This window comes from Nocardia sp. NPDC051832, assembly GCF_040681285.1.
Classification (GTDB): Bacteria; Actinomycetota; Actinomycetes; order Mycobacteriales; family Mycobacteriaceae; genus Nocardia.
Window position 1 is genome coordinate 1593656 of record NZ_JBFAYL010000003.1, and the last position, 56164, is coordinate 1649819.

54 protein-coding genes and 1 tRNA gene (2 of these 55 cut by a window edge) are annotated in these 56164 nt (G+C 67.2%); 28 read left to right on the forward strand and 27 right to left on the reverse strand.

From position 1 onward, the window contains the following. Window positions 1–100, reverse strand: the 5' end (the start) of a protein-coding gene (locus AB0M14_RS25085) for an ADP-ribosylglycohydrolase family protein (RefSeq protein WP_364998757.1). Its footprint begins 836 nt before the window's first position; 100 of the gene's 936 nt are visible here — the first part of the coding sequence; it begins with the start codon at window positions 98–100; its stop codon lies off the left edge, out of view. Window positions 101–288: 188 nt separating this feature from the next. On the opposite strand from AB0M14_RS25085, the gene AB0M14_RS25090 reads away from it, so the two are divergent. Continuing rightward, a complete protein-coding gene (locus AB0M14_RS25090; RefSeq protein ID WP_364998759.1) occupies window positions 289–1068 on the forward strand; it encodes a Rossmann-like fold-containing protein in 780 nt (259 codons plus the stop codon). Between the two features lie 6 nt (window positions 1069–1074). Here the strand turns inward: AB0M14_RS25090 and AB0M14_RS25095 are convergent, their stop codons facing one another. Together AB0M14_RS25095 and hutC are read right to left on the reverse strand one after the other, a co-directional pair. Next, complete coding sequence (locus tag AB0M14_RS25095; RefSeq protein WP_364998761.1) at window positions 1075–1563, reverse strand: GNAT family N-acetyltransferase; 489 nt, start codon at window positions 1561–1563, stop codon at window positions 1075–1077. A gap of 32 nt (window positions 1564–1595) precedes the next feature. Further along, complete coding sequence (gene hutC, locus AB0M14_RS25100; RefSeq protein WP_364998763.1) at window positions 1596–2348, reverse strand: histidine utilization repressor; 753 nt, start codon at window positions 2346–2348, stop codon at window positions 1596–1598. 163 nt (window positions 2349–2511) lie between these two features. Between hutC and AB0M14_RS25105 the strand changes: the two genes are divergently transcribed. The 4 genes from AB0M14_RS25105 to hutG are packed head-to-tail and all read left to right on the forward strand — an operon-like array spanning window position 2512 to window position 7832. Beyond that, on the forward strand, window positions 2512–3948 hold the full coding sequence (locus AB0M14_RS25105; protein ID WP_364998765.1) for a cytosine permease: 1437 nt from the start codon (window positions 2512–2514) through the stop codon (window positions 3946–3948). A 42-nt stretch (window positions 3949–3990) separates the two neighbouring features. Further along, complete coding sequence (gene hutU / locus AB0M14_RS25110) at window positions 3991–5673, forward strand: urocanate hydratase (protein WP_364998767.1); 1683 nt, start codon at window positions 3991–3993, stop codon at window positions 5671–5673. A 3-nt stretch (window positions 5674–5676) separates the two neighbouring features. Further along, window positions 5677–6903: an imidazolonepropionase gene (gene hutI / locus AB0M14_RS25115; protein ID WP_364998769.1), complete on the forward strand. Its 1227-nt coding sequence runs from the start codon at window positions 5677–5679 to the stop codon at window positions 6901–6903. Then, the gene (hutG, locus tag AB0M14_RS25120; RefSeq protein ID WP_364998771.1) at window positions 6900–7832 is read left to right on the forward strand and encodes a formimidoylglutamase; all 933 of its coding nucleotides are present in this window, start codon (window positions 6900–6902) and stop codon (window positions 7830–7832) included. Before hutI ends, hutG begins: the two co-directional genes overlap by 4 nt. 7 nt (window positions 7833–7839) lie before the next feature. Here hutG and AB0M14_RS25125 read toward each other — a convergent pair whose 3' ends face one another. The 3 genes from AB0M14_RS25125 to AB0M14_RS25135 all read right to left on the reverse strand — a co-directional run bounded on the left by AB0M14_RS25125 (window position 7840) and on the right by AB0M14_RS25135 (window position 11746). After that, entirely contained in the window at window positions 7840–9369 is a 1530-nt protein-coding gene (locus tag AB0M14_RS25125; RefSeq protein WP_364998773.1) for an FAD-dependent oxidoreductase, read from the reverse strand. A 101-nt stretch (window positions 9370–9470) separates the two neighbouring features. Continuing rightward, on the reverse strand, window positions 9471–10127 hold the full coding sequence (locus AB0M14_RS25130) for a Rid family hydrolase (protein WP_364998775.1): 657 nt from the start codon (window positions 10125–10127) through the stop codon (window positions 9471–9473). 20 nt (window positions 10128–10147) lie between these two features. Beyond that, complete coding sequence (locus AB0M14_RS25135) at window positions 10148–11746, reverse strand: FAD-dependent oxidoreductase (protein ID WP_364998777.1); 1599 nt, start codon at window positions 11744–11746, stop codon at window positions 10148–10150. A 217-nt stretch (window positions 11747–11963) separates the two neighbouring features. Between AB0M14_RS25135 and AB0M14_RS25140 the strand changes: the two genes are divergently transcribed. Both AB0M14_RS25140 and AB0M14_RS25145 read left to right on the forward strand, forming a co-directional pair. After that, entirely contained in the window at window positions 11964–13466 is a 1503-nt protein-coding gene (locus tag AB0M14_RS25140; RefSeq protein WP_364998779.1) for an APC family permease, read from the forward strand. Further along, a complete protein-coding gene (locus AB0M14_RS25145) occupies window positions 13463–14188 on the forward strand; it encodes a helix-turn-helix domain-containing protein (RefSeq protein ID WP_364998781.1) in 726 nt (241 codons plus the stop codon). Before AB0M14_RS25140 ends, AB0M14_RS25145 begins: the two co-directional genes overlap by 4 nt. Before the next feature lie 100 nt (window positions 14189–14288). Here the strand turns inward: AB0M14_RS25145 and aztA are convergent, their stop codons facing one another. Beyond that, window positions 14289–14990, reverse strand: a complete 702-nt coding sequence (gene aztA / locus AB0M14_RS25150; protein WP_364998783.1) for a zinc ABC transporter ATP-binding protein AztA — start codon at window positions 14988–14990, stop codon at window positions 14289–14291. Between the two features lie 48 nt (window positions 14991–15038). On the opposite strand from aztA, the gene aztB reads away from it, so the two are divergent. From aztB to AB0M14_RS25170, 4 genes are all read left to right on the forward strand, one after another. After that, a complete protein-coding gene (gene aztB, locus AB0M14_RS25155; protein WP_364998784.1) occupies window positions 15039–17021 on the forward strand; it encodes a zinc ABC transporter permease AztB in 1983 nt (660 codons plus the stop codon). After that, window positions 17018–17935, forward strand: a complete 918-nt coding sequence (gene aztC / locus AB0M14_RS25160; RefSeq protein ID WP_364998786.1) for a zinc ABC transporter substrate-binding protein AztC — start codon at window positions 17018–17020, stop codon at window positions 17933–17935. The genes aztB and aztC overlap by 4 nt, the downstream gene beginning before the upstream one ends. Before the next feature lie 15 nt (window positions 17936–17950). Continuing rightward, on the forward strand, window positions 17951–19117 hold the full coding sequence (aztD, locus tag AB0M14_RS25165; RefSeq protein WP_364998788.1) for a zinc metallochaperone AztD: 1167 nt from the start codon (window positions 17951–17953) through the stop codon (window positions 19115–19117). Between the two features lie 72 nt (window positions 19118–19189). Next, complete coding sequence (locus AB0M14_RS25170) at window positions 19190–20482, forward strand: glycosyltransferase 87 family protein (protein WP_364998790.1); 1293 nt, start codon at window positions 19190–19192, stop codon at window positions 20480–20482. A gap of 29 nt (window positions 20483–20511) precedes the next feature. On the opposite strand, the gene AB0M14_RS25175 is transcribed toward AB0M14_RS25170, so the two are convergent. The 4 genes from AB0M14_RS25175 to AB0M14_RS25190 form a co-directional block, all read right to left on the reverse strand. After that, on the reverse strand, window positions 20512–20952 hold the full coding sequence (locus tag AB0M14_RS25175) for a hypothetical protein (protein WP_364998792.1): 441 nt from the start codon (window positions 20950–20952) through the stop codon (window positions 20512–20514). Next, complete coding sequence (locus AB0M14_RS25180; RefSeq protein ID WP_364998794.1) at window positions 20949–21596, reverse strand: hypothetical protein; 648 nt, start codon at window positions 21594–21596, stop codon at window positions 20949–20951. Before AB0M14_RS25180 ends, AB0M14_RS25175 begins: the two co-directional genes overlap by 4 nt. Next, entirely contained in the window at window positions 21583–22689 is a 1107-nt protein-coding gene (locus tag AB0M14_RS25185; RefSeq protein ID WP_364998796.1) for a hypothetical protein, read from the reverse strand. The genes AB0M14_RS25180 and AB0M14_RS25185 overlap by 14 nt, the downstream gene beginning before the upstream one ends. Before the next feature lie 195 nt (window positions 22690–22884). Further along, on the reverse strand, window positions 22885–23130 hold the full coding sequence (locus AB0M14_RS25190) for a glutaredoxin domain-containing protein (protein WP_364998798.1): 246 nt from the start codon (window positions 23128–23130) through the stop codon (window positions 22885–22887). Between the two features lie 265 nt (window positions 23131–23395). Between AB0M14_RS25190 and AB0M14_RS25195 the strand changes: the two genes are divergently transcribed. After that, a complete protein-coding gene (locus AB0M14_RS25195) occupies window positions 23396–24532 on the forward strand; it encodes a serine hydrolase domain-containing protein (protein ID WP_364998800.1) in 1137 nt (378 codons plus the stop codon). 119 nt (window positions 24533–24651) lie between these two features. Continuing rightward, window positions 24652–24951 (forward strand): hypothetical protein, encoded by a 300-nt coding sequence (locus tag AB0M14_RS25200; protein WP_364998802.1) that lies wholly within the window; start codon window positions 24652–24654, stop codon window positions 24949–24951. A 4-nt stretch (window positions 24952–24955) separates the two neighbouring features. On the opposite strand, the gene AB0M14_RS25205 is transcribed toward AB0M14_RS25200, so the two are convergent. After that, window positions 24956–25903, reverse strand: coding sequence for a threonine/serine dehydratase (locus AB0M14_RS25205; RefSeq protein WP_364998804.1), 948 nt, complete (start codon window positions 25901–25903; stop codon window positions 24956–24958). A gap of 87 nt (window positions 25904–25990) precedes the next feature. Continuing rightward, entirely contained in the window at window positions 25991–26764 is a 774-nt protein-coding gene (locus tag AB0M14_RS25210) for a dienelactone hydrolase family protein (protein WP_364998806.1), read from the reverse strand. A gap of 245 nt (window positions 26765–27009) precedes the next feature. On the opposite strand from AB0M14_RS25210, the gene AB0M14_RS25215 reads away from it, so the two are divergent. Both AB0M14_RS25215 and AB0M14_RS25220 read left to right on the forward strand, forming a co-directional pair. Next, window positions 27010–27483: a hypothetical protein gene (locus AB0M14_RS25215; protein WP_364998808.1), complete on the forward strand. Its 474-nt coding sequence runs from the start codon at window positions 27010–27012 to the stop codon at window positions 27481–27483. Window positions 27484–27512: 29 nt separating this feature from the next. Beyond that, window positions 27513–28229, forward strand: a complete 717-nt coding sequence (locus AB0M14_RS25220) for a DUF6597 domain-containing transcriptional factor (RefSeq protein ID WP_364998809.1) — start codon at window positions 27513–27515, stop codon at window positions 28227–28229. Between the two features lie 3 nt (window positions 28230–28232). Here AB0M14_RS25220 and AB0M14_RS25225 read toward each other — a convergent pair whose 3' ends face one another. From AB0M14_RS25225 to AB0M14_RS25250, 6 genes are all read right to left on the reverse strand, one after another. Next, window positions 28233–28622, reverse strand: a complete 390-nt coding sequence (locus AB0M14_RS25225) for a VOC family protein (RefSeq protein WP_364998811.1) — start codon at window positions 28620–28622, stop codon at window positions 28233–28235. A 50-nt stretch (window positions 28623–28672) separates the two neighbouring features. Then, window positions 28673–29083: an arsenate reductase ArsC gene (locus AB0M14_RS25230; RefSeq protein ID WP_364998812.1), complete on the reverse strand. Its 411-nt coding sequence runs from the start codon at window positions 29081–29083 to the stop codon at window positions 28673–28675. 236 nt (window positions 29084–29319) lie between these two features. Beyond that, window positions 29320–30222 carry an oxygenase MpaB family protein gene (locus tag AB0M14_RS25235; protein WP_364998814.1) on the reverse strand — a complete coding sequence of 301 codons (903 nt, stop codon included), beginning with the start codon at window positions 30220–30222 and terminating at the stop codon, window positions 29320–29322. 107 nt (window positions 30223–30329) lie between these two features. Then, window positions 30330–31628: a D-arabinono-1,4-lactone oxidase gene (locus AB0M14_RS25240; RefSeq protein ID WP_364998815.1), complete on the reverse strand. Its 1299-nt coding sequence runs from the start codon at window positions 31626–31628 to the stop codon at window positions 30330–30332. Between the two features lie 55 nt (window positions 31629–31683). Continuing rightward, on the reverse strand, window positions 31684–32352 hold the full coding sequence (locus AB0M14_RS25245) for a TetR/AcrR family transcriptional regulator (protein WP_364998817.1): 669 nt from the start codon (window positions 32350–32352) through the stop codon (window positions 31684–31686). A gap of 111 nt (window positions 32353–32463) precedes the next feature. Then, on the reverse strand, window positions 32464–33771 hold the full coding sequence (locus AB0M14_RS25250) for a lipase family protein (protein WP_364998819.1): 1308 nt from the start codon (window positions 33769–33771) through the stop codon (window positions 32464–32466). 168 nt (window positions 33772–33939) lie between these two features. Between AB0M14_RS25250 and crcB (AB0M14_RS25255) the strand changes: the two genes are divergently transcribed. The 5 genes from crcB (AB0M14_RS25255) (at window position 33940) to AB0M14_RS25275 (ending at window position 39066) form a co-directional block, all read left to right on the forward strand. Beyond that, window positions 33940–34440 carry a fluoride efflux transporter CrcB gene (crcB, locus tag AB0M14_RS25255; RefSeq protein WP_364998821.1) on the forward strand — a complete coding sequence of 167 codons (501 nt, stop codon included), beginning with the start codon at window positions 33940–33942 and terminating at the stop codon, window positions 34438–34440. After that, window positions 34437–34799, forward strand: coding sequence for a fluoride efflux transporter CrcB (gene crcB, locus AB0M14_RS25260; RefSeq protein ID WP_364998823.1), 363 nt, complete (start codon window positions 34437–34439; stop codon window positions 34797–34799). Before crcB (AB0M14_RS25255) ends, crcB (AB0M14_RS25260) begins: the two co-directional genes overlap by 4 nt. A gap of 47 nt (window positions 34800–34846) precedes the next feature. Then, window positions 34847–36490, forward strand: a complete 1644-nt coding sequence (pgm, locus tag AB0M14_RS25265; RefSeq protein WP_364998825.1) for a phosphoglucomutase (alpha-D-glucose-1,6-bisphosphate-dependent) — start codon at window positions 34847–34849, stop codon at window positions 36488–36490. Window positions 36491–37034: 544 nt separating this feature from the next. After that, window positions 37035–38249, forward strand: coding sequence for an MFS transporter (locus tag AB0M14_RS25270; RefSeq protein ID WP_364998827.1), 1215 nt, complete (start codon window positions 37035–37037; stop codon window positions 38247–38249). 109 nt (window positions 38250–38358) lie between these two features. Beyond that, complete coding sequence (locus tag AB0M14_RS25275) at window positions 38359–39066, forward strand: thioredoxin domain-containing protein (protein WP_364999069.1); 708 nt, start codon at window positions 38359–38361, stop codon at window positions 39064–39066. 284 nt (window positions 39067–39350) lie between these two features. Here AB0M14_RS25275 and AB0M14_RS25280 read toward each other — a convergent pair whose 3' ends face one another. Next, window positions 39351–40757 (reverse strand): DUF222 domain-containing protein, encoded by a 1407-nt coding sequence (locus tag AB0M14_RS25280; RefSeq protein ID WP_364998829.1) that lies wholly within the window; start codon window positions 40755–40757, stop codon window positions 39351–39353. A gap of 123 nt (window positions 40758–40880) precedes the next feature. On the opposite strand from AB0M14_RS25280, the gene AB0M14_RS25285 reads away from it, so the two are divergent. Next, a tRNA-Ala gene (locus AB0M14_RS25285) sits at window positions 40881–40953 on the forward strand. A 57-nt stretch (window positions 40954–41010) separates the two neighbouring features. Here the strand turns inward: AB0M14_RS25285 and AB0M14_RS25290 are convergent. Together AB0M14_RS25290 and AB0M14_RS25295 are read right to left on the reverse strand one after the other, a co-directional pair. Next, on the reverse strand, window positions 41011–41250 hold the full coding sequence (locus AB0M14_RS25290; RefSeq protein ID WP_364998831.1) for a hypothetical protein: 240 nt from the start codon (window positions 41248–41250) through the stop codon (window positions 41011–41013). A 27-nt stretch (window positions 41251–41277) separates the two neighbouring features. Further along, entirely contained in the window at window positions 41278–41514 is a 237-nt protein-coding gene (locus AB0M14_RS25295; protein ID WP_364998833.1) for a hypothetical protein, read from the reverse strand. Between the two features lie 309 nt (window positions 41515–41823). On the opposite strand from AB0M14_RS25295, the gene AB0M14_RS25300 reads away from it, so the two are divergent. Continuing rightward, entirely contained in the window at window positions 41824–42519 is a 696-nt protein-coding gene (locus AB0M14_RS25300) for a hypothetical protein (protein ID WP_364998835.1), read from the forward strand. Window positions 42520–42554: 35 nt separating this feature from the next. Here AB0M14_RS25300 and AB0M14_RS25305 read toward each other — a convergent pair whose 3' ends face one another. Further along, window positions 42555–43082: a hypothetical protein gene (locus AB0M14_RS25305; protein ID WP_364998837.1), complete on the reverse strand. Its 528-nt coding sequence runs from the start codon at window positions 43080–43082 to the stop codon at window positions 42555–42557. A gap of 372 nt (window positions 43083–43454) precedes the next feature. Beyond that, window positions 43455–46592 (reverse strand): BTAD domain-containing putative transcriptional regulator, encoded by a 3138-nt coding sequence (locus AB0M14_RS25310; RefSeq protein WP_364998839.1) that lies wholly within the window; start codon window positions 46590–46592, stop codon window positions 43455–43457. 122 nt (window positions 46593–46714) lie between these two features. Between AB0M14_RS25310 and AB0M14_RS25315 the strand changes: the two genes are divergently transcribed. Further along, entirely contained in the window at window positions 46715–47287 is a 573-nt protein-coding gene (locus AB0M14_RS25315) for an NAD(P)H-dependent oxidoreductase (protein ID WP_364998841.1), read from the forward strand. A 10-nt stretch (window positions 47288–47297) separates the two neighbouring features. After that, on the forward strand, window positions 47298–48719 hold the full coding sequence (locus AB0M14_RS25320) for an MFS transporter (RefSeq protein ID WP_364998843.1): 1422 nt from the start codon (window positions 47298–47300) through the stop codon (window positions 48717–48719). A gap of 126 nt (window positions 48720–48845) precedes the next feature. Here AB0M14_RS25320 and AB0M14_RS25325 read toward each other — a convergent pair whose 3' ends face one another. Then, window positions 48846–49328 carry a hypothetical protein gene (locus AB0M14_RS25325; protein WP_364998845.1) on the reverse strand — a complete coding sequence of 161 codons (483 nt, stop codon included), beginning with the start codon at window positions 49326–49328 and terminating at the stop codon, window positions 48846–48848. A 231-nt stretch (window positions 49329–49559) separates the two neighbouring features. Between AB0M14_RS25325 and AB0M14_RS25330 the strand changes: the two genes are divergently transcribed. Continuing rightward, window positions 49560–49832: a hypothetical protein gene (locus AB0M14_RS25330; RefSeq protein ID WP_364998846.1), complete on the forward strand. Its 273-nt coding sequence runs from the start codon at window positions 49560–49562 to the stop codon at window positions 49830–49832. A 111-nt stretch (window positions 49833–49943) separates the two neighbouring features. After that, on the forward strand, window positions 49944–50396 hold the full coding sequence (locus tag AB0M14_RS25335; RefSeq protein WP_364998848.1) for a hypothetical protein: 453 nt from the start codon (window positions 49944–49946) through the stop codon (window positions 50394–50396). A gap of 675 nt (window positions 50397–51071) precedes the next feature. On the opposite strand, the gene AB0M14_RS25340 is transcribed toward AB0M14_RS25335, so the two are convergent. Both AB0M14_RS25340 and AB0M14_RS25345 read right to left on the reverse strand, forming a co-directional pair. Beyond that, a complete protein-coding gene (locus AB0M14_RS25340; RefSeq protein WP_364998850.1) occupies window positions 51072–53519 on the reverse strand; it encodes a hypothetical protein in 2448 nt (815 codons plus the stop codon). Further along, window positions 53519–53827: a hypothetical protein gene (locus AB0M14_RS25345; protein WP_364998852.1), complete on the reverse strand. Its 309-nt coding sequence runs from the start codon at window positions 53825–53827 to the stop codon at window positions 53519–53521. Before AB0M14_RS25345 ends, AB0M14_RS25340 begins: the two co-directional genes overlap by 1 nt. A 243-nt stretch (window positions 53828–54070) precedes the next feature. Here AB0M14_RS25345 and AB0M14_RS25350 point away from each other — a divergent pair, with 243 nt between their 5' ends. Together AB0M14_RS25350 and AB0M14_RS25355 are read left to right on the forward strand one after the other, a co-directional pair. Beyond that, window positions 54071–55792, forward strand: coding sequence for a hypothetical protein (locus AB0M14_RS25350; RefSeq protein WP_364998853.1), 1722 nt, complete (start codon window positions 54071–54073; stop codon window positions 55790–55792). Then, window positions 55789–56164: the beginning of an ESX secretion-associated protein EspG gene (locus tag AB0M14_RS25355; RefSeq protein WP_364998855.1), read on the forward strand. 383 nt of this gene lie beyond the right edge of the window; the window shows 376 of its 759 coding nt (coding positions 1–376); the start codon lies at window positions 55789–55791; its stop codon lies beyond the right edge, outside the window. Before AB0M14_RS25350 ends, AB0M14_RS25355 begins: the two co-directional genes overlap by 4 nt.

Below are 56164 nucleotides of genomic sequence, written 5' to 3' on the forward strand. Positions count from 1 at the left end.
CCCGGAAGTTGCCGGGAACGAAAAAGGAAGAGCCGAATCCGTCGCCGACGGCCAGGCCGTGCAGCGACGCGACGGCACGAGTACGGCGGTCAGCGATCATGCGACCGATCTTGCCGAATCACCGGCATGGCCGGCAAATGTGTTGTGCGTTCGAACCGACCGGAGTGTCCGTTAAATTGCACCTGAATTGCCTGCGGCGCAACATGTTCCGCTCATACACTGGGAACGTGAGATTCCGGAATCTAGGCCGGAATGCGACAATTTTCTTGCAGAATCGCAGGTATTCCCATGCGTGTAATCCTCTACGGCTGTGGCGATTTCTCCTATGTGATCGAGTATTTGCAGGAAGCGCTCAAAGCGCTGCAACTGCCGGCCTACGCGGCGTTCGACCCGCACAACTCGCAGGCACACGTGCCGGTGGATGTGATGGCCACCGAGCTGCGCACCATCGACCAGCTGAAGCGTCAATACGGCCAGCGCGTGGTCGACAACATCGCGGCCCTGAAAGCCAAGGGCGTCAACGTCGAACTGGGGGTCAACGCCGTCGGCCATCCCTCCTACGGCCCGTTCGACCTGGTGATCTTCCGCAACCCGCACACCGGAAACTATGGCAACAGCCAGGATCCGTCGATGACGTCGTATCTGGAGGCGATCGGGTCCAACAACGGCCTGTTCCAGGGCGTGCTGAAGCAGACCAATCACACTCGGGTGCCCTATGGTCTGGTCTTGATCACGGTGGTGGGCTGGCCGTATCTGGGCAAGAACCCGAAGTCTCAGCTCGGATTCCAGGGTCTGCAACTCGAAAACCCCACCTATGCCCGCGATTACGGTAACGAGGCGGGCTTGGAATTCTTGAAATACATCAACTTCGGTCCGCAATGGGTCGCCCGCAATACCGGCGGCAGCTTCCAGGCCGACGAAATCGGCCTGCTGTACCGCGATGCCACGCATTGGCTCGATATCCGGGAACTGGAGCACACCATGCGGGCCTACGAACCGGACCGCGTGCCGGCCTGGTGCAAGCTGCACCCCGACTACGAGAAGATGCGCCAGCACATCGGCAAATGAGCCCCGTCAGGCCAGGTGTTTGAGGTAGCGATGCGCGGGCACCGGGACCGGCCCGTCGGGTCCCGGTGCGGCGTGGGTGAACTCGCCGTCGTCGATCCAGCCGTTGCGCTCGTAGAACCGGCGCGCCCGGGCATTGCCCGCGACCACGGCCAGCCAGGCCCGGCGGTGGCCATGGTCCCGGACCACCTGTTCGGCGGCGGCGAGCAGGAGCGCGGCGACACCGCTGCCGCGGTACTTGTCGCCGACGTAGACCTGCTCCACCTCGTCGTCCTCGACCATCACGAATCCGGCCACCGCGCCGTCGACCGTCGCGACGGTGGTGTCCGGAACTCTTTGTGCGGCACGGGTATCGAACGACTCCCGGGGCCGCACCGCGACCAGGGCGTCGGGCACGTTGCCGACGTGCCCGTCCTGCCAGCCGTCGAACCAGATCCGCGCGACCTCGGGGGCGTCCGCCGCCCGCCCGGGCCGCAGCTCGACCGTCGCGTCAGTCATTCCGGAACTGTAGCAACGGAATCGGCGCCGGATCAGCGGTTGCCGAAGACGCCTTCCAGCCGATTGCGGGAACCCGGATGGATCAGCCGGGCGGCGCTCACCAGTCCGGTCGAGGACCAGGTGCGGCGGCGAATGAGCAAGCAGGGTTCGCCGCTCTCGATCCCGAGGAGCCGGCATTCCTCGGCCGAGCCCAGCACCGCCTCGACGATGTGCTCGCCGCGTTCCAGCGGGGCGACTTTGCTCAGATAGGTGTTCGGGGTGAGGGCGGTGAAGTCCTGGTCCAAGTAGTCCGGCGCCTCGGCCGGATTGACCAGCCGGTCCTCGACCTGGATCGGCACATCGTCCTCGTAGTGCACGAGGATCGAGTGAAAGACTCTGCGCGGCAGGAGTTCCCGCATGATCGAGCGCCGGTCGAGTTCCTCCTCGCAGACCGACACCACCTGGGTGCGGTGCCGGTGCCCGCGCTGCTGGATCTCGTCGGCGATGTTCTTGACCTCGAACAGTGACGAAGGGGCCTTGGTGCCCGCGACGAAGGTGCCCACCCCGGCATGCCGCACGATCATGCCCTCGGCGGTGAGCTCGCGCAGCGCGCGGTTGATCGTCATGCGGGACAGGCCGAGTGCGGCGACGAGCTGGTTCTCCGAGGGCAGCTGATCGCCCTCGGACCATCTGCCGGACTTGATCTGTGTGGTCACCAGGTTCTTGATGCGTTCGTAGGCGGGCGCGGACTGGCCCGAATCCCGGAACAACGCAGCAAGTTCCGCGTCGACCGCCGCGATCGCCATCTCCCACACCCATTCCTGAAGTCACACCGATATCTACCGGCGGCTGAAGTGTATCGAGCTTCGGGGCGCTCCATCCGGGCACTTGACAGCCGGTTGTCTATACAGGACTATACACCTCAGTCGCCGCGAGCGTGACGCGGCACACAGTGAATGAGGCAAGCCAGTGACCCATGACGATCAATCCGGAGCGGGGCTTACTCCGGAACGCCGGACCATCGACGTCGTACCCGACCACGAACGGCACGGTTCGCCGCGCAGCCAGTTCACCCTGTGGTTCGGCGCGAACATGCAGATCACCGCGATCGTCGACGGTGCGCTGGCCGTGGTCTTCGGCGCCGACGCCTGGTGGGCCATGCTCGGCCTGCTCATCGGCAACGTGGTCGGCGGCGCGGTGATGGCGCTGCACTCCGCCCAGGGCCCGCGCATGGGGTTGCCGCAGATGATCTCCAGCCGCGCGCAGTTCGGCGTGCAGGGCGCGGTGGTGCCGCTGGTCCTGGTCGTGCTGATGTATCTGGGCTTCGCGGCCACCGGCACGGTGCTCGCGGGCCAGGCCATCAACAAGATCCTGCACATCGACACCCCGGTGGCCGGGATTCTGATCTTCGGCGCGCTCACCGCGTTCGTGGCGGTGACCGGTTACAAGCTGATCCATGTGGTCGGGCGGATCGCCACCGTCGTCGGCATCCTCGGCTTCACCTACCTGTGCGTGCGGCTGTTCAGCACCTACGACGTCTCGAACTTCCTGGGTACCAAGCCGTTCCATGTCTCGACCTTCCTGCTCGCGATCTCCCTGGGCGCCGGTTGGCAGCTGACCTTCGGCCCGTACGTCGCCGACTACTCCCGCTATCTGCCGCGCTCCACCAGTGAGCGCACCACCTTCTGGTCAACCTTCGCGGGCACCGTGATCGGCTCGCAGTGGGCGATGATGCTCGGCGTGCTGATCGCCGCGTGCGCCGGCAAGTCCTTCCTCTCCGATCAGGTCGGATTCGTCGGCCAGCTGGCCGGGCCCGCGCTCGTCGCCATGCTGATCTACCTGGTGATCGTGGTGGGCAAGCTGACGGTGAACTGCCTGAACGCCTACGGCGGCTTCATGTCCATCCTGACCACGGTGACCGCGTTCAACGGGCAGTCCCGCATCTCGACCGCCGCGCGTACCGCCTACATCGTCGGCTTCACCGGCGTCTCGGTGCTCATCGCGATCGCGGCGAGCGCGGACTTCCTGAACAACTTCAAGAACTTCGTGCTCGTGCTGCTCATGGTGTTCACGCCGTGGAGCGCGATCAACCTGATCGACTACTACCTGATTTCCAAAGAGCGCGTGGACATTCCGGCGCTGTACGACGTGAACGGCCGCTACGGACGCTGGAACGTGGCCGCGCTGAGCTGCTACGTCATCGGCGTCGTCGCCCAGGTCCCGTTCCTGGCGCAGAAGATGTACACCGGCCCGATCACGAAAATGCTCGACGGCGCGGACATCTCGTGGATCGTCGGCATCGTGCTGACCGCCGCGATCTACTACCCGATCGCGCGCCGTACCAGTAATCCGCCGGACCGGATGATCTACCCGGCGCATACCGAAATGGCCGACACCCGAGCCTGATTCGCCCTACCCCCAGACCCATTCGATTTAAGGAGCACCTTAATGTCCGATCGCACTGACGGCGCCCGCCCCGTATCCGCGCCGCGCGGCAGCGAACTGACCACCCTCGGCTGGCAGCAGGAGGGGGCCCTGCGCATGCTGATGAACAACCTCGACCCCGAGGTGGCCGAGCACCCCGACAGCCTCGTCGTCTACGGCGGCACCGGGCGCGCCGCCCGCAGCTGGGCCGCGTTCGACGCCATGGTGCGCACGCTGAAGACGCTGAAGTCGGACGAGACCATGCTGGTGCAGTCCGGCAAGCCGGTCGGGGTGTTCCGCACCAGCGAGTGGGCGCCGCGGGTGCTCATCGCCAACTCCAATCTCGTTGGCGACTGGGCCAATTGGGAGGAGTTCCGGCGACTCGAGGAGCTCGGGCTCACCATGTACGGGCAGATGACCGCCGGGTCCTGGATCTACATCGGCACCCAGGGCATCCTCCAGGGCACCTACGAGACCTTCGGCGCGGTGGCCCGCAAGCTCGCGGCGGCGGGCCGGGGGAGCGGCACGCTCGCGGGCACCATCACGCTGACCGCCGGGCTCGGCGGCATGGGCGGCGCGCAGCCGCTGGCCGTCACCATGAACGAGGGCGTCGCGCTCTGCGTCGACTGCGATGTGACCCGGATCGATCGCCGGATCGCGCACAAGTACCTCGACACCAAGGCCGACGACCTGGAGCACGCGCTGCGGCTGGCCGTCGAGGCGCGAGACGCGAAGCGGCCCTTGTCGATCGGCGTGGAAGGCAACGCGGCGGAGATCTTCCCGCGGCTGCTCGCCATGGGCGCGCCCATCGACATCGTCACCGATCAGACCTCCGCGCACGACCCGCTGGCCTACCTGCCCGCCGGAATGCCGTTCGCGGACATGAAGTCCGCCGCCGAGCGGGACCCGGATCAGTTCACCAAGCAGGCCCGGGAATCGATGGCCCGCCACGTCGAGGCCATGGTCGGCTTCCAGGACGCGGGCGCCGAGGTGTTCGACTACGGCAACTCCATTCGCGACGAAGCCCGGAAAGGTGGTTACCCCCGGGCATTCGAGTTCCCTGGCTTCGTGCCCGCCTACATCCGGCCGCTGTTCGAAGAGGGGCTCGGGCCGTTCCGGTGGGCGGCGCTCTCGGGTGACCCGAAGGACATCGCGGCTACCGACAAGGCGATCCTGGAGCTGTTCCCGGAGAACGCACACCTGCGCCGCTGGATCGAAATGGCCGGGGAGAAGGTCGCTTTCGAAGGGCTGCCTGCCCGGATCTGCTGGCTCGGCTATGGCGAACGCCACCTGGCGGGCCTGAAGTTCAACGAGATGGTGGCCTCGGGCGAACTGTCCGCCCCCGTCGCCATCGGCCGCGACCACCTGGACTCCGGTTCCGTCGCCTCGCCGTACCGCGAAACCGAGTCGATGCTCGACGGCTCCGACGCGATCGCCGACTGGCCGCTGCTCAACGCCCTGGTCAACACCGCGTCCGGCGCGTCGTGGGTGTCGATCCACCACGGCGGCGGGGTCGGCATGGGACGCTCCATCCACGCCGGGCAGGTGTGCATCGCCGATGGCACCGCACTGGCCGCCGAGAAGATCGCCCGAGTGCTGACCAACGACCCCGGGATGGGCGTCATCCGGCATGTCGACGCGGGTTACGAGCACGCCGCCGACGTGGCCCGGGAGCGTGGCGTGCGCGTCCCCATGACGGAAGGCTGAGCCGTGTCGGTGCTGCTGACCAATATCGGCACGCTGGTTACCAACGACTCCGCGCTCGGCGCGGGCCCGCTGGGCGTGATCCACGATGCCGCGGTCGTTTTCGACGGGGAGGTGGTCGCCTGGGTAGGTCCGGCGGGACAGGCTCCGGACGCGGACGAGCGGCACGATCTGGGTGGCGCGGCGGTGCTGCCGGGGTTCGTCGAGAGCCACTCGCATCTGGTCTTCGCGGGTGATCGTGCCGAGGAATTCGGCGCGCGCATGGCGGGAAAGCCCTACGCCGCAGGCGGTATCCGCACCACCATCGCCGCGACCCGCGCCGCCACCGACGACCAGCTGCGCGCGAACGTGCGGCGGCTATTGGACGAATCCCTGCGGTCGGGCAGCACCACCGTCGAAATCAAGAGCGGTTACGGGCAATCGGTGGCGAGTGAGCTGCGCAGCGTGCGCATCGCCGCCGAGTTCACCGACGAGGTGACCCTGCTGGCGGCCCATGTGCCGCCACCGGAGTACGCGGGCCGGGCCGACGACTACGTCGAGATGGTCTGCTCGGAGATGATCGAAGCCTGTGCACCCCATGCGAAGTGGATCGATGTGTTCTGCGAGCAGGGTGCTTTCGATCGGGATCAGGCCGATGCCGTGCTCACCGCGGGCGCGGCGGCGGGGCTGATTCCGCGAGTGCACGGAAACCAGCTGCACCAGGGGCCCGGCGTGCAGGTCGCGGTGGCCCACAACGCCGCCTCGGTCGATCACGTGGCGCACGTCAGCAAGGCTGATATCGAGGCGCTCGCCAGTAGTTCGACCGTAGCAACGGTGCTGCCCGCCGCTGACTTCTGTACGCGCAATAGCTATCCCGACGCGCGTGCGTTGATCGATGCGGGCGTCACGGTAGCGCTCGGGGCGGACTGCAACCCCGGCACCTCGTACACGACAAGCATCCCGTTCTGCATCGCCCTCGCGGTTCGGGACCTGCGCATGACCCCCGAAGAAGCGGTCTGGGCTGCGACGGTGGGTGGTGCGAAAGCCTTGCGCCGCAATGATGTCGGCGTTCTGTCGCCGGGTATGCGGGCCGACGCGGTGGTCTTGGACGCACCTTCCTACCTGCACCTGGCCTACCGCCCCGGCGTGCCGCTGGTGCGGCAGATCTGGAAGGGCGGCGGCACGCCGCCCGCCTGGCCGGCGCACCGGGGCTCCGGGCATGGAGTACGAGATGGAAGTGGGGCAACAAGGTGAGTGATTCGCAGTGGGCCGGCCGGGTCGACGGGACGAGCCAGGAGCACTTGCGCTGGCATCAAGCTGTCGAATCCTATTCGCCCGCAGCGGATTCTGGTGCCTGCGTCTTCATCGGATTCGCCTGTGACGAGGGCGTCCGTCGCAACAAGGGCCGTCCGGGTGCCGCCGCAGGTCCCGCCGCTTTGCGGCGAGCGCTGTCCGCCATGGCATTACCCGCTCCCTTGCGCGCCTTCGACGCAGGCGACGTCGAGGTCACCGACGAGAACCTGGAGAAGGGTCAAGACGCGCTGGCCACGGTGGTTTCCGAGGTGCTCGACTCCGGCCATTTCCCGATCGTCCTCGGGGGCGGCCACGAGGTGGCGCTGGGCACCTACCTGGGTCTGGCGCGTTCGGGGCGGCGCACTGCCGCCACCCGCGTCGGAATCCTCAACCTGGACGCGCATTTCGACTTGCGTTCCGATCCGGTGCCGAGCTCGGGGACACCCTTCCGGCAGATCGCCGAGTGGGAGCAGGCGCAGGGTACGGACTGGCAGTACTCGGTGATCGGGATCAGTCAGCCCAGCAACACGGCGATGCTGTTCGACACCGCGGATCGCCTCGGGGTCCGGTATCTGCTCGACGATGACTGCGGCACCGGCAGTCTCGCGTCGGTGCTGGACTTCGTGGATGGCTTCCTGGCCTCGGTCGACCTGGTCTACCTCACCATCGACCTGGACGTGCTGCCCGCCGCCGTCGCCCCGGGTGTGAGCGCGCCGGCTGCCTACGGCGTCCCGCTGGAAACCATCCAAGCGGTCGCCGACCGTGTCGCCGCCAGCGGCAAACTCGCGGTGTGCGATGTCGCCGAACTGAATCCGGCTCTCGACATCGACAACCGCACCGCCCGTACGGCGGCGCGGTTGCTGCACCGCATCGCCCTCGGCCGGGCCTGAACGGAGCTCATCTGGCGGCGATGCGCGCGTGCAGCGCCGTCACCACTTCGCGCGCGGAGGTGAAGGCGCCGTGCTGCCAGGCGACCGCGTTCGAGAGATAGTCGCCCGCGAAGTAGATGCGGTCCACCGGCTCGTGCAGCTTGCGGTAGCCCGGCCATTCCACCCACGCGCCTTCGGAATGCCGGGTGCGCCGCCAGCTTCCGGAGAACGACGACACGATGTCGCGGCCGTACTTGTCGCCGTGGATGGCTGTCCCCGCCTCGATCGCTTTCGCCAGACGTTCACGGTGCGAGCGGGATTCGAAACTCTGCTGCCGCCTGCCGGTGTTGTAGTAGCCGACGATCACCCCGCGGGCCTCGTTGAAATGGTCGGAGGGATACATGATCTGGGTGATATCGAGGTCGGTGTAGGTGATGCCGCCGAAGATCCGATCGTCGAGCTCCCACCACCGGCGCGAGTACTCGATGCCGAGCTTGCCGGCGGGCACCGGGCGCGCCGCCCGGAGCGCGGCCAGGATGTCGGGGGGCAGGTTGTTCGCCAGCCGGACGACCAGATTCGGCGGCAGGGTGCAGACGCAGTAGTCGGCGGTGACGAATTGCTGCCTGCCCTCCTGGCCGAATTCGACCCGCACGCCGTCCGCGGTGTTCGTCATCGAGGTGATCTCGGCACCGAAACGTATTCGGCCGGTGCCGATCTCGCGCTGGAACGCGCAGTAGATCCGGTCCATGCCGCCGACCGGCGCCAGCATCGTCATGGCTTGGTCGTAGCCGAATTCGAAGCTGAAGTCGCGACCGAGCCCGCCGCGGATCACCTCCGACATGGCGAAGGGTGACGGTTCGTGCCCGCGGCGCGCCGACCCGACATAGCGGCCATCGCTGGACAGGTCGCCGAAGTCGCGCAGGAACGAGGACAGCGCTTCCTTGTCCGCGGCGGAGAGCACGTCATCCAGTGCGCCGCGTGCCGCGGCTTTCTGGAGCAGTTCGGAAAGATAGCCGTAGACATCGGCTTTGGCCGCTCGATACTGGATCGACCGCCGGGACAACGCGCTGTCGCTCGCGTAGTTGACGAGTGCGTTCGCGTTCTGGTTGCCGAATGCCTGTAGCGGCACGCCGAGTTCACGGCAGTAATCGATCGTGATGTGGCCCTGCGGAATCCGGCTGGCACCCAGGTCGAAGTACTGTCCCGGACCGAAGGCACACGTCTGAGTCTCCCCGTCCAAATCGGTTTCGACGGTCCCGTCGCGCACCGACCACACTCGTCCGCCCGGCCGCTGCCGCGCCTCCAGCACGGTGACCTCGTATCCGGCCTTGCCCAACTCGTAGGCGGAGCAGAGCCCGGCCGGTCCAGCGCCGAGAACCAGCACCGACGCCTTCCCCGCGGCCTTGCCGAGCAGATCGCTCATCGCGGGCGGCCGGTACCGGGCTGACCCGTCGGTGATCTCCGGTGCGAGTCCGAGCGTCGCCATCGCGCCGTAGGCCAATCCGGCGCCACCGGTGATCCCGAGACCCTGTACGAAAGTTCGCCTCGTGACCTTCATCGGAGCCCCATCCGTCGTGCCGGGAACCCACACCGGCTACCGAATGAGCTTGCCACCGCCGCATCCCCTAATCCAGGAGTACGACCTGCTTTCCGAGGCGACTAGGGCGCCTTTCCCGCCGGATAGACGGCGTCGACTTCGACCTCGACCAGCCAGCCCGCGACCGGCAGACTCGCCACCTCCAGCGTGAACCGGCTGGGCCGGGCCGGATTCCGGACCAGTGGTGCGGCCGGTGCCGCCGTGCCGAGCGGAACGAGTTCGGTGTCACCGGTGTTCAGGTTCGTGTTGGCGAAGAACTGGCGGTAGGCCCGATTCCAGCCCGCGTAGTCGGCGCGGTCGCTGCCGGGGGCGTTGTCGAGGAACACCCGCATGGTGGTGACGTCGTCCAGCGCCAAGCCCTGGGCCTCCAGGTTCTCCTTGATCTTGGTCAGCACGGCGATGCCCTGTGCCTCGGTGATGGTCACCCCGGGCGGCAGCACCGCCTTGGCGAATTGCTGGGTGTCGATGAAGGATTCGGGACTGCCCTCCGGTGCGGCCTTGTTGACGGCGGCCGGCCCGAGGCCGCTGGTCTTGTAGACGGTGGCGCCGGCGGCGATGAGCACGCCCTGGGCGATCATCGGATTCGCCTGCCCCGCTTCCAGAATCGGCTTGCTCGCCGGGCCCGCCGCGGCCGGTGATTCGGCCGAACCGGCGGAGCAGGCGGTGAGTGCGACCGCGGCCGCGAGGGTCGCGGTGGCGACGGTGATCGGTCGGTGCATGGTTCTCCTTCGAAAGTGGGTCAACTGGCGGCGACACGCGTGTGCAACGCGGTCACCACGTCGCGGGCCGAGGTGAAAGCTCCGTGCTGCCAGGCGATGGCGTTGGAGAGGTGGTCGCCGGCGAAGTAGATGCGCTCGACCGGGGCGAGCAGTTCGGAGTACTCCGGGGTGGCCTCGCCGCCGTGCGAGTCACTTCCGCTCCAGCCGACCCACGCTCCCTCGGAATACTTTGTGCGCCGCCAGCTTCCGGAGAAGGACGACAGAATGTCGCGACCGTACTTCTCGCCGTGGATGGCCGCGCCTTCGCCGACGGCTTTCGCCAGGCGCTGCCGGTGGGTCAGGGATTCGAAGGCCTGATGCCGCTTGCCGGTGTTGTAGTAGCCCACGACCACACCCCCGTCGCCGCTGAAATGGTCGTAGGGGAACATGATCTGGGCGATGTCCTTGTCGGTGTTGGTGGCGCCGCCGAAGATTCGGTCGTCGAGCTCCCACCAGCGGCGCGAATACTCGATGCCGAGCTTGCCGGAAGACACCGGGATCGCGGCCTTCAGCGCGGTCAGCACCGCGGCGGGCAGGTTGTTGCTCAGGCGGCCGACCAGATTGGGCGGCAGCGTGCAGATGCAGTAATCGGCAGTGCGAGCCTGCTTCTTGCCGTCCTGGGTGTATTCGACCTGAACCCCGCTCGGGGTGTTCTTCATCGAGGTGACCTCGGCGCCGAAGAGAATTCGGTCCGGTCCGATCTCGCGCTGAAAGGCGTAGTAGATGCGATCCATCCCGCCGACCGGGGTCATCATCATCATGGCCTGGTCGTAGCCGAACTCGAAGCTGATGTTGCGACCGAGCCCGCCGCGGATCACCTCCGACATCTGGAACGGCTTGCGCGGTGTGCCGAAGTTCAGTCCGGCGCCGGGCTCGGAGTCGTAACCGCGGCGGGAGGATCCGAGATAGCGGCCGTCGCTGGACAGATCGCCGAAGTCGCGCAGGAACGACGACAGTGCTTCCTTGTCCACCGGAGTGAGGACGTCGTCGAGGGCGCCGCGGCTGGTGGCCTTTTGCAGCAGTTCCGAAATGTAGCCGAACACATCGGCTTTGGCCGCTCGGTACGGGATCGACTGCCCGGAAAGCGAGGTGTCGCTCTTGTAGTTGACGAGTGTGTTCGCGTTCTGGTTGCCGAACGGCTGGATCTCTACGCCCAGTTCGCGGCAGTAGTCGAGGGTGATGTGGCCCTGCGGGATTCGGGTGGCGCCGAGGTTGAAGTAGTGCCCCTCGCCGAAAGTGCAGGTCTGGGTCTCGCCGTTCAGATCGGTCTCGGTGGTTCCGCCGCGGACCGACCACACTCGCCCGCCCGGTCGTTTCCGGGCCTCCAGCACGGTGACCTCGTAACCTGCCTTGCGCAGCTCGTAGGCCGCGCACAGCCCGGCCGGGCCGCCGCCGAGGATCAGCACCGTGGCCTTGCCCGCGGCCGGACCGAGCAGATCGCCCATCGCCGGCGACCGGAAACGTGCCGATCCGTCGGCCGCCGCGGGTGCGAGCCCGAGCGTCGACAATGCCCCGTAGGCGAGACCGGCTCCACCGGTGAGACCGAGGCCCTGCACGAAAGTTCGCCTCGTGAACGTCATTCCAGCTCCATCCGTCGCGATGTTCGTACGGCGACAAGTCTTGGAGCGGTGCGAGTCGATTCGGCTACGCCGGGGAAAAACCTCACCGGCCGCAGAGTGGGATCGGCCCGGCGGGATTCTCATTCGCCGCACAGCAGTGGACTCGCAAACGCAACGTGACCGAAACCCGGCCTGATTAGCCTCGCCCGCACCGGTTCGCGCGGGATGGAGGTGTGAGATGACGGCTCTGGCCGATGCTGTCGCGCGGTCGTTCGATGCGCGGGAACCCGAACGGCCTGCGGTGTCGCCACTGCGCGCGCTGGGCCGCAGGCAACTGACCGGCGTGGAACTGCTCGGCCAGTCGGTGGCCACCACCGCGCCGGCGGTGTCGATGGTGCTGCTGCCGGTCACCATGTTCACCCACGAGACCGAGCTGGCGGGCCTGATCACCATTGTCGTAGCGACCTTGGTGATCACCCTGATCGCGCACTGCGTCGCGCAATTCACCCGGCGGCTGGCGGCCTCCGGCGGGCTCTACACCTTCGTCTTCCAGGGGCTGGGCCCGCGGCTGGCGCTCACCTGCGGGGTGGGCTTGCTGGTGAAATATCTGGGCAGCGCGGCGATCACGATGTACCACGGCGGGCAGGCGGCGATCGCGGCCGCCGCGCAACTCGGAATCGTAGTGCGCGGCTGGGGAATCGGCGCCGTGTATCTGGCCGTCGCGGTGACTATCGGCTGCGCGCTGGTGCGTGGCGTGCGATTCGCGGCCGTGGTGATCCTCGCGGTGGAGGTGTGCTCTCTGGTTTTCATCGTGGGCCTGATGCTGGTGTCGCCGGCGACCGCCCCCGTGACACCGCCCGCGCCGCCCGGGCCGGGAGTGCTCTTCGTGGCCATGTCGGCTTTGTTCGCGCTCGCCGGATTCGAGAGCGCCGCGGTGTTCGCACCGGAAACCCGCAGGCCGCTGGCCACCGTGACGCGGGTCGTGCTGATCACGCCGGTGCTGTGCGGGTCGCTGTTCATCTTCGCGGCCTGGGCGGCGTGGACCGGCCGGGCGGGCGCGCTGGTCGGGGCCTATCTGCACGGCACCGCGGCCGGCGTGAGTCCCGCCGTGGTGGTGCTGCTCAACGCCGGGCTCACCTGCTCGTGGTTCGGTTCGGCGATGGCCTCGTCGAACGCGGCCTCGCGGCTGGTGTATTCGATGAGCTTGGAGGGTGTGCTGCCGCGCGCGCTCACCCGGGTGAACGCGCGTCTGCGGACACCGCACGTCGCACTGGCCGGCATCGTCAGCCTCGTGACGGTGGGCGCTTCGACCTTCGATCTGCTGGAGGGGGTGCCCGCCCCGGCGAAGACCGCCATCCGTACCGCCCTGGTCGCCGCCTACATCTTGCTCGCGGTGTCGGCCGTGCGTTTCCTGCGGCGCATCCACGAATCGAGCCGCGCCGACCGGTACGCCGGCTGGGCCGGCGCCGCCATCCTCTCGGCCACCCTCGCCTACCTCAGCCTCTCCGACGCACGCAACGGACTCTTCGCCGCACCGGTGATGCTGTGCGCGGTGATACTCGCCGGCGCGGGCTGGCACCGCTATCTGCGCCACCGGCATCCCCGAAGTGTCACCGCGATAGGGGTTTTCGACAGTCCCGAATCGGCCGACGTGCTGCCCGGGGCCGGGGTTTTCGCGGTGAACGCCCGCGGCAGCGTCGCCCTGGTCGGGTCGAATCGCACCGGCCCGCGCGCGCCGTGAGCGCGCCGGCCCGCCACGACGGTCCGACCGGCCACGAGCCCCGGGCCGTGCAGAAGGCGCTGGCACTGCTGGAGGCGGTGGCCCAGCTCGGACCGGGCGCGACCGCCAAAAGCATTGCCGCGCAGACGGGTATCGCTCCCGCCACCGCGTACCGCTTGCTGAACCTGCTCGTCGCCGACGGCTATCTGGTCCGGATCGAAGACCTCTCCGGTTTCGCCCTCGGCCGCCGCACCCGGGAACTCGCGGGCACACCCGAACCGCCCGCCGACCGCCACCGCGTCCTCGACGAGCTACGCACCCGACTCCGCTTCGGCATCCACCTCGCCGCCTTCACCGGCCACCGAATCCGCCTGATAGACAAGGACCCCGACCACGAACTCGGGGGTGAACACCTGCTGACCACCCACCCCCATGCCTCCGCGATCGGCAAGCTTCTGCTCGCCGGTCACCCCGAACTGACCACCCCGGCCCTCCGCCGCGTCACCGCCTTCACCATCACCTCGCCCAGTGCCCTCGCCGCCGAGCTGCACCGAGTAACCCGAGCCCGCTTCGCCACCGAGGTCGACGAATGCCGCGTCGGCCGCAGCGCCATCGCCGTGCCGGTGCAGACCCCGGACGGCACCGTCACCGGAGCCTTGGCCGCCATCGGCAAAACCGGCCGCCTCGCAGTCCACGACCCCGATCTCATCGATCTGCTCCGCACCTCGGCCGCCCGCCTCTAGGAGTCCGGCCCCAGTCGCTTTCGGCCGGTCCCGCCGTGCGGTTGGCAGAGTTGGCGCCACGCCGGAATCACCTGCGCGGAGGCGCGGTGCCGACCTCGGGTCAAGTGGCCGTAGTCGGCGCTAGGCGGTGCTCGAGGACGTGGTCCGGTGTGCCTTCCGCGAGCAGGCGGCCGTCGCGCAGGTGTAAGCAGTACTCGGCGCGCGCGGCCTCCGCGAGGTCGTGGGTGGCTTGAACGACGGTGACGCCCTCGGCGGTGAGCTCCGCGAGGCAGCGCGAAATTGCTTCTTGGGCTTCGGAATCCAAGCCGGCCGCGGGTTCGTCGAGAAGCAGTAACCGCGATTCCTGCGCCAGGGCCTGTGCCAGCAGTGTGCGCTGGCGTTGGCCGCCGGAGAGGCTGTCGAGGCGGCGGGTGGCGAGGTCGGCGATGTCGACTCGGGCCATGCAGGCCGCCACCAGGTCGCGGTCGGCGCGGGTGAGGCGGCGCCAGGGGCCGCGGTCACCCCAGCGGCCCATGGCCACGGTTTCCCGCACGGTCAGGGGGAGCGTGGCAGGGACCGCGGTGTGCTGGACGACGAAGGCCGGGCGGCCCGGGATCGTGCGGCGCACGGCTCCGCGCTGCGGCGCCAGCACCCCGGCGATGACGCCGAGCAGGGTGGACTTTCCGGATCCGTTCGGGCCGATCAGGGCGGTGACCTGGGCTCGGGGGATGGTGGCCGTCACCTCGTGCAGGACCAGGCTCCCGGCGTAGCCCGCGCTGACCGCGTCCAGGTGGATCGCGATGGGGTCCGGTTTGTGTTCCATGTCACCTCGCTTGTAACGATAATCATTTTCATCATAGTGTGTCGCGACATGGAGTGGCTGATGGACCCGTTCGAGGTGGCGTTCGTGCAACGGGCGTTATGGGGCGGGCTGCTCGTTTCCGGGATCTGCGCGGTGGCGGGGACGTGGGTTGTGGTGCGGGGCATGGCCTTTCTCGGGGACGCGATGGCGCATGGGATGCTGCCCGGCGTGGCGGTGGCGGCGCTACTCGGCGGAAATCTGCTGCTGGGAGCCGCGATCAGTTGCGGGGCAATGGCTTTCGGCGTTTCGGTGCTGAGCCGGAATCGGCGGTTCTCGGCGGACACGGGGATCGGTCTGTTGTTCGTAGGGATGCTGGCGCTCGGCGTGATCATCGTGTCGCGGTCGGACTCGTTCGCGGTGGACCTGACGGCGTTCCTCTTCGGTGACGTATTGGGCGTGCGCACAAGCGATCTCAGGTTCCTGGCCGCGGCCTTGCTGGGGGCGATCACGGTGGCGGTGCTCGGGCACCGCGCGTTCGTGGCCTTGGCTTTCGATCCGCGCAAGGCGCACACCCTCGGGTTGCGGCCCAGGGTGGCGCAGGTGGCGCTGGTCGGTTTGGTGACGCTGGCGATCGTCGCCTCGTTCCATGTGGTCGGCACCCTGCTGGTGTTCGGTCTGCTGATCGCGCCACCCGCGGCGGCCACCTTCTGGGCGAACCGGATTCCGCTGATCATGGTGCTGGCGGCCGGCTTCGGCGCGCTGTCGACCGGCGCGGGACTGCTGATCTCCTGGCACGCTCAGACGGCCGCTGGCGCCACGATCGCGATCGTCGCGGTGGGCTTGTTCTTCGCGTCCGCCCTCGCCTCGGCACTGCGGGAACGGTTGCGCCGCGCCGGGGCCGGTGCGGCGGCGCTGGCCGCTGTGGTGGCCGTGCCGTTGGCCGGCTGCGGAGCCGGGGAAGCGCCGCCGAGTACGCCCACCGAGACGCCGCACGGTTATGTCGAGGGCGCGGAGGAAACCGCCGACGCCCAGTCGCGGTTGATCCTGGCCGATCAGGGCACCGGAGCGATCCGCGTCCTCGACCTGCTCACCGAAAAGGTCACCGAGGCGGGCCGAGCCGAAGGCGCGCAGCGCCTGTTCGGGGACGGCCGGTACGGCTATGCGGGCGTGGGGGATTCGGTGCGGATCACCGACAGCGGCGCCTGGATGGTCGACCACGAGGACCACGTGCACTACTACCGCGCGCCGATTCGCGATGCGGGTTCGGTTGCGGGCGGACGGATTACGGCCGTGCACAGCGACAAGTCCGTAGTGGCGGTCGCTTTCGAGAACGGCGCCACGGCTCTGCTGGACCGTGCCGAACTCGACAAGGGCGTCGTCAAGGAGCTTCGCCGGATCGGCGACGGTGTAGCGGTTCCCTACGGCGAGAGCTTGGTGGTCGCGGGGCAGACGGGCCGGGTGGAGGTCCGTTCCCGGGAAGGCGCTCCGGTCGCCGCCGTCACCGAACCCTGTGTCAGCCCGCGCGGTCAGGCGGTCACCCGTCGTGGCGTCGTCTTCGGTTGTGCGGATGGCGCTTTGGTGGTGCGCAAGCAGGAGGACGGCTTCACGGGGGAGAAGATCCCCTACCCGACGCCGGTCGCCGAAGCCGACCGCGCGGTCGAGTTCACGCACCGGCCGGGCAGTACGGCGCTCACCGCCAAAGCCGGAAACCAGGGCCTGTGGTCCCTGGATATCCGCAAGAAGGCCTGGCGGCTGGTGCCGCTCGCCGACGTGGTCGCGGTCAATACCGCGGGCGAGGGCGCACCGCTGCTGGCCCTCACCCGGGACGGCGTGCTGCACGGCTTCGACCCCGAAACCGGTGCGCGCACAGCGCAAACCAAGGTCATGGCGGCGGCCGGTTCCGCGACGCTGGTCGTCGACACCGCGCGGGCCTACCTCAACGACGCCGCCGCTCGCGTCGTGCACGAAATCGACTACAACGACAACCTGCGCGTGGCAAGGACATTCACCCTCGACATCGCGCCGGCGCTGATGGTGGAGACCGGCCAATGAGAACAATGATCCGCGTAATCGCCTGCCTGGCAGTTCTTTTGCCCGCCCTGAGCGCTTGTTCCGGCGACGGCGGCGACCGCAAGGGCATCGTCGTCACCACGAACATCCTCGGCGATCTCACCCGCAACATCGTCGGCGACGCGGTCCCGGTGACCGTGCTGATGCCCGCCGGGGCCGACCCGCACTCGTTCGCGATCTCCGCGCGCCAGGCCGCCGAGATCGAACAGGCCGCGCTGGTCGTGCACAACGGCCTCGGCTTGGAAGAGGGTGTCGCGCGCAATGTCGCCGCCGCGGTCGAATCCGGTGTCCCGGCGCTGTCGGTCGCCGAGAAACTCGACCCGATCAACTACAGCGCCGACGAGGCCGGCGGCAAGCCCGATCCGCACTTCTGGACCGACCCCCAGCGAGTGCGCCGAGCGGTCGAACTGATCAGCGCCCGGGTGCTGGCGGATGTCGACGGCATCGACGCGGCTGCCGTCCGGGAGCGCACCACTGGTTACCTCGCCGAGCTCGATCGACTCGACCAGTGGATGACCCAGCAGTTCGCCGCCATCCCCGCCGAGAAACGCAAGCTGGTCACCAACCATCACGTATTCGGTTACTTCGCACAGCGTTTCGACTTCACCGTGGTCGGGGCGGTCATCCCCAGCGGCACCACCCTGGCCTCGCCGAGCGCCTCGGATCTGAGCAAGCTGGCCGACGCGATCCGCGCCGCGGGCGTCGGCGCGATTTTCGTCGACTCCTCGCAGCCCGACCGGCTCGCCCGCGTCCTGGCCGAACGCGTGGGCCTGCACGTGCGGGTCATCGGCCTCTACACCGAATCGCTCACCGAACCGGGCCAGGGTGCGGGCAGCTACCTGGAGATGGCGCGCGCCAACACCGAAGACATCGTCCGCGGTCTCACCGCACCTTAGAAAATGGAGTACCGAATGAATATCCGGTCACGTGCCACCAAGACGGTGGCCCTGTCCGCGCTCGTCGCCTCGGCTGTCGCCCTGGGTGCCTGCGGCGCCGACGACACCGCCGACAAGCACCCGCACGAGGCGGGCGCGGAGCCGATCGCCCTGACCTACGACGGCGGCATCCTCGTCCTCGACGGCGAGACCTTGGAACAGAAGGGCGACGTCAAGCTGGAGGGCTTCAATCGCCTCAATCCGGCCGGCGACGACCACCATCTGATGGTCACGCACAAGGACACCTTCAAGGTCTTCGACGCCTACGACGCGAAGTTCACCGACATCGAGTTCGCCGCGTCCAAGCCCGGCCACGTGGTGACGCACGCCGGCCGCACCGTGCTGTTCGCCGACGGCTCCGGCGAGGTGACCAGCTTCGCCTCGGACCAGCTGGAAGCGGGCAAGCCCGACACCAAGACCTACAAATCGGCCGCGCCGCACCACGGTGTCGCGATCGAACTGGCCAACGGTCAGCTCGTCACCACCCTGGGCACCGAGGACAAGCGTGTCGGCATCGTGGTGCTGGACCGGGACCGCAAGGAGATCGCCCGCAACGAGGACTGCCCTGGCGTGCACGGCGAGGCCACCGCGCTGGGCGAGGCCGTGGTCATCGGCTGCCAGACCGGCGTGCTCGTCTACCGCGACGGCAAGATCACGAAGGTGACCAGCCCGGACGCCTACGGCCGGATCGGTAACCAGTCCGGCACCGACGCCTCCGCGATCGTGCTCGGCGACTACAAGAAGGACAAGGACGCCGAACTCGAGCGCCCGACCCAGGTCTCGCTGATCGACACCGCGACCGGCACCCTGAAGCTGGTCGATCTCGGCACCAGCTACACCTTCCGTTCGCTGGGCCGCGGACCGGCCGGTGAGGCGCTGGTGCTCGGCACCGACGGGAAGATCCACGTGATCGATCCGGTCGCGGGCCGGGTCACCAAGACGATTCCGGTGCTCGACTCCTGGTCGGAGCCGCTGAAGTGGCAGCAGGCGCGACCGGCGCTGTTCGTGCGCGGGAACATCGCCTATGTGTCGGATCCGGCTACCAAGAAGGTGCACCGGATCGATCTGGCCGCGGGGGCGGTCACGGCCGCGGCCACGTTGCCGTCGGCTCCCAACGAGATCAGCGGTGTCGTTGCCCACTAGCCGGTGCCGGCCGAACCCCGCCATACCCGGCGGGGTTCGGCCTTCCGACCCCTATCGGTATAGTTGCCGCGGATGAATAGTTCCACCGCGCGTGATGCATCCAAGTCACCGGACCGCCGTTACGGGCCCGTCGTGTGGCTTGTCCCGGCGCTCCTTGCCGTGGTGGCCTATCTGTTCCTGACCGTGCCGATCTGGCCGGTGCAAGCGGCCAGCGGCGGCGTCCCGATCACCGGCGATTTCATCGACCTGCAGGTCTACCGGCTCGGCGTCGAGGCGTTGCGCGACGGCGGCAACATGTACGGTCAGCTGCCCGAAACGAACGCGGGCATCAGCCTGCCGTTCATCTACCCGCCGTTCGCCGCCCTGGTCCTCGGGCCGTTCGCGCTGCTGCCGTGGGATCCGGCGGCGTTCCTGTTCTTCGTCTCCTCGGTGGCCGCGCTGGCGGTGACGCTGTACCTGGTGGCCCGCCGCATCTGGCCCGCGCGGGACCAGCTGCGCACCGCGCTGTACGCGACGGCCTGCGCCGTGCCGCTGGCCATGGTGCTGGAACCGGTCTGGGCGACCCTGAACTTCGGTCAGGTCAACCTGCTGCTGATGGCGCTGGTCGCGGCCGACGTGCTGGCGCGCAAGCCGAAGTGGCGGCGCGGCATGCTGATCGGTCTCGCCGCCGCCATCAAACTGACCCCGGCCGCGTTCGTCCTCTACTTCCTGGTCAAGAAGGACTACAAATCGGCCCTCACGGCCGCCGTCACCGGCGCGGTCGCGACCCTGCTGAGCTTCGCGATCCTGCCCAAGGCGTCGGTCGAGTACTGGTTCCACGGCATGGGCAATGTGTCCGGGCTGAGCGGTTCGTCGTTCCACACCAACCAGTCGATCCAGGCGGTGCTGGCCCGTTTCGGCATCGAGAAGCCGCTGTTCACGATTCTGTGGCTGGCGATAAGCGCGCTGCTGCTGGTGCTCGTGGTGGTCGCGATGCGTCGCACGCTCGACTTCCCGCCGCTGGCGCTGGCGATCAACGCGGTGTTCACGCTGCTGGTGTCGCCGATCTCGTGGTCGCATCACTGGGTGATGATCGCGCCCGCGCTGTTCGCGATGTTCGGCTACGCGCTGCGGTTCCCGTGGCCGCGCCGCCTGCGCTGGTTCGCGGTCACCGCGATCACCGCGTGGATCTTCGTCTACGGTCCGCAGAACCGTTTGCCGGGCGACGACGATCGAGAACTGTCCTGGACGCCCTGGCAGCACTTCGAGGGCGACACCTATGTGTGGCTGAGCGTGCTACTGGTGGTGCTGTTCGTGTGGGCGACCCGGCGTTCGGCCCAACTGCCCGAGGCCGCCGAACCCGCGGAGCTGCAACCGATCCGCTAGGACGTGTCCGGTCAGTCATCGCTGCCCCGTCAGCAGCCCACCTTGATAAACAGCTGCCTTACCTCGCTGCCGGAGTCGTGAATAACCACCCACCTCGTCGGACTCTGGTTCAGTTCGACCAGATGCTCGTTGCCGGCGTCGCTCGCGAGCAGCTGCGCCTGGCCGATATCCTGCCAAGATTCACGCCAATACCGGGGTACTCCCGGCTCGAATTTTTCCAACCGGGACTGCTGCTTGAACTCTGCAACCTTGCTCGCGGCGATTTCGACCACCGCATCCAGAAGTTCATCTCCGAAGGTTGAGTGCTCTCGGTACCAGATCATCTTGGCGTCGTCTGGAAATACAAATTCTCCGCATGTTGCCAGATCTTTCAAGGTGTCGGAACCGTTGTTGGAGCAGCCGGCGAGCAGACCGGAAAGCAGACAGGAAAATGCGCCAAGGTAAACGCTTTTACGGACACCTCTAGTCACAGCGTGCCGCTCCAATGTTCCATAGCCGATTCGCCTCTGGACTTGAAAGATCGTGCCCACCCGGCCTCCTCCATCTGCCGCGCCTCGTTGTTGATGGTTTTCGCGGGATTGATGTTGATCAGATGATCGCCTTTGAGGTCGAAGTTGTAATAGTCGTATACGTATATCCGGTAGTCCATTTCTGCGCGAAGGCTGCCGTCGTCGGCCTTGTAAACGGTTGTGTCGGTTCCTACCGCGACATCGAAGTGCCCTAGGGCGTTGGCTAAGTCATCGTCGTCAGTGATTTCAACGTTGCCTATCCAACCCGCGGGGGTTATCTCCGTTGCAACACCAATTCTAGGTTCCGTCCGCGCCATACCTTTCACCTCATCCAGGCTGGCGGCTGCCGCTTTTTGTACGGCACTTGTCTTCACGATCTTCCGAATCTCGGCACTATCGAATCGATACTGATAGTTAGGCCCCTCGTCACGCAAATATGTCCGCAGCAGTTTTGGTGCGAGATCGTATCCGAACGAATCCCATGCCACCAAGACGGCAGTGAGGTCAACGCGAGCCAAGGTCGCTGCTGCTTTGCCGAGGACTCCGGTGTCGGAACCGTAGATCGCCCGATTCTTCGGCAATGCACGGTCTTCAGGTGGATGCAATGCTGGTCTCCCACCACACTTTGTTGTCGAGCCCGTATCTTATTGCACCCAAGTCCGCAGCCACCTTGTCCGGAATCTCGAATTCACTCGCATTCGGGCGCGCACGCTCTGGAAAATAATCCAGCGCCTGGGAAATTCGCCCGACAGCGGTTGTTATCGCGTCTCGTCGCGCGTTCGCCGATTTCTTCATCGCGTCGATTCCGGCGGTGATCTCCGTTCTGAACGACTCACGCATCGGCCCGTTGACAATCATGGCCCAATGCGACAGCGGGAGCGTGATGTCGATGAAAGTCATCGGCTGAGTGAGGGCGCTGCTGAGACCCATCGCCTGGTTGTACACCAGGCGCTCGAGGTAGGCGCCGCCGGTCTGGACAATCTTCGACACCGCGTCCAGGTCATCACTGCGCGCTGCGATCGCCTGCCCTAGACTGCTCGCGCTCGTTGCGAATGCCTCAGCCGCAGTTCCGGTCCAGCTGGTCTGCAGCCACTGGAGTCCGCCGGAGAGATTCTCCGACGCCACGAAGTCGTTGATGCCGAGTTGATAGATCCGCTTCCCCAGTGCCTGTAACGTCTCCCAGTCTGCGGCCAGCGGGGTCAGGTAGTCCGCGGCAGGCTTGACGCCGATTGCCGCACTGAGCTTTTCGTCGTATGGAGAGATCAGTTCGATGCTGCCGTCAACCACCTGCCGCACGGAGAACTGGTTCTCGTCGACCGCCGAGAGGGTCGGCGATTGCAGTCCGCCGAATCTGCTGATGGCTCCAGGGTCGCCCGAGATGTTCACCGTCTCACCGGGGGTGAGCGTCGAGATCGCCTTCGCGGAGGCGTCGTCAGATGCTTGGTACCGGGTGATGGCAGTAGCGAGATCGGTGTCGAATGTGCTGAGGCCGGCCAGATCTTGTCGATGGGATGACGACAGCGTGCTCTGCAACTTCTCGAACGAGGGCGTCAAGGTCGACAGCAGCCCGATCGACCCGCTCGGGATCGACATGTCTGACAGCATCCGCGATGCGTTCGACGAGAAATTGGTGCCGATGTCCTGTAGATCCAATCGGAACCCTGTGAGGTTGCCCAACTGGACCGTGAAGTTGTTCATTCCGTATCGATGCTGACGTCACGCCAGTGGTGTAGGCATCGGGCATCTTGAAAACAATGGTCCCCCTGCATGACTCATGCTATCACCGGTCCGTCGCCCAGGAATCAAGATCAGCCCGAGCTCCCGCGCGCCCGGGCCCGCCTGAAACCGTGACCCGGTGCCTAACCAACACCACGACGACTTACAGGACACTGCCTAGTCGCGCAGCGCCGCGCGTACCTCGTCGATACTCGGGTTGACCAGCGCTTTGCCGTTCACCAGGACGGTCGGGGTGATCTCGTCGCCGCCGGTGATCGCGCGCACCGCCGCCGCGGCCTCGGGATCGCGAATCGGCACTTTGCGGAACGGGATTCCCGCCGCGCGCAGCCGGACGGCCAGCCGCAGGCAGTAGGGGCATCCCCAGCGCCAGTACACGGTGATCGGCGTGCGAGTTGCGGTCATAGCGCGTCCCTGGAAGTTTGGCGCTGCCTGCCGCCCGAGAGGTGATCCGGGCGGGGCAGCCACCACGCATTCAACCGGCCGAGTCTGTGTTCGCGCAGGTGATTCGATGAAATTCTGCTGAGAATGCGCCGGGGGCGATCGGCGCTGTGCTGACCGCGGAATCGACCGCGCCCGAGCCCCGGACTGGGCATCATGGGTTAACGGGTGTCGCGCCGATGGTGATATCGCCTGCGGGGCTGACACTTTCATAGCAGGGAGACGCCGGATGCGGTGGTCCATGATGCGGGCGGCGCTGGTCGCTACCGCGGTTTCGGTAGTGCTGGCGGTGTCGCCAGCGACGGCTGTGCCGCCGCCGACCGAGCAGACGGCGACGTTGCAGGCCGAGCTCGACGAATTGGTGGCCACCGCCGGGGTGCCCGGTGCTCAGCTGGTGCACACAGTGGCCGGCCGGGTCGATCAATTCGATAGTGGCATCGGGGACTTCGGGACCGGCGGGCATTTCCCGGATGGGGCGCAGGTGCGGATCGCCAGTGTCACGAAGTCGTTCGTGGCGACGGTGGTGCTGCAACTGGTGGCCGAGGGGCGGGTCGAACTGGACAGTCCGGTGCAGCGCTACCTGCCCGGTGCGGTGCACGGTCCGGGTGGTGACGGCGCGGTCATCACGGTGCGAAATCTGTTGCAGCACACCAGCGGTATTCCGAACTACCTGTCCATGATCGATCAGGAATCGGTCGAGGGGCTGCGCGCCGCGCGTCCGGCCGCAGAGCTGATCCGGCTCGGTTTGGACAGCCCTGCCGAATTCACGCCGGGCGCGGAGGTCGGCTATTCGAATACCAACTATCTGCTGCTGGGGCAGCTGATTCAGCGGGTCACGGGACTTCCGGCGGCCGTGGAGGTCACCCGCCGGATCCTGGTGCCGCTCGGCATGCTGGGCACCTATTGGCCCTTGTATCCGGTCGAACAGGTGCTGCGCGGCCCGCACCCCCGCGGTTATCACGAATTCGGCGGTGTCCGGGTGGACGTCACCGATATCGACGCCGGGTGGGGGCTGGCCGACGGGGCAATGGTGTCCACCGGAGGCGACCTCAACCGGTTCTTCCTGGCTCTGCTCTCGGGCGAACTGCTGCCCCCGGACCTGCTGGCGCAGATGCGAACCGGCCTGCCCACCGGCCTGATCGGCTACGCCGAGGCCGCGGGGCTCGGGCTGTTCCGGTTCTCCACCTCCTGCGGTGTGCAGGCCTGGGGCCACACCGGCGCCATCCACGGCTTCAGCACCCTCAGCGTCGCCACCGAAACCCGCGCCGTCACCGTCGTGATGAACGAACTGCCCGGGGTCGCGGGCAATATCGGGATCACCGTCGGCTCGGACACCATCCTGGAAGCGGCGCTGTGCATGGACTGATTCCGGCGGTAAGCCGACCGGTCGGCACTCTCTGTGAGTTCCCCTGTCGCCCAATAGGTTCCGCGGGCACGGAGTAGGATTTGTCCGGCATATTCGTACCGGCCGAAGGGGAACCTACTGTGAGCATCATTCTCGCCGCGACACAGGACTTGGTCGGCTCCGCTGTGCTGGCCCAGGTCGGCAATCCGGAACCGCTGGCCCCGCCGATCGCCGACAAGTTCCAGCAGATGGTCAGCTATTTCACCTGGTTCGTGCTGCTCGCGGGCATCGTCGCCATCATCTTCGCGGGCGGCAGATTCGCCTGGGAGAAGTGGACCGGCGGCGGCCTGCAATCGCCGAAGATGGTGGCCGGAGCCATGATCGGCGGAGTGGTGGCCACCAGCGCCGGCACCATCATGAACGCCCTGGTCGGCAGCTGACGCCCTACCAGGAGCTCGGGTCGGTGTTCGCGCCGCAGAGCACAACACACACGCGCTCGCCCGGCGCGGGCCGGTAGCGCCCGGACGTGATGGCCGCCAGGGCCGCTGCCGCGCCGTGCTCCACCGCGATGCGGCGATCCGCCCAGAGTGTCCGCCGCGCCGCGACGATCTCCTCGTCGGTCACGAGTACCGACTCCGCGTCGAACCGCTGGGCGGCGGTGACGGCCAGCTGCGTGACCCGCCGCGCCCCGAGCGAGTCCGCCGCGATCGAGTTCACCACGACATCGACCGGCTCCCCGGCGGCCAGCGCGGCGTTGAGCGCGCAGCACCCGGCCGGCTCCACCGCGACCGTCCGCACCCCGTAATGCCCTGCGGCCGTCGCCACTCCGGCGAACAGGCCGCCCCCGCCCACGGCCACCACGAGGGTGTCCAGCTCGGGTAGCCGGTGGTGGATCTCCTCGGCCAGCGTGCCCGCCCCGGCGGCGATCAGCGGATGGTCGTAGGCCGCCGACTGCAAGGCTCCGCTGCTGGCCGCGAACTCCCGGCTGGCCTCCAGCGCCTCGGCGTACTCGGAGCCGACCAGCCGGACCTGTGCGCCGTAGCCGCGCAACCGCTCGACCTTCACCGCGGGCGCGGTCGCCGGCAGGAACACCGTCGCCGGAATGCCCTGGTCGCGCGCCGCCCACGCGCACGCCAGACCCGCGTTACCACCCGAGGCGATGGTCACCCCGGCGGCGGGCACGGTGCCCTCGTCCTTGTGCGCCTGCAAGAAGTTCAGTGCGCCACGGGCTTTGAATGTGCCGGTGTGCTGCATGTACTCCAGCGCGAACCACGCCTGGAACGGATTCGAGCCGCCGGGTGCGATGCCCTCGGCGGGCGCGACGGCGACCGGACGGATCCGGCCTTCGATGCGTGCGGCGGCGTCTTTGACATCCCCGTAGGACAGTTCCATCGTGCTCCTCGGTGCCCGCCGAGCCACTGCTCGCGGGTCGCTCGAAACGGTCGATCCGAGAACCATTCTGTCGGACGCGGGAGCCGCCTAGCGGTCGCGGTCCGTGTTGCGCCGCAGCAGGGCCAGCAGATCACTCAGGTGCCGCTGGTAGGCCCGCTCGTCGAACACCGGAGTGTCGCGCATCGTGAAGCCGTGCCGGGTCTTCGGGTAGACCACCGAGGTGTGCGCTACGCCGGCGGCGGTCAGCGCCTGCTCCAGGACCTGGATCTGTTCCGGGGGCATCGACTGGTCGTCGCTCGCGTGCGCGACGAACACCTCCGCCGTGACGTCGTCCAGGGAATGGTGCGGGCTGTCGGGCGCGTCGGCCTCGGCGAGGCGCCCGCCGTGAAAACTCGCGGCGGCGGCGATGCGCACCGGATAGGCGGCGGGGGTGCGCAACGCCATCCGCCCGCCCATGCAGTATCCGGCCACCGCGACCGTGCCCGGAGTGCAGAACTCCGATGCGGCAAGATAATTCAGATATACGGCCGCGTCCTGGAGCGATTTTTCCGGTGTGAGTGCGGCGCGTACCGGAGCGAGCTTTTTGAAGAATTCCGCATGGCCCGCCGGATCTCGCTGATCGGGCATCGGTAATACCGGCGAACGACCGGACCGAAACAGCACATTCGGCGCGAGCGCCGTGAAACCCTCGGCGGCAATGGTTTCCATGATCTCCCGGATGACCGGTCGCAGCCCGTACACGTCGGCGAACAGCAGTACCCCGGGGTGCGCGGCCCCGTCGCCGGGATGTGCCAGATAACAGTCCGCAGTTCCGTCCGGCAGCACGATATCGGGGGTGCTGAATGCGACGGACTTGCTCACCGATGCCCTCCAAGACAAATACCGGTCGATACAGCGACGCGCGCGGACCGCAGACGCCGCTCCGTGCGCGATCATAGCGGCGGATCAGCGACAACACGGCCGCCGCGGATTCCGGGGACGGGTCGGATTTAATTCCGAATTATTCCGGCCGGGTAGTCTGCATTCGCTGTTGAAGATTCATGCTCGGTTCGATCCATTGATCCCATCCTGTCGCCTGGTGCGCGGGCGTGACGAGAGGTTGATCTGTGAGGCTGATCTGGCTGACGATTCCGGCGCTGCTGGCGGTGACCGTGGCGGGGTGCGCCGACGACACGGTGAAGGACGCGGCGCCCGCCACCTCCACCACGACCGCCGCCCCGGTGACTCCGACGGTCGCGCCCGCGGCCGTCGAGGGTGTCCGAATTCCCCTGGGCGACACCGAGACGGTGGTCGTGCCCGCCGACGCGGTGATGGATATCAAGGTGCCCGCGGCCTGGGGCGACGCGGTCGCCACGCTGCGCTGCACGGTCACCGACAGCACCGGTCGCAACGAGGACCTGCGCTCCGGCGATCAGCGCAAACGCGAATCCGTCGAGGGCCGGGACTGGATCACGCTGTGGACCTTCTCGTCCTCACCGGCCACCGAGGTCACCGTCGGCTGCAAGGATCCGCAGGCCAAGATCAGCACCGGCGACGTCGACTACCTGCGTGTCGCGCCCCGCGGGCTGATGCCGGAGTAGGTGTCACAGGCTCGACGTAGCCTGGTTTCGTGGCTGATATCAGCGTCTCGGCGGGCTACCGGGAGCGGCCCTCGCGCTTCGAGGATGCCGTGGTGTGGGAACGCACCGTGGCCGCCGATGACGTGGCGGCGCCGGTGCTGCCCGACGGATGCATCGACCTGCTGTGGCGCGAGGGAAAACTCGTCGTCGCGGGCCCGGACACCGCCGCGTTCGCCCCGGCCATGCCGGCCGGTGCGCAGGTCGCGGGTATCCGGTTCTATCCGGGCACCGCGCCCGCGCTGCTGGGTGTGCCCGCGCACGAACTACGAGACCGCCGGGTCGAACTCGCCGATCTGTGGCCCGCCGCGACAGTGCGCCGGCTCGCCGGGCAGGTCGACGACGCACCCGACCGGCTCGCCGCGCTCGAAGCCATCGCGTTGGACCGCGCGTCCGCGGCCGGGCCCGCCGATCCGGTGTTGCGCCAAGTCGTGCGAGCGCTCGATTCCGGCCGATCGGTAGCGGCCACCGCGGCGGCGACGGGGCTCAACGCCCGTGTGCTACACCGCCGTTCGCTCGCGGCCTTCGGCTACGGACCGAAGACCCTGGCGCGGATTCTGCGGTTGCAACGAGCGATGGCTGTGGTGCGGTCGGGCACCCCGTTCGCCGACACCGCGGCCTTGACGGGTTTCGCGGATCAGGCGCACCTGTCCCGCGAAGTGCGCGAGCTGGCGGGAATGCCGTTGGGGGAGTTGCTCACTCGCGTCTAGCCGTTACGACAGCGGCGCGTACAGGTCCACCCCGGTGCCGTCCGGGTCCTTGACGACGGCATAGCGCTGCCCCCACGCGGCGTCGAACGGTTTGAGTTCGCCCTCGTAGCCCGCCTCCACCAGTTCGGCGAAGACGGAGTCGACCTCGGCCGCGGTCGCGCATCGGAACGCCATCCCGATCCGCCCGCCGGCGGCGCCCTGCCACTCGGGGTAGAAGGACTTGATCACTGCTTCGGTGTCCAAGGCGATCCGGATGCCGCCGGGAATCGTCGCCTCGGCGTGCGATTCGGTCTCGGCGCCCGCCGGGAAGGCCAGCCCGAGCCGTCGGTAGAACGCCACCGAGGCCGCCATGTCCGAGACCACGATGCTGAAGAAATCCAAATGCGGAGTCATGCTCGTCAGCCTAGGAGCCGCGGGCCGGCGGGGTCTTGAAGAAATCGGACTCAGTGCGGCGCGGGCACCAGTTCGGCGATGAGGTTCTCGACCAGGATCCGGATGTGGTCACGGATCGTGCGCACTACCTCGATGGACTGCCCGGACGGGTCGGGCAGCACCCAGTCTCTATAGCTGATGCCCGGGAAGTACGGGCAGGCGTCGCCGCAGCCCATGGTGATCACCACGTCGGATACTCCGACGGCCTCGTCGGTCAGTCGCTGCGGGGCGGCCTCAGAGATGTCGATGCCGATCTCGGTCATCGCGGCGACCGCGACGGGGTTCAGGGTCTCGCCGGGATCGCTGCCCGCCGAACGCACCTCGATACGGTCCCCGGCGAGCGATCTGAGGAATCCGGCCGCGATCTGGGAACGGCCGGCATTGTGCACACAGACGAACAGCACACTGGGTGTGTGGGCCATCGAGCGCCTTTCGGGGGTGAGGAGAGCTACCAGGGCTGTGCCGTCTGCCCAACGAACGCGACGTCGTGGGCCGAAACGCTGTCGTAGCGTAAGGGATACGGGTTCTCGCCTCATGCAGATGGGCCGGTTCCGGCGCGTTCGAGACACCTCGGTTCAGCTTGCCGAAAGATTGCTATGCAGCTCGGGCGGTACTACAGCAAACCGGGCCCGCATTCGGCGGGCCCGGCGCGGGCGTCTCAGAGCGGACGCAGGTCGATCATCTTGCGCAGGCGCACGCGGTCCCGTTCCAGGCGCCGGGCCTCGTAGGCGATCGGGAAGTAGCGCACCCGTTCCGGCAGCAGTGGCACCGTGCGCGCGATCAGCCAGCCCAATGCCCGGAGTTTGCGCTCGTCCGCCTCCGACCAGGTCAAGCCGAGTTTGCGGCGGGCGGGCTCGGGCGTGGTGCCGACGGTGACGAAGTACTGCAACTTGCCGACCGGGGCGACCGCGGCCCGCCAGACCGGCGCCAGCGCGCGCGGCAACTGCTTGGGCGGCGCGACGGACCGGATGACGCGCAGGTAGTCCCGCGCGGTGCCGGTGGACTCGAGCTGGTTGTCCACCATCTCGGCGAAGAACTTCTCGAAGGCGGCGAAGTCCTCCGGAATCTCCTTGGGCGCCACCGAGAAATTGCGCATCAGCTGCACCGTCTCCTGGTAGTACGCCTCCTTCTCGGCGTAGCTGAGCGGCCGGCGCGCGAAGTATTTCGCGTTCTCGGTGAAGGCGAAGGTGCCGGTGTGCAGTACCCAGGCCCACGGCCCGGAGGCCAGCGCCTTGTGCTTGACCCCGGCGGCGTCGGTGGTGTTGAGCGAGGCGTGCATGGCGCGCAGCCGGTCGGCCTCGGCGAGCGCTTCCTCGCCGCCGTACACCCACATCATCACCGAGGAGATGCTGCGCAGCGCCCGGCCCATCGGGTCGGTGCGGAAGGTGGAGTGCGCGTCGACCACCGCGGAGATGGTCGGTTCCATGGTCTGCAACAGGAACGCCGAGCCGGCGGTCAGCGAGAAGGTCACCAGTCCCGTTTCGTCCCACATCCGGGTGCCGGGTCCGATCGGGCCGGGGGTGGGCAGTTCCCGCGCGGTGGATTCGAGGGCGGCAGTCATCGCGATCTCCTTTGATCGTCCTTTTCAAGACAATGAGAAGATTAGACCAACATCCTCTCATTCTCTAGCCTGCCCGGAATCCCGTTCCGTCAAACCTGCGGGAATCCCTAGCCGACCGGCCCCAGAACCCGATCGAGATAGGGGTTGGCGAACAGCCCCTTCGGATCGAAGCGCCGGCGCACCTCGGCGAACTCGTCCCAGTGCGGGTAGCGCTCGCGCAGCGTGTCGGCGGTCTGGAAGTGCCGCTTACCCCAGTGCGGGCGGCCCTGGTAGCGATCGAACACGGCCTCGCAGGCCCGGAAGAACGACTCCCACTCCATGCCTTGGTACTGGTGCACCGCGATGTAGCAGGTGTCGCGCCCGTCGGCGGGGGACAGGAACGCGTCGTCGGGGGCGACCCAGCGCACCTCGATCGGCATCGGGGTCTGGTACTTCGTGGCGAGCTCCTTGATCTCGCGGATCGCGTCGGCCGAATGTTCGCGCGGGATCGCGTATTCCATCTCGGTGAAGCGGAACAGCCTGGGTGAGGCGAAGACCCGGTAGGAGCGGTCGACCTGGCGGCGGTAGCTGCCCGCGTAGGCCGCGCCGCGATGGATCCACGGGATCAGGCCCGGCTGCCGCTTGGTGAGGCGGCACAGCCCGTCGAACATGTAGTTCGACATCAGGATGTCGGCGAACCAGTCGATCGCCTTGGCACGCGGCTGCTCGGGCAGCTCGGTCTTGTTGTTGCGCTTGGTCATCGCCAGCGGGCTGTGCGCGAACATGTAGAACTCGAAGTGCTCGTTGCCGTCCACGTGGGAGTCGAGGTCGTCGAGGATCTCCTCCACCGGGACCGGGCGTTCGATGCCCTCCAGCACGAACGAGGGCACCAGTTGCAGCGTGACCGCGGAGACCACGCCGAGCGCGCCCACGCTGACCCGCGCCGCCCGCCAGCCCGCCGGATCGGCGGCCTCGTTCAGTTCCAGCACGCTGCCGTCGGCCAGCACCAGCTCCACCGAATGCAGTGCGGCCGAGATGTTCTGCAGGCCCGCGCCGGTGCCGTGGGTGCCGGTGGCGGTCGCGCCGGCGATGGTCTGCACGTCGATGTCGCCGAGGTTGGGGAAGGCGAGCCCGGACGCGTGCAGGGCGTTGCTGGCCGCGTTCAGGGTGAGGCCGCCCTCGACCCGGACCAGCCCGGAGGCGCTGTCGACCTCGAGGATGCGGTTCATGTTCGACAGGTTCAGCAGCGTGCCGTCGGTGAGCACGGCGTCGGTGAACGAATGTCCCGCGCCGGCGACGCGGACGTTCTGGCCCTGGCCGGCCGCGCGGGCGAGAATTTCGGCGATTTCGTCGCGATTGCGCGGTGCGGCGACATCGGCTGGAGCGCAGCGCTGATCGCCGGCCCAGTTCACCCACGAGTTGGTCATGTGACCAACTTTAAGGGAACTCTGTGACCCGCGCTACTGCTTCGTGGATTTTCGGCTAGCGGCGCTTGCCCGCGCAGCCCTTGGCCTGCTCGACCTCGTCGTCGGTCAGCGGCGGCACGGTCAGCGGGCGCCGCGGCACCGCGTCCGAGCGCATGCCGTTGAGAGTGATCGCCATATAACGCTGCCAGGTCTCGGAGTTGACCGGCCGGGCGAATTCGGCCACCGCGTCGACCATGTGGATCAGCGCGAAGAAGTCCGACGGGTCGATGCCGGGCGCCAGCGCGCCGGCCGCCTTGGCGCGGTCGATGAGGAAGCCGACCGTGGGCTTGATGCGGTCGCGGACCTGGGTGAATCGCTCCAGGTCGTCCTCGAGTTCCAGCAGGACATCGCTGAAGCCGCGATTGGTTGCCAGATGGGTGCACGCGTACTCGAAGAACTGCACCACCCCGAGCCACGGATCCTCGTGCCGCGCCGCGTCCTCGGCGGCTACCGCGAACTCGTCGATCTTCTGCGCGAAGACCTCCGCGATCAGTTCCTTCTTGTTGGCGAAGCGGCGGTACACCGTCCCGACCCCGACTCCGGCGCGCTCGGCGACGTCGTCGAGGGTGATCTCCAAGCCGTGCTCGGCGAACAGATCGGCCGCCGCGGCGAGGATCCGTTGCTGGTTGCGGGCGGCGTCGGCGCGCAAACGCCGTGGTGGAGCGGGAGTAGTGGCCTGATTCACAACTCGATGCTAGCAACGGATCGGATAAGTGGAGACTTAATCTCCGTTAGGGCACTGGGCAGGCGAACGGCCCCGCACCGATCGGTGCGGGGCCGTTCGGGTGGACGCGATTCAGCAGTTCGACGGCGCGGGGCGTCCGGCGAAACGATCCGACATGTACATGAACGCGTTCGGCAGGCCCTGGATGACGGCGGTGGCGTGGTCGGCGCCGGGCACCATCTCCAGCAACATCGGCGTGCCCGCATGGCAGTAGCGGCCGGCCAGTTCTCGCACCAGTTGCGGGCTCACCTGGTCGGCTTCGCCGTGCCACTCGTAGACCGGCGCGCGCGGGACGCCGGGGTAGGTCTCCAGGCTGTTCTCGTGCAGGATCCGGATCAGGGTCGGGTCCTGGTTGCTCAGGCCGGCCTGGGTCTCCCCGGGCAGGAACACGTCGTAGAAGCTGCGGTTCGCGCCCGCGGAGATGATCTCACCGGCGCAGGCGTTGGCCAGCTGGTTGCGCAGCCCGTGACCGGCGTCGTTGAGCTTGGGCCCCATGTTCACCTCGGCGGGGTACTCCCGCTCCAAGCCCATCGCGGCGGCGAAGCCGAGACCGAACAGCGCGTGCGGGGCTTGACCCATCTCCAGGGCGAGCTTGCCGATGTTCACCGGGACGCCGCCCTGCGCGACACCGACGATCGGCAGCTCCGGTGCGTACTCCGGGGCCAGTGCCGCCGCGAAACCGGTCGCCATGCCGCCGCCGGAGTAGCCGGTCAGGCCGACCTGGCTGTCGGCCAGATGCGCCGGTTCGAAACGCCGGACCGCGCGGATGCTGTCCAAGGTGATCTTGCCGCCGAGCTTCGCGGCGCCGTAGGCGCTGGTCGGGCCGAGGTGATCGGGGACGTTCACCGCCCAGCCGCGCCCCAGCGGAATGTTCAGCGCCATCGCCTCCTGCATCTCGCCGTTGAACAGGCTGTGCGACGGCGCGCACTGGGCGCCCAGCGAATTGACGAAGGGCTGATAGGACAGCAGCGGGCGGCCGCCGGCACTGCCGGTGTCGCTGCTGCCGGCGCCGCCCATGGGGATGAGCAGGGTGGTGGCGGCCGCGATCGGGTTGTCATGGGAATCGTTGGAGCGGAACAACAACTGCCAGCCCGTCGCTCCGGGAAAGCCCGCCGCCGGGACCGGCCGGCTGCGGATGACATCGCCCGGCTGGAAATTGGCCAGATCCGGGGGCGCCCAGTAGAAGGCGTCGGGATCCGGGATCGGGTAGATCGCCGCCGTCGCGGGCGGTGCGCCGAGCAGCCCGCTCGAAAGCGCGGTCGCCGCAACCACTGTCAGCGCGCGTACCGCGACCCGGCGCAGCGCTCGCACGCTGGAGGTTTGCGGCGGAGTGGTCGCCGGGTCATGACATGGTGCCGGAACTGCCTGTCGTGCCGCCATCTTCGCTCCCGGTATGAGGGTGTGGAGAATCGGTGGAACTTTCGGCGAAACCTTCGTGGGAATAAGTACGTGGTAGCGGCGCGCAAGTCAACGAACGACACTGTTCATCATGTGCGTGGCGTCCCCTGGGGACCGTACCGCGCGGTCCTACCGATACCATGCTGCGCGATGACATTCGGCGCGGCAGGAGGTCAGGACATGGGTTCGCGGACCCGTACTCCGGCCGTCGAGCCCATGGTGCTGGTGGCGATCGCCTTCGGCGGCGGACTCGGCGCGGTGGCGCGCTACGGCGTCGGCGAGCTCTGGCCGGTGCTGCCCGGACGCTTTCCGTGGTCCACGTTCATGATCAACGTCGGCGGCTGTTTCCTGATCGGGATACTGATGTTCCTGATTACCGAGGTTTTGGTTGCTCATCGGCTGCTAAGGCCGCTGCTCGGCGTCGGATTCCTGGGCGGCTTCACAACTTTTTCGACCTATAGCCTCGAAATTCGTAGACTGCTCGAATCTGGTGACACGGCCGTGGCATTCGGCTATCTCGGGGGAACGGTGGTGGCGGCGCTGGCCGCGGTGCTGCTCGGCATGGCGGCCGCGCAGATGATGACAGGACGTAGGCGGGGACAGCAGGGCCGACCGGGCCACCGACGAGACGCGAAGGGGGACAACCCATGAACGGGGTGCTGGTGGTGCTCGGCGGCATGCTCGGCGCACCGGCTCGATACCTCCTCGACCAGGCCGTCGCGGCCCGTTTCGGATCCCGGCTGCCATGGGGCACATTGACCGTTAACATTGTCGGTTCGGCGGTGCTCGGCGCTCTCATCGGCGCCGGGGTTGACGGATCCTGGCTGGCCGTCGCCGGTACCGGCTTCTGCGGTGCGCTCACCACGTACAGCACGTTCGGGTACGAAACCATCCAGTTGGTCACCGACGGTGCCTACGCGTCCGCGTGCGGCAACGTGGTGCTCAACGTGGCGGCCGGCCTGGCCGCGGTGTTCGCTGCCGCGTCTGTAACCCAAGGGTTGTGGACATGATCCTGATGACGAGCCGGGCGCAGCCGACACTGAAGGGAGACCCGAGCATGGCCCATGATCGAGCCGGGCGTCCCGCGCGCCCGACCGACCTGGAAGATATCGCGCACCTGGTGACGGCCTATTACAGCCGCATCCCGGATCCGAAGGACCCGGCGCAGCAGGTGGTTTTCGGTACCTCGGGCCATCGCGGATCCAGCCTCGACACCGCGTTCAACGAAGCGCACATCCTCGCCGTCACCCAGGCGATCGTGGAGTACCGCGCCACGCGCGGGATCACCGGCCCGGTGTATCTGGCGCGCGACACGCACGCGTTGTCCGAACCGGCCTGGACCACGGTGCTGGAGGTGCTGGCGGGCAACGGCGTCACCGCCGTGGTCGACGCCCGCGATCGCTACACCCCGACGCCGGCGCTGAGTCACGCGGTGCTGCGCCACAATCGGCGGCGCACCAAGCATCAGGCCGACGGCATCGTGGTCACCCCGTCGCACAATCCGCCACGCGACGGCGGCATCAAGTACAACCCGCCGCACGGCGGTCCCGCCGACACCGTCGCCACCGACGCCATCGCCGCGCGCGCCAACGAGCTCCTGCGTGCGGGTCTCACCGAGGTCAAGCGCACCACCCTGCGCAACGCCATGCGGACCCTGGTGGAGCGCTACGACTATCTCGACCACTACATCGCCGACCTGCCGAATGTGCTGAACCTGGACGCGATCCGCGGCGCCGGCATCCGGCTCGGCGCCGACCCGATGGGCGGCGCCAGCGTCGACTACTGGGAGGAGATCGGGCAGCGGTACGACCTCGAACTCGAGGTGGTCAACCCGTTCGTCGACCCGACCTGGCGGTTCATGACGCTGGACTCCGACGGCAAGATCCGGATGGACCCGTCCTCGCGCTACGCCATGGCGGCGCTGGTCGCGATCAAAGACGACTACGACATCTCCACCGGCAACGACGCCGACGCCGACCGGCACGGCATCGTCACGCCCGACGGCGGGCTGATGAACCCGAACCACTTCCTGGCCGTGGCCATCGAGTACCTGGTGGCGAACCGGATGGGCTGGGACGCGCTCACCAAGATCGGCAAGACGGTGGTCACCTCGTCCATGATCGACCGGGTGGTCAGCGTGCTCGGCCGCGACGTGCACGAGGTGCCGGTCGGTTTCAAATGGTTCGTGCCCGGACTGTTCAGCGGCAGCCTGGCATTCGGCGGCGAGGAGAGCGCGGGCGCGTCATTCCTGCGCCACGACGGCACGGTGTGGACCACCGACAAGGACGGCATCCTGATGGCGCTGCTCGCCGCCGAGATCGCCGCCGTCACCGGCCAGAGCCCGTCCGCCCGATACGTCGAATTGGAGCGCCGCTACGGCAGCCCCGCCTACGCCCGGATAGACGCACCCGCCAACGCGGAACAGAAAGAGCGCCTGGCGAAGTTGAACCCGGACATGATTGCCAGCACAGAGATCGCCGGCGAGCCGATCACCGCCGTCCTCACCCGGGCCCGCGGAAACGGCGCGCCACTGGGCGGTTTGAAGGTCACCACCGAAAACGCCTGGTTCGCCGCCCGCCCCTCCGGCACCGAGGACAAGTACAAAATCTACGCCGAATCGTTCCACGGCCCGGAGCACCTGACCCAGGTGCAGGCGGCCGCGGAGGAAATGGTCGGACAGGCGCTGTCCGGTGCCAAGTAAGGATGCGCCGGGTCCCGAAGCGGTAGGGGGTCCGGTGGCCGGTCGTGCGGGGGTGACCGGGGATTCGGTGCCGGATGGTGCTGTCGCGGCTGGTGGCCCGGCGACGGACAGGGCTGGCGCGGCTGGGGATCTGGTGACGACCGATGGGGCTGCCGCGGGCAGGGATCCGGCGATGGATGAGGCTGTTGCGGCTGGGGATCTGGTGACCAAAGGGGCTGTCGTGGGCGGGGATCCGGCGATGGATGAGGCCGCGGCTGAGGGTCCGGTGATGGATGGTGCTGCGGCGGCTGGGGATCTGGTGAAGGGCCAGGCTGTCGTAGGTGCGGGTCCGGCGACCGGTGCGGCTGTGACGACCGGGCGTTCGGTGCCGGATGGGGCTGTCGTGGCTGGGGACTCGGCGAGTGGTGCAGCTACCGCGGCTCGGGATTCGGTCACGGGCGCAGCTGTGGCGGCAGGGGATCCGGCGATCGATGGGACGGTGGCGCCTGCGGATTCGGTGACGGTGCGCGAACCGGTGCGGTCGGGGCGGAGTCGGGCCGAACCATTGCCTGTTGAGATTTGGGTGCTGGTCGGGGGCTCGTTCGTGATCGCCCTCGGGTTCGGTTTGGTGGCGCCGGTGCTGCCGCAGTTCGCGCGCAGCTTCGGGGTTGGTGTGGCGGCTGCGTCGGCGATCGTGAGTGCGTTCGCGTTGATGCGGTTGCTGTTCGCGCCGTTCAGCGGGCGGCTGGTGCAGCGGCTGGGTGAGCGCTGGGTGTATCTGAGCGGGTTGCTCATAGTCGCTGTGTCGACCGGTGCGAGTGCGTTGGCACAGACCTATTGGCAGTTGCTGGTTTTGCGGTCGGTTGGCGGTATCGGGTCGACCATGTTCACCGTGTCCGCGCTTGCTTTGGTGATCCGGATGTCCCCGCCGCAGCAACGCGGACGGGTGTCCGGGGTGTGGTCGACGAGCTTCCTGGTCGGGTCGATCAGCGGGCCGCTGGTCGGTGGCGCGCTGGCCGGGCTCGGTGTGCGCGCGCCGTTCGTCATCTACGCGCTGGCGCTGCTCGCGGTAACCGCCGCGGTCTACCTGGCGCTGCGCAATTCGACGCTGGCCGCGCCCGAGGTGAGCGGTGTGCTGCAGGTGATGTCGTTCCGGCAGGCGATGGAGCGGTCGGAGTACCGGGCGGTGCTGTGGTCGAACTTCGCCAACGGGGCCGCGATCTTCGGTGTGCGCATGGCGCTGGTGCCGTTGCTCGTCGTCGAGGTGCTGAAGCTGCCCAGCGGAATGGCCGGTGTCGCGTTGACGACGTTCGCGGCAGGCAACGTGGCGGTGCTGTTTCTGGCGGGTCGCGGTTCGGACCGGTTCGGGCGTAAGCCCTTCCTGATCGCCGGCGCGCTGATCTGCGCGCTCGGCACCGCCGGTCTCGGCTTCGCGCCGAACCTGCTGTGGTTGCTGATCACCTCGGTGATCGCCGGTATCGGATCCGGCATGCTCACCCCGAGTCAGCAGGCGGCGCTCGCCGACATCATCGGGCCGAAGGCGCGCGGCGGGCCGGTCCTCGCCGGATTCCAGATGGCCGGCGATCTCGGCACGGTGATCGGCGCGGTATCCGTCGGTGCGCTCGCCGAATTCACCTCCTACGAGGTGGCGCTCACCGCCACCGGTGCGCTGCTGGCGGCCGCCGCGGCGGCATGGGTGCTCGTTCCCGAGCCGATGCAGCGGAGCGCGGGCGTCTTCGATGAGCCCGATGTGGAGCGAACCAAAGTCGGATCCCGGTAACGAGAGCCGGCAGTCCGCGTGTCGGTGCCGCCCGGCGGCGGCTGTGGGCGGCCGATGCGGCAAAGTATCCGGCGTGAGCGATTCGCGTTCGAACTACACCCCGCGCCCGATGTCCAGCGCGACCACCTACGCGCTCGGCGCCCTCGCGCTGGTGGTCGTCGTCGCCATCGTGATCGTGGCGGTCCGCAACGGCCGCCACGACGAGCTGCCCGTCCGCAACGACGGCTACGGCACGGTCCACAACAGCGCCGTGGTCTCCGTGCTCGGCGCCGACGGCACCGTCCTGCTCGGCCGCCCGGACGCCCCGAAAACCATCGACGTCTTCGAAGACCCGCTGTGCCCGGCCTGCGCCATGGTCGAGCGCGCCTACGGCCAGGAACTCGCGCAGAAACTCGACGAAGGCAAACTCGCCATCCGCTACCACTACGTCAACTTCCTCGACAAGCAATCCGCGAGCGGCGACTACTCCACCCGCGCCATCGCCGCCGACGAATGCGTCGCCGCGTCCGGCTCCGGCCCCGTCTACTCCCAGTTCCAGCACACCCTCTTCACCAGCAAGCAGCCCAAGGAAGGCGGCGACAGCGACCTCACCAACCAGCAGCTCGCCGACATCGCCCGCGAATCCGGCGCCTCCGCCGACGCCGTCCAATGCATAGCCTCCGGCGCGAAAGTCGAAGCCGCCAAGGCGAATGCCAAGACCGCCACCGAAGCCCTGAGGGGCCTCAACGACGGAAAGGTCGCCACCCCATCCGTTTTCGACGGAACGAAGCGGCTGGACATGAACAACCAGAACTGGGTCGGTGAGGTCGCGCCTTAGGTCGCGCTGACCTGTTCAGCCGCCGGGGGTTCCTAACGGCGGTCCAGGGGCTGGGCGCCTGTGATCATCGAAAGTCGCTGAGGCCGAGCCTGATCCGCAGCCGTGCGCGATCAGGCCACGGCGCACGGCGCACTGGTTGTGCACAGGACAGGGCGATACGAGGTCCTTGATCCGCAGTTTGGCCCCGGGCATCGTCGTGATCGACCCACTATCACGGCGGGGGCCGAGCTCGCAGCGACGCAGGGCGGTCCTGACGAATGTTCAGGGCTTCAGGCCTCGTGTTGTTATGCGGAGTCGGGGATCTCGTCCTCAGGGGCGATCTGGCGGAGTTGGCGGTGCAGGGGACCGGCGACCGGGTACGCGAGGTCTTCTGGGGTTGGGGAGTCCGCGTGAAAGGGGGAGGGATGGCGCGGATCGGAGCCGGTGCGCGCGGGCACGGGTGGGGCGTCGATGTCGGTGTGCGGGAACAGGTATCGAGCGCCCTCGCGGATGCTGGTGTGGATGTCGCCGTTCGGGGTGGTCCATTGCAGGCGGTCGGTGTCGGCGCGCCAGACGCGCCAAGGCTGTTTCTTGTTGTCCGACAAGGATTTCAGGCGATGGTGACGGCTGCACAGCACCGCGAGGCCGGACCGGGGCGTGGCCCGCGCATCCACTTCGCACTCGGCGGCCGGTAGTACGCAGCCTGGGAAACGGCACATCCCGTCGATCGCGCGGACCTCGCGGACCAGTCGCGGCGAGGGGAGAGCTTCCGCGGCGGCGACAGGTTCCGGAGTGCGCTCTGGAATGACCTCGAATCGCGCGTGCTCGGACAGGATGCGCGCCAGCGCCGCATCGATCGGCCCGTAACCCGCGAGGAAGGCCGGCGCCTCTTGCATACCGAACAACGAATCCGCCGGAATCCCGATCTGAATCAGCGGACGCCGCGGCGACCCGGCCCGGATCTGCGCCGGACACCGGTCCCCACGCCCGCAACCGCACCGTAATCCACCGGAACCGTCCGCCAGCGCGATCAGGGCGTCGGCCCGGCGCTGCGGCATGGTCCGCGGATCCTGCGCGCACACCTGCAGGCTCATCTCCCGCAGCCGCATCGCCACCGTCTGCGCCCCCGGCGCCGGCAGCAGCCCGTCGAACACCGCCATACTGTCTTGTACAGCCCGAATCCGGACATCCCGCTCCTCCTGCCGCTCCTCCCGCCGCCGTTGCGCCCCACCAGGATCCAGCCGCGCCGCCCACCGCCGCGCCGCCTGCCGCAACCGCGCCGGATTAGTCCGCCCCGCCGCCTCGATCAACCGCGGCTCCAGCACCGCCACCATCTCCTTGGCCAGCGCCCGCGTGCTGTCCACGATCACCCGCACCTTCGCCAAATCAATCTGCCCCGCCCCGAACGCCTCCCGCGTCCGCGGCAACACCTCCTCCAACGCCAACCCGATATCGATCAACGCCGCCGCCGTCCCCTCATCGGCATGCAACGCCACCGCCGCCTCGGTCGCCGCGAACTCCCCGGCCCGCACCCCACCCGGCCCCGGCTCCACACTCCGCGCCCGATGCCGCCGATACAACTCCCGCACCGCCCCCACCTCAGCCGCCTGCGCCGCCGCGGCCACCCCATGCACCTCCCGCAGCGCCTCGATGAGTCCTTCGTCACTCATGGCCCCGAAGTCCAGGTCAGCCAGCCCTTTGAGTTCGAACATACGTTCGATTCTACGTCTCTAAACCCCCTCCCGCCAGCCCACATCTAGGCGATTTGGTTTCCACACACCCGGTCGTGTAACTTCATTCAAGCGCGAACGGGGAAGCCCGGGAGCGTCCACCAAGGGGCTATGGCGCAGCTGGTAGCGCACCACACTGGCAGTGTGGGGGTCAGGGGTTCGAGTCCCCTTAGCTCCACCTTGGAATGGCAGGTCAGGCCCGGTTTTCGAACCGGGCCTTTCTCGTTGGTACAGGTCAACTTGCCAAGAACTTGCCTAAGCATCGGAGCTCGAACAGGGCTGCCGCAGCCGCGGCAAGGCCTTCGTTGTAGACGCTGGTTGTCATCCGCACCTCATGCCCGGTCAGCTTGGTCGGGCGTTGTCGAAATGCTTCGACGTACTCGGCCGGATCGCGGGCAATGAGCCCTAGCCTGGCCGCGTACCGGGTTACCTGCTGAAGCATCACCAGTGCCAGCCGAACGGTGGCCGCCGCCAAGGGATTGCCCTTCGTTATGTCGCTCCGTTATTCAGCAGGCCCTCGGGCGGTCAGGACGATTCTGAGCACGTGCTCGACCGCGGACTCGAATAACGCCCCCCGTAGCTCATTTCGTGCAGCCAGATTGCGGGTGGCTAGGTCGAGTATTTGATCGGGGGTTAGACGGCGCACTACCAGTGCGGCAACGTCTTCCAGATCGAGGTCGCTGTTCGCGTCATCCAGTCTGGTCAGGGCGAACGAGACGACGATTTCCTCGTCGGTCATGTGGCGCCTCCGCCGTTCGTCTTCGCCGTGATAGTCAGGCCAATCGTACGGCGTTGGCAGATTGTCTCCCCCTTCCGATGGACGGTGGGGTCCGAATCGCACGGAAACGCCAAATAGGGGCATCGACCGAAATGTTGCGTGGTCAGGCTCGGCTAGGTCGGGACACGAAGGTCCCGAGAAATGGTTGCGGCCCGGTTCTCGATCGCGACGCCTGCTGCACTGCCGCGTTGCCACCGTGGCCGCGAGTTTGGTTGAGTAACTGTGTATTCGAAGCAGATCCACATTGATGCGGGGCTGGGATGATCGAGGATGAGTAGTGCGGCAATCATCGTGGCGTGCGGGCTCACAGTCGGCGGGTTCGTGAGTTCGAGCGAGTTCACCACGCACGCTGTGACCGAAGGCAATCGAGCGTTCCGAGCGATGATTGATACCGACGCAATCGGTTACGAGTTGCCCGATTACTCGACGCTGGACGACGCACAGACTTATGAGCCCCTGTCGTGCACCATTCGCGAGCGCGGAATCGATGGCGAGGAGTCGGTGGTCGACGCCGCACGAGACCTCCTCGGACTGGCAACACAGGCGCTCGAGCAGCGCGCCGAGGCCACGAATGACACCGTTCTGATGACATTCCTGGCCGAGATATTCAAGGAGTTGGGTGAGCTCAGCCGAGCCGAGGCATGGTTCGCCAAGGCAGGCGAGAACGGTGACAGGAACGCGATCATCGATCTCGTCGTCCTGTTCGAGGAAGGGCAGCGTATCGACGAGGCGGCCGCCTGGCTGGCGAAGGCGACCGAGCTGGGTGACAGCCCATCGATGCTCACGCTGGCCGACCTGCTGAAACGCCACGGCCGGGTGGCCGAAGCCGAAGAGTGGTATCAGCGCGCGATTGACGCCCGCGTGCCTGAGGCATTCCAGGCGGTGGTCGCGCTCCTGAAGGAACAAGGGAGGATGGCTGAAGTCGAGCAGTGGCACTGGCGGGTGATCGACACGCCTGATCCGTAGTCGATGGCCGATCGAGCAACGTCGGACACGCTGGATCAGGACATCTGCCTCCAGGCGTCGTACAGATCGCGCAGGTAGGACCGGTCCTCGAGTTCGATCATGTACACCAGGTTCAGGGCCGGGATGCAGGTGCCTTTGGTTGCGGGCTCGAACACGTAGCAGTAGCCGGCGTATGCGTTGCCCTCGCCGCGGACGCCGGGCCCGTGAACCCAGCGTGCGGAAACGGCCCGGCGCAGCAGCTCGCCCCAATACCACTGCGCGCCCGCAGCGAAGTCTGCGTTCTCGGCGGCCTCGAACGCCTCCTCGGTGGGCGTCACCCGGAACACGGCCGCCACCAGGTCCTCGATCGACGCGGGTGCGAAATCCCAGTCCCGGCCGGGGCCGAATCGGGCGATCCAGGCCGGGAATTCGCGTTCCCGCTCGGCCAGCCAGGAGTCCAGGAACGCCGACGGCGCCGGCGTGAATTCGTCCAGTCCGGGGGTGTACTCCTTGGCCGGGCGCCACTGCGGGCGCCCCGCCCACCCAGGCCCAGCGACCGCCGGACACCCGCAACAGCGCCTCACCGAGGAACGCGGCCGCGGCCTCGATCAGAGGCGGGGCCGTCGCCGCCTGGTCCGGGTCGGCGAACTGCTCCAGTAGCTCCGCCTCCAGCCGAGCCAGGGCGCCGCCTGGGGCTTCGAGCCCCTCGCCGACGGCGAAAAGGTCCTCGAGGGCCGCGACCCGTGGGTGTGCGCCGTTCACCCAGTCGTCGAGCTGCTGCTGTGCGTTCACGAGGCGGATCCTAGGCGCGATGCCGCCGATAAGCACGAGTTCCTAACTGCCGCTGCCGTTTCCGCGCTAGATGCGGTGCGGCCTTCGAGCCGGATCCGGGCAATTGTCAGGCAATTCCAGAGCGACGCAGCGAAAGGTCAATTGGTTCTAGGCTCGACCAGGACCTAATCCTCCGCTGTCGGCGAGTTCTCGGCCACCCGCATAGCCGCCTCGATCCGGTCGACGTCGAACCGTTCCGCTTCCGGCAGCGGCGCGCCCGCGCCGCGCCGCGCCGTGGCCGCCTCCGCCAGGAGTTCTCGCGCTCGCGCGGTGTGCCCGGCGAGGACGGCGGCCCCGGCGAGTCCCTCCAGCGCGAGTGCCACCGCGCGCGGGTCACCGGTGCTCTGGGCCGCTGCCATGCCTTCGTCGTGGTGAACTCGCGCCTGTTCGGCGTCCCCGCGCAGTTCGGCGAGGAAGCCGAGTTCGGCGAGGCCGTGGGCGATTCCGGGTGCGTAGCCGACGCCGCGATTCCAGTCCAGGGCCGCTCGGGTATACCTTTCGGCATCCTCGAACCGGCCCGCGCGCCTGGCGCCGAGGCCGAGGCCGACCTCGGCGAAGACCCGCCCGAGTTCGTGGCCCTGATCCACCGATAGGGCGAACGCGCGCTCGTGCAGCAGGTGCGCCTGGTCCAGATCGCCGGCCAGCAGCGCCAGCCGGCCCAGCCCGGAGAGCATGTCGGCTACCCGTGGCCAGAGTCCGAGTTCCTCGGCCAGGCCCAGGCCGTCCCGGCGCAGCCGGGTGGCTTCGGGGTAGTCGCCGACGATTTCGGCTCTGCGGGCCAGCAGTTCGGCGGCACGCAGTTGCCCCCACCGATCACCGAGCACCGCGAAAAGCCGGGCACTTTCGGTGGCGTCGCGAGCCATGGCCGCGAGGTCACCGCGCAGCATGGCGTGGTGGGCGGCGCTGCTCAGCGCCGCGGCCCGGCCCCAATCATCCTCGGCGGCACCGAATCCGGCCAGGGCACGCCCCGCCAGCTCGGCGCTGACCGACTGATCGCCGCCACCGAGCAGCACCTCGCCGAGCAGCCATTCGATGAACGCACGGGCCGCCGGGCCGGCGACCCGGTCGAAACCCGCCAGCCCGGCGCTGACCAGCGCCGACCGGTCCGCATCGCGGCGGCCGAGCAGGATCAGCGCCGACCGCCAGCCGTTGGCCCGGGCCCGTAACACCGGGTCGGACGCGCCCTCGGCACCGAGCGCCAGGTCCAGCAGCCGGATGCCCTCCCCGATCCGCCCGCGCAGAAACCAGTACCAGGTCAGGGCGTCGACCAGGCGCAGCGCGACGCCGGAAGCACCGCGTCGCACCGAGTCTTGCACCGCCGAGCGCAGATTCGCGTACTCGACGTCCAGCACCGCGAGCCACCGCCGCTGGTCCGCGCCGCGCAGTTGATCACGCGCCCGCTCGGCCAGCGCCGCGTAGTACTCGTTCCGTACCGCGTGCACGGCGTCGGCTGCACCGGCCTCGAGCAGACGTTCCGAGCAGTACAGCGCGACCGACTCCAGCAGTCGATAGCGCGGTCCGGCGCCGGTATCGGTCATCGCGACGAGGGAGCGATCCACCAGCCGGGCGACCAGATCGAGAACGCGCCCGGTCGACAGCTCCTCGGTCGCGCAGACGTGCTCGGCGGCGGCCAGCGCGAAACCGTCGGTGTGCACCGAAAGCCGGCTCAGCACAGTCTGTTCCGGTTCGGTCAGCTGCTCCCAGCTCCAGTCGATCATCGCGCGCAAGGTGCGCTGCCGATCGTGGCCGTTGCGGTGCCCGGCGACCAGCAGCTCGAATCTGTCGTCCATGCGGGCGGCGAGTTCGCGGACGCCCAGGGCCCGCACCCGGGCCGCGGCCAGTTCCAAGGCCAGGGGCAGACCGTCGAGCCTGCGGCAAATAGTGGCGACGGCCGCGGCGTTGTCCGCGTCCAGGGTGAACCCGGGTGCGGCGGCCGCCGCTCGTGCGGTGAACAAGCGGACGGCGCTGAACTTCGGTAGCGCCTCCGCGCCGATATCCGCCGGCGCGTGCGGAAGGTCGAGGGCGGCAACCGGATACACGACTTCACCCGGAACACCCAGTGGTTCCCGGCTGGTGGCCAGCACACGCAGCCCCCCGGCCGAACGCAGCAATCGCTCGCCGAGTCCCGAGACCACGGTCACCAGATGTTCGCAGTTGTCCAGGACCAGCAGCACGTTCTTGCCGTCCAGCACGGCGATCAGCTGGTCGACCGGATCGGCGGCGGGCCGAATGTCGTTGCGGATACCCAAGACCGCGTGCATGGTGTCGACGATCGTCGCGAAAGCGCCCGCACCGGAGTCGATTCCCGCCAGTTCGACCAACCACACGCCGGCCCGGTCGCCGACGAGGGTGCGGGCCGCCTCGATCGCCAGCCGCGTCTTTCCCACGCCGCCCGGCCCGACCAGCGTGACCAACCGGGACGCATCGAGCAGCGCCCGCACCTCGTGCGCGGCTTCGGCCCGGCCGATCAGTTCGGTCAGCTGCCCGGGCAGGTTCGTCGGCGCCGCGGCCGGACCCGGCCCCAGCAGCGGATCCTGGGCGAGGATCGCCTGATGCACGGCGACCAGCTCCGGGCTCGGATCGACGCCGAGCTCGGCACGCAACAGCCCGCGCAACTCGGCGAAACCGGCCAGCGCCTCACCCTGTCGTCCGGAGCGGTACAGCGCGCGCAGGTGCGCCGCCCGTAACCGTTCGCGCAGTGGATGTTCGGCGACCAGCGGCGCCAATTCGCCTGCCAGGTCCGCGTATTCACCGAGTTCGAGCAGGGCTTCGGCGCGCGCCTCCACCGCGGACAGTCGAAGTTCGGCCAACCGGGCGATTTCGACGGCCGCGAACTCCGCGTCGGTGTCATCGGCGAACGGGCCACCGCGCCACAGGCGCAGAGCGGCGGTGAGAGTGTCGGCCCGGGTCCGCGCATCCGTGGCGGCCAGCGCGAGCGCCGCCTCGAACCGGCCCGCGTCCACCGCGTCGGGCGCGACCTCGAGGGCGTAGCCGGCGGGCCGGGAGACCACCCAGGCGCGGGCGGCGGGCTCGGCGGCGGCCAGCGCACCGCGCAATTGCGAGACCTTGACCTGGAGCGCGGCCGCCGCGTCCCGGGGCGGCCGCTGTGGCCAGAGCACGTCGACGAGCCGGTCGGTCGACACCGCACGCCCCCGATGCACGAGAAGTACGGCGAGCACCGTGCGCACCTGCCCCGCGGGGATCGCGACGGGCTCGCCCCGATCCGTCCACACCAGCAGTGGGCCGAGCACACCGAACCTCATCTGGGTGACGATACGGACCTTTCGGTCGGTCTCGATCGCCGCGTAGGGCGGCTGTAGGCCGGGTGTAAGCCGGTCCGGCGAAGGTCGTTGCGGCACAAAGACCATCCAGAAAGGCAGATTCGATGCAGACCACCGAACCCTTGCGGGTAGCGATCATCATCGGCAGTACACGGGCGCAACGCTTCGGACCGACTGTGGCGCACTGGTTTCGGGACCGGGCGATCGAGCACGGCGGATTCGCCCTGGACCTGATCGACCTCGCGCACACCGCATTACCCGACATCCTCGACGACTCCAGCGCGGCGGTGCGGGCCCTGGCGCCGCGGCTGGCTCGGGCCGACGCCTTCGTGATCGTCTCGCCGGAATACAACCGCGGCTATCCCGCCTCGCTCAAGACCGCCATCGACTCCTACGTCGACGAGTGGAAGGCCAAGCCGGTCGCCTTCGTCTGCTACGGCGGCGTCTCCGGTGGTCTGCGGGCCGCCGAGCAACTGCGCCAGGTATTCGGCGAGCTGCACGCCATCGCCATCCGCGACAGCGTCAGCTTCCACTCCTGCTGGAGCAAATTCGACGACGACGGCCAGCCGCTGGACAGCGCGGGTGCGGGTGCTGCCGCGACAGCACTGCTGAACCAGCTCACCTGGTGGGCCCGCGCGCTGCACGACGCCCGCACCACTCGCCCCTACTCGTTCTGAGAGGCACCCCATGCGTAACAACTCGGCGGCCACCCTGGCGCTACTGGCCTTCTCCAGCCTGATCACCTCACTGGACTTCACGATCATCTACGTCGCCCTGCCCGACATCGCCCGCGAGGTCGGATTCTCCACGCACTCGATGCAGTGGGTGGTCAGCGCCTACGCCATCTTCTTCGGCGGGCTGCTACTGCTCGGCGGACGATCCGCGGACCTGCTCGGCAGGCGGCGGATGTTCGTCCTGGGCCTGGTCCTTTTCGGTGCCGCATCGCTGCTGGGCGGTTGGGCGGACACCACTACCGCATTGATCGCCGCCCGGGCGCTACAGGGTGTCGGCGCGGCATTGCTGTTCCCCGCGACCCTGTCGCTGGTCAACACCATGTTCGAGGAGGGTAGGCCCCGGATCCGAGCGCTCACGGTCTGGGCGGGGGCCGGTGCGGGCGGACTCAGCCTCGGCGCGCTCCTCGGCGGCGTGCTGACCGATGTATTCGGTTGGCAGGCAGTCTTTCTGGTCAACATTCCACTCGTCGTCGCCGGTGTGGTCGCGGCGTTCCCGCTGCTACGCGCGGACGGTCCGCGCGATCGAGGGCGCGGATTCGATGTACCCGGCGCGCTGACCGGCACCCTGGGCACCACGCTGCTGGTATTCACCGTGGCGCAGGGGCCGGAGTCCGGCTGGACCTCGACACCCGTGCTGGGCGGAGGCGTGCTCGCGGTTCTGCTGCTGGCCGCGTTCCTGTTCATCGAAACTCGCAGTCCCAGCCCGCTCATGCCCATGCGGCTGGCCCGTGCGCTGGCGCCGGTGCTCGCCGTCATCTTCGTCTTCGGCGCGACCATGCAGAACATCGTCTACTTCCTCACCCTGTTCCTGCAGAACGTGTGGCGCTACAGCGCGCTGGTCACCGGGCTCGTGTTCCTGAGCCTGTCGGTGGTCATCGCGGTCGCGAACATCGTCGCCGAGCGACTGATCGCGCGGATCGGCATCCGTACCGTCCTGATCGTCGGCCTATTGCTCGGGGCGGCGGGCGGCGGGCTACTCGCCGCGGGGATGGTTGCCGACGGCTCCTATTGGACGATCCTGGCCGGCATCCTGGTCTACGGCGCGGGGATGGGCACGGTCTTCCCGACGATGTTCGCCGCCGCGGGAACCGGTGTCGCCGAACAGGAACAAGGTAGCGCCGGCGGGATGGCCAACACCGCGATGCAGGTCGGAGTCGGGGCGGGGCTGGCGGTGCTCGTCGGCATCGCGAATACCGATGCGGTTGGGCTCGACGTCGAGGCCGTCCGGCTCGCAGCCGCGAGCGGGCTGCGCGAGACGGTCTTGCTCGCTGCCGCCCTCACCCTGCTCGGCGTGCTCGCCGCGGCCTCGCTGCCCGGCCGGCGCACGGCGGCCTCCGCCACACCAGCTGTACCGCAACAAGAGTTGAGTTCTTAGGGGTTGGCGGCAGGGGGTCCTGCGCGGAGACGGGCTGGTGAATCGTTCACCAGCCCGTCTCCGATGCCGTTATGACGCCCTGCTCTGCAGGGCTCGAGCACATGAGCGAGCGATGTTCGGGTGAGATCAGGGCATCAGCCCTCGTGGGACCACGCGCACGAAGCTGGTATTGCCGACACGGTCACTGGCGCCGTCGCATCCGACTGTGATCTCGCCGGCCGGTGCCGAGACCGTCCAGAGCGGCAACCAGGTGCCACCGTGAGCAGCCGATTCGGGCTGCGCGTCCGCCGGCGGTGCGAGCAGGTCGAGTTGCTGCCCCGACGCGGTGACCGCAGTGCATTTCAGGTCGGCCTGCGTCCAATCGGCATTGCCTTTGATGTCGACCACCGCGTCAGCGGGAACCTGTACCGTTCGCGTCTGTCCCAATGGAATCCGTACAGCGCCGTTCGTCTCGCCGGGGTCATCGCCGTCAAGGGCCGGGGTCGCCGGTCCGGTAGCGGTGGTGGTGGACGAAGAACTCACGTCCTTGCTATCTCCGCTCGAGCACGCGGCAACAGCAAGCACGGGTAACACAGCAGCAACCAAGAGTAGACGCGCATTGCCGATCATCGTTCCTCCTGAGGGTTGAGGGTCAAGCGCATGGTATTTCAGCTGCATATCGCCAAAAATGACACTTAATGTTACTCAAAGTTGCGTGTAATGCAATGCGCGTCACACTGTCGCCCGCGTCACGCTAGCAACCTTCTGGCGCGGCAGCTGCGTACATCGGGCAGTCCCGGTCGGTTGAGGACCCAAGCCGCGCGCGGTCCGGCCGACGACTGGCTGCCTTACGCTTCCGTCATGCTCAAACTCAGAGTGACCAACCCGTTCGACGACAAGATGATCACTGTCTGGATGGAACCTCTGGGTGAAGACTATTGGATGCGCCCAAGGGAAGCGTTCACTATCGAATTCGACGAAAGCCAGTACTCCGAGTCGATGTGCGGGGCACATTTCGACGTTTCCTGGCTCGACGGAGGAAGCATGGTCGTCTGGGCCGGCGCGCTGGCTTTGGTTCGCGACCATTCCGGCGCCGAGCTGGAATGCGGACATCAACGACCGCCCGGGGAGTAGTGGGTAGAAGTAGACCTCGATGTTGAGAGGTGTGTGGTGAGTCAGGTGCGCAAAGTGGTGGGTGGCCCCGCCACCCTCGTGTGGATGCTCGGCGTTGGCGCGGGGTGTGTCTTGTTCGTGCTGGCGGTGACTGGCCAGGGGATCCGGATCGGCCAGCAGGTCAATGCCGACATCGGCCCCTTCTTCGGGTTCATGGGCGGCATCATCATCGGACTTGTTTCGTGGTCGCTGCTGCTGCGAGTAGCGTGGCGCTGCCGGCGAGAGTATCTGCGGCGGAACGGAACTCACAGCATCGGCTCGGTAGTCGACTCGAACTACCGGCGCACGCTGGGTTCGAGTGTGGTATCCCAGCGGGAGGTGAGTCTCGACGTGTTGGTCAGCCAACCCGAGACAGGCGAGACCTTGCGGGTGCGCAAGAGATACAGCTTTGTCGAGTTCCGTGACCGCCGGGCCAGGGCACTGTACGCCGAGTTCCCCACGGGCACAACGATGCCCGTGTTCCTTCGCGGGAGGTACGCGGCGTTCGATATCCCGGACCGGCCGGGATGGCTGGATATTTGGTAACCGAGCTGACGCCGACCGACCACGAACGCTTCAGCCGACCCTCATGAGGAACCGTTCGTCCAGGCTACCGGGCGGCCCATTGCCCGAGGTTCCTTACCAGCCTGATAAGAAGCTCAGCCCATGCTTTGAGGTCATCGTCGGACATATGGAACTTGTCCGGATCGACACCCATTCCGTACGGTTGGATCGTAAGAACGCCCCGCCATCCATCGATATTTGTTGCGAATTGAGTCCAGGGGACGGACGTCAGATTCGCAACTGAGACCGGCTCAGGCAGGCCCTCTATCGACTTCAGGTCCCTGTGTGGCCGATCAGGCAAGTCGTAGGTCGGATTCATCTCCAGCTTGAAACCGAGTGCGGCCGTGGGGCTGTCTCCCAATTCTCCAGCGTGGAGGCTCTTCCCGTAAATTCCGCAGGAGTCGTCTTTTCCGACGACTACTTGGACACCCTGTCCGCGTGGCATCGCTTTTCTCAGGTATGACTCGTCAACCTGGGCGTCAGGTACACCCCGTTCAATCGCGCCCTGCAGGACTTGCGCACACAACTCGGCGGTAGTGTGCAACGACTCCACTGCGGTGGGTCGCGAAAGGGGTTCCGCGTCCTTCTCGCAACCGATGCAGACTGCTGCCAACGCAACGAGGGGCAAGCTCCAGACCGCACCCTGCAGCCGACGCCTCACTTCGCGGCCCCTGGAACCATGGCGCCGGCAAGGAAGGCGTCTATCTGCGCCTGTGATGTCCAGAGATCTCGCAACTGGCTAGCGTACGCATTTCCGAAATTATTGACGACAGGTGATAATCCACGGTCGACGAACAAGTTGGTCGCCGATGTTTCCAGACTGCTAGCGAGTTCAGGTGTCCAGCCGACCGGTCGGCCACTCTGATCGACGAGCCCGGGAGGTAGATTCCCCGTCGCCATCCACTCTGCGTTCAACATCCGCGACTTCAGGTTGTTGATCCCCGCGGTTTGCAACGCCTCCCAATCCTTGATCGGGATGGATTTCAGTTCGGGCTCCTTGATGTATTGATCGATCAGCGCTTCCGAGGCCTTGCCGATCACCATCTGACCGACCATTTCACCGATGGGTCCACCCCGTTTGATAGGAATAGCCTCGGCCAGGAGTTCCGAGGCTATCTCAGCGCCACCCTTCTTCATCTCATATGTAGATTGCAGGCGCTCATTCTCCGAAATGATCTTCTGACCTTCTTGAAAGAGAAGGGCGTTATTCATGCCTGTGTCGATACGGCCAGTGAGGTTGCCGAGGTGCTTTCCGACATTGGCGTTGTGGTCGGGGTCGCCACCCAGGGCCTTGGTGATCATCTCGGTCTGATGCAAGTTCAGCGCGGTCTGCAGGCCGAGCCGCCCTTCCTCGCTGGCATTGGCCAACATCAGCAGCCGGTCTGCATCCACAACGCCGAACCGAGCCCGATCAGGCATCCCCTCCTGAGGTTCGAGATGGGTTGAATAGAACCCATCAGCGTTGTTGGGATCACCAAAAGCGGTGAGATTCGGCTGAAGTGCTTTGCTCAAAGCCGAAGCCAGTTCGGGGTTCTTCACAAAGTTCTCGTTCATGTCGCCGAAACCGCTCGGCAGGTTGCTGTCGTCCAGCGGCACGAGAACGTTGGGCAGCGCCTTCAGTGCGGCCTGTGCGCGGTCGGCTTGCTGTTCGTCGGCACTCTGTGAATCGGGTCCGATCCAGTCAAGGAGCTGAGATGTACTGCGTCCCTTGTCAATATCACTCCAGTCGTTGCTGAGCAGCGGCCCGGCGACCTTCTGAGGGTCGTAGTCCTCGGGCATGCCGTCGCCGGTGAGGATCTGGTAGGCGGACTCCTCGTTGCGCCCGCCGATGTCGACGAGGCGGGCTGCGGTCGGCTCCATCGATGCCTTCACGTCCCCGATGTAGTTCGTGCCTTTCAGGTCGTCTTTGGCATCGCCCATCAGGTAGGAGGACTGTTGGATCAGCTCGGTACCCATCTTGGTGCCGGGCTGGTACCCGGGGCTGGCCTCTCCCAGAAGGCTGGACAGGGAAGCGATTTCACCGAGGCGAGCGCTCTCGTCGGTTCCTCGGTAGGCGCGGTAGTTGGGTTGCGAGGGATCGGCGTCATCGGGTAGAGGGAATCGTGTTTCGATCAATCCGCGGACCGATTTGGGAACGTTCTCATAGGTGCCAGCGGATTTGAGGGTGCCGTCGGGATTGCGCCCGGTACCGATCTTCTCGTTCGATACCACGAGCAAGCCATTGGCGAGTGCGTCGCGGCGCCCCGCCGCCAGAGGGTTGCCGGCCTCTTCCTGCTTGAGAAGGCGTTCGTTGAGCGCCAAGATCCCATCCTTGCCGGCGGATTTGTAGAACTCTTTGTAGTAGTCCTGCACCGATTGCGGAAGGGTCGAAACATCTCCACCGTCTGCCAGAGTCTTGAGGTCTTTCTCGCTCAGCATGCCTGTCGGCAGCTGGCTGGCGATGCGATCGAGGGCAGCTTCGTCGATCTCGCCGTTCGGTTTGATGGCCTCGGACAGTGCTTTGCCGTCCTCGGCGCCGAGCTGGGCGGAATCGCTGAAATCGTCTGCCGCGACATCGATTCCGCGAGCTAATTGGTCGCCTCGGACTCTGACTTCCTGCGACGCGGAGGTGATAGCCGCGGTGACCTCACTGACCGCGGCGGTGAGGGCGTAGTACGCGGTGTTGATGAGGCCTTGGTGGTGGGTAATACGAGCCTTGGCCTTGTTGACGTCATCAGTAGGCACTTTCCCGTTGGCGATGGCTGTTTTCGTCGAGATGGCCCAGTTGTCGCCTACGGCGAGTTGTAGTGGTGACTCGGTGTCCTTCTCCGCGTCTGTGACGCGGTTGAGAAGGGTCTGGCGTTCGATGGTCAGCCGCGTATCGGCTGCACGAAGCGCGTTCACGACATCGGTTATTTCCAGACCGAGTCGGCGGGCTTGATCACGTTCCTCGGTAAACCGATCTGCGGCAGCGTCTTTGGCCTTTCCCGACCACGCCACATCCGCGAACTGATTCGTGATGAGTCCGAGCTGGGAGTCGTAGTGCTGGGTGTCCTGCTCGATCTCGCCGGCCCACTCCGACAGCTTGCCGAGTTTCCAATCTTCGACCTGTTTGCGGGTCGGCATCAGCTCTCACCCTGGGTCTTGAAGTCCATCGTGTCCAGCCGGAGTTTGAACTCTTCGTCGGAGGCCTGGAACACCGTGGTACTCACGCCCACGATCGAGGAAAGCTGTTGCAGCCGTTGCGAGATCCGCAGCCACGCGCCCTCGATGAACTCGCCCGACTGAACACATGCCGGACCGACCGCGCAGCCCGGGAGTGCTTCGACGAGCTTGTTGCCGTTGGTCCGTACGTCGATCTTGTCGATCTCTGCTGCGACGGTGTTCACCGTGGTCGACAGCGTACGTAGTCGCCGGATGTCGGCTTCGAACATGTCTGGGCTGCTCCCCCTCCGGACCGGTGCACACCCCCGAATATGCGGGAGATCTGACCGATTCTGTCATAGCGGCGCAGCACTGGATGTTGCCCGGATTGATCCGCTCACGCGGCAATAGCCCCGTCTGCGACCTGCGCGTGGCCTCTAGCTCATTAACGTGCGGCTTGTGTGCCTACTCGCGGCCCGGCTGTCGCCGTGGGCAGACTGATAAGGTTTGGTCGGCGCATCGAGGGGGTTCCAATGGCCAACGATCTTCCGCTGATTCCGGGCTTGACGCTGCCGTCTACAACACCCGCAGAACAGCCTTCCACCGGTAACCAGTTGACCTCGCTCCTCGGCGTCGAGAGCTTGATCAAGAACTACGTGGATCACACCCGCAAAGTCGACTCCGAGATCGACGGCGACTCCGATCCGAACTACGTCAAGACCGAGGAAGCGTTCCGGTCGATGACCCACCAGGAAATCTACGACGCTGTCCAGAAGCTGGACGCATCGAAGATGTCGGGCCTGCAGGACATGTGGCTGAAGTTCTCCCAGCTGTCGGCGACCTTCACGATGCAAAGCATCTATCTGACGAAGGCGACCGACGGGCGGTGGGAAGGCTCGGCGGCAGATGCGGCCGCGGCGGCGAGCAAGGCATTGACCGCGGCAGGGGACAAACTCGGCAAGACCGGGCTATCGGTGGCCTCCCGTTTGGAATCGGTGTATTACAGCACCTTGGCGCTGCAGGCAGCAGTACCTGCGCCACCCGCTTCCACCACACCTGACCCCGACAACCCGGAACAGTCGGTGCTGCCGGGACTGACCAACGGTGAGCACTCGCGCAGCGAGACCGACGCTGCCGTCCAAGCCCGACTCGCCGCGATCGCCGCGATGGAAACCACCTACGTACCCAACATCCCGCCAGCGGGTAACCAAGTGCCGGCATTCCAAGCCGCACCTGAACTGACCGGCAACGGCAACCCAAACAACCTTCTCAACGGAAATCCCAACACCGGCCAGCCCAACAGCAACCCAGCGAACCAGAACCCGCAGTCCCCTGCCGAGAAGCCGGACGAGACCACTCCTGCCAACAACAAGGCGCCCACAACCAATCCCAGCAATTCGGGAGCTCCCGATTCCACGACCCCGGCCAGCACCAGCCCGGCATCGACAGCCGCACCGGCTTCGAACGCGCCCGGGCCCAACGCGCCAGCCACCAATGCGCCGACGCAAAACCCCGCGCCCGGATCGACGTCGCCCGGAATACCAGGCTCGCCCGGAACACCCGGCGCGGGCAAGCCCGCTACACCTGGGCTTGGTACCACTCGGCCGGTTGCTCCCGGCGCAGGGGCTCCGGGAGCAGGCGTAGGCAACACGAGCAGCGCGGCAGGAAAGGCGAGCCAACGCGCTGTGCCGATGGGCGGCCCCATGGCAGGGCGTCCTGCCGGTGGGAGGAAAGACGACGACGAAAACACTCGCGGTATTCCGGACTATCTCGTTCGGCAGCAGTCGGAGTGGACAGAGGGAATCGAGACACCCGTCGACGTCATCGGCAACGCACAGATGCTGCCAGCCGACCTCGTCGAAACCGCATGGAATCCAGCCCCGCCCAGCACTGGAACGCCCACCCCTCCCCTTGCCAATACGGACAACGCAGCGACCGCAGCAGCCCACGCTCCGGGCGAAGACGCCGTCGAATCCCTGTTCTCGCACGACGAAACGACCCCATCGGCGCCTGCTGAAACAAGTTCTGGCTCAGCGTCACCGGCTGCCACGTTGCCGGCGGCCTCGGATTCAACGCCGGAAAGTGAGTCCGAGTTCGAGGCCGACCAGTCAAGCGTCGACCACTCGGAGCTGTACGACCCTGATTTGGTCGTCGAGCACACAACGAGCGATGACCCCGACGCGAACGGCGAAATGACCATCTCAGGTATCGGTCCGATGATGGACGATGACGACACCCCCGATAGCCCGCGATGAGTGAAACGCAATCGGTATGGGACTTCACATCGGATGAATTCGCCTGGGTGTGGGATGAAACCGGCATCGAGAGCTACCCCTACCCCATCAGCATCCTCGAGACCCCGACCGACGGCGACGAGCGCGCGCTCCTACGCAGTGAAATCGCCACTCGCTTTCCCCGCTACGGCGACCCTCATCTTTCTGCCGCCCTCCGAGTCCTGGCGAAGCCGGATCTGCTTGTTACCTGTACCGGTCAGATCGCCGGAACTACCCACCGGGTCCGCTCGGTCGGCGCTGCCATCGGAGAGCACGCGGTCATACTGTTCCAAAAATTCGGAACCGCACCGGAGTTCGGCGGCAACCTCCGGTTGGTCGCGACTGCGCGCCAAC

Bases quoted from the DNA above. Each gene is read 5' to 3' on its own strand.
- AB0M14_RS25140 (WP_364998779.1), top strand. From the start codon at position 11,964: ATGACGGCTCTGGCCGATGCTGTCGCGCGGTCGTTCGATGCGCGGGAA.
- aztD (WP_364998788.1), top strand. From the start codon at position 17,951: ATGAATATCCGGTCACGTGCCACCAAGACGGTGGCCCTGTCCGCGCTC.
- AB0M14_RS25295 (WP_364998833.1), bottom strand. From the start codon at position 41,514: ATGACCGACGAGGAAATCGTCGTCTCGTTCGCCCTGACCAGACTGGAT.
- aztA (WP_364998783.1), bottom strand. From the start codon at position 14,990: ATGGAACACAAACCGGACCCCATCGCGATCCACCTGGACGCGGTCAGC.
- hutU (WP_364998767.1), top strand. From the start codon at position 3,991: ATGTCCGATCGCACTGACGGCGCCCGCCCCGTATCCGCGCCGCGCGGC.
- aztB (WP_364998784.1), top strand. From the start codon at position 15,039: ATGGAGTGGCTGATGGACCCGTTCGAGGTGGCGTTCGTGCAACGGGCG.
- AB0M14_RS25095 (WP_364998761.1), bottom strand. From the start codon at position 1,563: ATGACTGACGCGACGGTCGAGCTGCGGCCCGGGCGGGCGGCGGACGCC.
- AB0M14_RS25190 (WP_364998798.1), bottom strand. From the start codon at position 23,130: ATGACCGCAACTCGCACGCCGATCACCGTGTACTGGCGCTGGGGATGC.
- AB0M14_RS25230 (WP_364998812.1), bottom strand. From the start codon at position 29,083: ATGGCCCACACACCCAGTGTGCTGTTCGTCTGTGTGCACAATGCCGGC.
- AB0M14_RS25330 (WP_364998846.1), top strand. From the start codon at position 49,560: ATGCTCAAACTCAGAGTGACCAACCCGTTCGACGACAAGATGATCACT.
- AB0M14_RS25280 (WP_364998829.1), bottom strand. From the start codon at position 40,757: ATGTTCGAACTCAAAGGGCTGGCTGACCTGGACTTCGGGGCCATGAGT.
- AB0M14_RS25240 (WP_364998815.1), bottom strand. From the start codon at position 31,628: ATGACCAACTCGTGGGTGAACTGGGCCGGCGATCAGCGCTGCGCTCCA.
- hutC (WP_364998763.1), bottom strand. From the start codon at position 2,348: ATGGCGATCGCGGCGGTCGACGCGGAACTTGCTGCGTTGTTCCGGGAT.
- AB0M14_RS25090 (WP_364998759.1), top strand. From the start codon at position 289: ATGCGTGTAATCCTCTACGGCTGTGGCGATTTCTCCTATGTGATCGAG.
- aztC (WP_364998786.1), top strand. From the start codon at position 17,018: ATGAGAACAATGATCCGCGTAATCGCCTGCCTGGCAGTTCTTTTGCCC.
- crcB (WP_364998821.1), top strand. From the start codon at position 33,940: ATGACATTCGGCGCGGCAGGAGGTCAGGACATGGGTTCGCGGACCCGT.
- AB0M14_RS25135 (WP_364998777.1), bottom strand. From the start codon at position 11,746: ATGACGTTCACGAGGCGAACTTTCGTGCAGGGCCTCGGTCTCACCGGT.
- AB0M14_RS25325 (WP_364998845.1), bottom strand. From the start codon at position 49,328: ATGATCGGCAATGCGCGTCTACTCTTGGTTGCTGCTGTGTTACCCGTG.
- AB0M14_RS25225 (WP_364998811.1), bottom strand. From the start codon at position 28,622: ATGACTCCGCATTTGGATTTCTTCAGCATCGTGGTCTCGGACATGGCG.
- AB0M14_RS25300 (WP_364998835.1), top strand. From the start codon at position 41,824: ATGAGTAGTGCGGCAATCATCGTGGCGTGCGGGCTCACAGTCGGCGGG.
- AB0M14_RS25195 (WP_364998800.1), top strand. From the start codon at position 23,396: ATGCGGTGGTCCATGATGCGGGCGGCGCTGGTCGCTACCGCGGTTTCG.
- AB0M14_RS25185 (WP_364998796.1), bottom strand. From the start codon at position 22,689: ATGAACAACTTCACGGTCCAGTTGGGCAACCTCACAGGGTTCCGATTG.
- AB0M14_RS25315 (WP_364998841.1), top strand. From the start codon at position 46,715: ATGCAGACCACCGAACCCTTGCGGGTAGCGATCATCATCGGCAGTACA.
- AB0M14_RS25340 (WP_364998850.1), bottom strand. From the start codon at position 53,519: ATGCCGACCCGCAAACAGGTCGAAGATTGGAAACTCGGCAAGCTGTCG.
- AB0M14_RS25170 (WP_364998790.1), top strand. From the start codon at position 19,190: ATGAATAGTTCCACCGCGCGTGATGCATCCAAGTCACCGGACCGCCGT.
- AB0M14_RS25250 (WP_364998819.1), bottom strand. From the start codon at position 33,771: ATGGCGGCACGACAGGCAGTTCCGGCACCATGTCATGACCCGGCGACC.
- crcB (WP_364998823.1), top strand. From the start codon at position 34,437: ATGAACGGGGTGCTGGTGGTGCTCGGCGGCATGCTCGGCGCACCGGCT.
- AB0M14_RS25205 (WP_364998804.1), bottom strand. From the start codon at position 25,903: ATGGAACTGTCCTACGGGGATGTCAAAGACGCCGCCGCACGCATCGAA.
- AB0M14_RS25125 (WP_364998773.1), bottom strand. From the start codon at position 9,369: ATGAAGGTCACGAGGCGAACTTTCGTACAGGGTCTCGGGATCACCGGT.
- AB0M14_RS25130 (WP_364998775.1), bottom strand. From the start codon at position 10,127: ATGCACCGACCGATCACCGTCGCCACCGCGACCCTCGCGGCCGCGGTC.
- AB0M14_RS25275 (WP_364999069.1), top strand. From the start codon at position 38,359: ATGTCCAGCGCGACCACCTACGCGCTCGGCGCCCTCGCGCTGGTGGTC.
- AB0M14_RS25320 (WP_364998843.1), top strand. From the start codon at position 47,298: ATGCGTAACAACTCGGCGGCCACCCTGGCGCTACTGGCCTTCTCCAGC.
- AB0M14_RS25235 (WP_364998814.1), bottom strand. From the start codon at position 30,222: ATGACTGCCGCCCTCGAATCCACCGCGCGGGAACTGCCCACCCCCGGC.
- AB0M14_RS25350 (WP_364998853.1), top strand. From the start codon at position 54,071: ATGGCCAACGATCTTCCGCTGATTCCGGGCTTGACGCTGCCGTCTACA.
- AB0M14_RS25345 (WP_364998852.1), bottom strand. From the start codon at position 53,827: ATGTTCGAAGCCGACATCCGGCGACTACGTACGCTGTCGACCACGGTG.
- pgm (WP_364998825.1), top strand. From the start codon at position 34,847: ATGGCCCATGATCGAGCCGGGCGTCCCGCGCGCCCGACCGACCTGGAA.
- AB0M14_RS25310 (WP_364998839.1), bottom strand. From the start codon at position 46,592: ATGAGGTTCGGTGTGCTCGGCCCACTGCTGGTGTGGACGGATCGGGGC.